General features: G+C 64.9%; 56 protein-coding genes (1 of these 56 running past the window's edge). 10 read left to right on the top strand and 46 right to left on the bottom strand.

The annotated features are described in order from the left end of the window. Positions 1–354 precede the first annotated feature (354 nt). From HWY30_RS14330 to ndk, 16 genes are all read right to left on the bottom strand, one after another. Positions 355–927, bottom strand: a complete 573-nt coding sequence (locus tag HWY30_RS14330) for a phosphoribosyltransferase (RefSeq protein WP_167368598.1) — start codon at positions 925–927, stop codon at positions 355–357. 18 nt (positions 928–945) lie between these two features. Next, entirely contained in the window at positions 946–2,292 is a 1,347-nt protein-coding gene (locus HWY30_RS14335; protein WP_090800717.1) for an adenylosuccinate synthase, read from the bottom strand. Between the two features lie 221 nt (positions 2,293–2,513). Continuing rightward, complete coding sequence (locus HWY30_RS14340) at positions 2,514–3,665, bottom strand: ATP phosphoribosyltransferase regulatory subunit (protein WP_090800718.1); 1,152 nt, start codon at positions 3,663–3,665, stop codon at positions 2,514–2,516. A 217-nt stretch (positions 3,666–3,882) separates the two neighbouring features. Beyond that, a complete protein-coding gene (locus HWY30_RS14345) occupies positions 3,883–4,074 on the bottom strand; it encodes a DUF2065 domain-containing protein (RefSeq protein ID WP_090800720.1) in 192 nt (63 codons plus the stop codon). A gap of 43 nt (positions 4,075–4,117) precedes the next feature. Beyond that, on the bottom strand, positions 4,118–5,023 hold the full coding sequence (gene hflC / locus HWY30_RS14350; RefSeq protein ID WP_090800721.1) for a protease modulator HflC: 906 nt from the start codon (positions 5,021–5,023) through the stop codon (positions 4,118–4,120). Between the two features lie 15 nt (positions 5,024–5,038). Further along, positions 5,039–6,442, bottom strand: coding sequence for an FtsH protease activity modulator HflK (gene hflK, locus HWY30_RS14355; RefSeq protein ID WP_090800723.1), 1,404 nt, complete (start codon positions 6,440–6,442; stop codon positions 5,039–5,041). A gap of 49 nt (positions 6,443–6,491) precedes the next feature. Beyond that, the gene (gene hflX, locus HWY30_RS14360) at positions 6,492–7,679 is read right to left on the bottom strand and encodes a GTPase HflX (RefSeq protein WP_090805363.1); all 1,188 of its coding nucleotides are present in this window, start codon (positions 7,677–7,679) and stop codon (positions 6,492–6,494) included. Between the two features lie 57 nt (positions 7,680–7,736). Next, positions 7,737–7,973: an RNA chaperone Hfq gene (hfq, locus tag HWY30_RS14365; RefSeq protein ID WP_006051315.1), complete on the bottom strand. Its 237-nt coding sequence runs from the start codon at positions 7,971–7,973 to the stop codon at positions 7,737–7,739. Between the two features lie 175 nt (positions 7,974–8,148). Continuing rightward, positions 8,149–9,486 (bottom strand): ribosome biogenesis GTPase Der, encoded by a 1,338-nt coding sequence (der, locus tag HWY30_RS14370; protein ID WP_090800725.1) that lies wholly within the window; start codon positions 9,484–9,486, stop codon positions 8,149–8,151. A 470-nt stretch (positions 9,487–9,956) separates the two neighbouring features. Next, positions 9,957–11,102: an outer membrane protein assembly factor BamB gene (gene bamB / locus HWY30_RS14375; RefSeq protein WP_090800727.1), complete on the bottom strand. Its 1,146-nt coding sequence runs from the start codon at positions 11,100–11,102 to the stop codon at positions 9,957–9,959. Positions 11,103–11,181: 79 nt separating this feature from the next. Further along, entirely contained in the window at positions 11,182–11,811 is a 630-nt protein-coding gene (locus HWY30_RS14380; protein WP_090800729.1) for a YfgM family protein, read from the bottom strand. 66 nt (positions 11,812–11,877) lie between these two features. After that, a complete protein-coding gene (hisS, locus tag HWY30_RS14385; RefSeq protein WP_090800731.1) occupies positions 11,878–13,218 on the bottom strand; it encodes a histidine--tRNA ligase in 1,341 nt (446 codons plus the stop codon). A gap of 21 nt (positions 13,219–13,239) precedes the next feature. Beyond that, the gene (gene ispG / locus HWY30_RS14390; RefSeq protein WP_090800733.1) at positions 13,240–14,556 is read right to left on the bottom strand and encodes a flavodoxin-dependent (E)-4-hydroxy-3-methylbut-2-enyl-diphosphate synthase; all 1,317 of its coding nucleotides are present in this window, start codon (positions 14,554–14,556) and stop codon (positions 13,240–13,242) included. Between the two features lie 85 nt (positions 14,557–14,641). Then, entirely contained in the window at positions 14,642–15,781 is a 1,140-nt protein-coding gene (locus HWY30_RS14395) for a helix-turn-helix domain-containing protein (protein WP_090800735.1), read from the bottom strand. A gap of 222 nt (positions 15,782–16,003) precedes the next feature. Next, on the bottom strand, positions 16,004–17,155 hold the full coding sequence (gene rlmN / locus HWY30_RS14400) for a dual-specificity RNA methyltransferase RlmN (RefSeq protein WP_090800736.1): 1,152 nt from the start codon (positions 17,153–17,155) through the stop codon (positions 16,004–16,006). Between the two features lie 210 nt (positions 17,156–17,365). Beyond that, positions 17,366–17,791 (bottom strand): nucleoside-diphosphate kinase, encoded by a 426-nt coding sequence (ndk, locus tag HWY30_RS14405; RefSeq protein WP_090800738.1) that lies wholly within the window; start codon positions 17,789–17,791, stop codon positions 17,366–17,368. A gap of 268 nt (positions 17,792–18,059) precedes the next feature. Here ndk and HWY30_RS14410 point away from each other — a divergent pair, with 268 nt between their 5' ends. After that, a complete protein-coding gene (locus HWY30_RS14410; RefSeq protein ID WP_090800739.1) occupies positions 18,060–18,758 on the top strand; it encodes a Bax inhibitor-1/YccA family protein in 699 nt (232 codons plus the stop codon). A 145-nt stretch (positions 18,759–18,903) separates the two neighbouring features. Here HWY30_RS14410 and HWY30_RS14415 read toward each other — a convergent pair whose 3' ends face one another. The 10 genes from HWY30_RS14415 to HWY30_RS14460 form a co-directional block, all read right to left on the bottom strand. Next, entirely contained in the window at positions 18,904–19,677 is a 774-nt protein-coding gene (locus HWY30_RS14415) for an MBL fold metallo-hydrolase (protein ID WP_090800741.1), read from the bottom strand. Positions 19,678–19,685: 8 nt separating this feature from the next. Continuing rightward, the gene (gene bamC, locus HWY30_RS14420) at positions 19,686–20,825 is read right to left on the bottom strand and encodes an outer membrane protein assembly factor BamC (protein ID WP_090800743.1); all 1,140 of its coding nucleotides are present in this window, start codon (positions 20,823–20,825) and stop codon (positions 19,686–19,688) included. A 123-nt stretch (positions 20,826–20,948) separates the two neighbouring features. Continuing rightward, positions 20,949–21,866 carry a 4-hydroxy-tetrahydrodipicolinate synthase gene (gene dapA, locus HWY30_RS14425; protein WP_090800745.1) on the bottom strand — a complete coding sequence of 306 codons (918 nt, stop codon included), beginning with the start codon at positions 21,864–21,866 and terminating at the stop codon, positions 20,949–20,951. 43 nt (positions 21,867–21,909) lie between these two features. Then, positions 21,910–22,512, bottom strand: coding sequence for a class I SAM-dependent methyltransferase (locus tag HWY30_RS14430; RefSeq protein WP_090800746.1), 603 nt, complete (start codon positions 22,510–22,512; stop codon positions 21,910–21,912). A gap of 28 nt (positions 22,513–22,540) precedes the next feature. Then, positions 22,541–23,743, bottom strand: a complete 1,203-nt coding sequence (locus tag HWY30_RS14435) for a tryptophan--tRNA ligase (protein ID WP_090800748.1) — start codon at positions 23,741–23,743, stop codon at positions 22,541–22,543. 6 nt (positions 23,744–23,749) lie between these two features. Continuing rightward, the gene (locus HWY30_RS14440; protein ID WP_090800750.1) at positions 23,750–24,412 is read right to left on the bottom strand and encodes a site-2 protease family protein; all 663 of its coding nucleotides are present in this window, start codon (positions 24,410–24,412) and stop codon (positions 23,750–23,752) included. A 56-nt stretch (positions 24,413–24,468) separates the two neighbouring features. Continuing rightward, the gene (locus HWY30_RS14445; protein ID WP_090800752.1) at positions 24,469–25,104 is read right to left on the bottom strand and encodes an L-threonylcarbamoyladenylate synthase; all 636 of its coding nucleotides are present in this window, start codon (positions 25,102–25,104) and stop codon (positions 24,469–24,471) included. A 113-nt stretch (positions 25,105–25,217) separates the two neighbouring features. Next, a complete protein-coding gene (locus HWY30_RS14450) occupies positions 25,218–26,048 on the bottom strand; it encodes a 3',5'-nucleoside bisphosphate phosphatase (protein ID WP_090800753.1) in 831 nt (276 codons plus the stop codon). Positions 26,049–26,226: 178 nt separating this feature from the next. After that, entirely contained in the window at positions 26,227–27,111 is an 885-nt protein-coding gene (locus HWY30_RS14455; protein WP_090800756.1) for an alpha/beta fold hydrolase, read from the bottom strand. 70 nt (positions 27,112–27,181) lie between these two features. After that, positions 27,182–28,087, bottom strand: coding sequence for a ferritin-like domain-containing protein (locus HWY30_RS14460; protein WP_090805364.1), 906 nt, complete (start codon positions 28,085–28,087; stop codon positions 27,182–27,184). A gap of 279 nt (positions 28,088–28,366) precedes the next feature. Here HWY30_RS14460 and HWY30_RS14465 point away from each other — a divergent pair, with 279 nt between their 5' ends. The 3 genes from HWY30_RS14465 to HWY30_RS14475 all read left to right on the top strand — a co-directional run bounded on the left by HWY30_RS14465 (position 28,367) and on the right by HWY30_RS14475 (position 30,466). After that, positions 28,367–28,891, top strand: a complete 525-nt coding sequence (locus HWY30_RS14465; protein ID WP_090800758.1) for a gamma carbonic anhydrase family protein — start codon at positions 28,367–28,369, stop codon at positions 28,889–28,891. Between the two features lie 63 nt (positions 28,892–28,954). Continuing rightward, the gene (gene hslO, locus HWY30_RS14470; RefSeq protein ID WP_090800759.1) at positions 28,955–29,905 is read left to right on the top strand and encodes an Hsp33 family molecular chaperone HslO; all 951 of its coding nucleotides are present in this window, start codon (positions 28,955–28,957) and stop codon (positions 29,903–29,905) included. A 198-nt stretch (positions 29,906–30,103) separates the two neighbouring features. Further along, positions 30,104–30,466, top strand: a complete 363-nt coding sequence (locus HWY30_RS14475; RefSeq protein ID WP_090800761.1) for a hypothetical protein — start codon at positions 30,104–30,106, stop codon at positions 30,464–30,466. A gap of 95 nt (positions 30,467–30,561) precedes the next feature. Here the strand turns inward: HWY30_RS14475 and ftsB are convergent, their stop codons facing one another. The 9 genes from ftsB to HWY30_RS14520 all read right to left on the bottom strand — a co-directional run bounded on the left by ftsB (position 30,562) and on the right by HWY30_RS14520 (position 41,748). Further along, entirely contained in the window at positions 30,562–30,999 is a 438-nt protein-coding gene (ftsB, locus tag HWY30_RS14480; protein ID WP_090800763.1) for a cell division protein FtsB, read from the bottom strand. Between the two features lie 114 nt (positions 31,000–31,113). Continuing rightward, on the bottom strand, positions 31,114–32,397 hold the full coding sequence (gene eno / locus HWY30_RS14485) for a phosphopyruvate hydratase (protein WP_018417543.1): 1,284 nt from the start codon (positions 32,395–32,397) through the stop codon (positions 31,114–31,116). 165 nt (positions 32,398–32,562) lie between these two features. Next, on the bottom strand, positions 32,563–33,417 hold the full coding sequence (gene kdsA, locus HWY30_RS14490; RefSeq protein ID WP_090800765.1) for a 3-deoxy-8-phosphooctulonate synthase: 855 nt from the start codon (positions 33,415–33,417) through the stop codon (positions 32,563–32,565). After that, positions 33,414–35,075: a CTP synthase gene (locus HWY30_RS14495; RefSeq protein WP_090800767.1), complete on the bottom strand. Its 1,662-nt coding sequence runs from the start codon at positions 35,073–35,075 to the stop codon at positions 33,414–33,416. The genes kdsA and HWY30_RS14495 overlap by 4 nt, the downstream gene beginning before the upstream one ends. A 142-nt stretch (positions 35,076–35,217) precedes the next feature. Beyond that, complete coding sequence (locus HWY30_RS14500; protein WP_090800769.1) at positions 35,218–36,021, bottom strand: alpha/beta fold hydrolase; 804 nt, start codon at positions 36,019–36,021, stop codon at positions 35,218–35,220. 117 nt (positions 36,022–36,138) lie between these two features. Then, on the bottom strand, positions 36,139–38,799 hold the full coding sequence (locus tag HWY30_RS14505) for a DNA internalization-related competence protein ComEC/Rec2 (protein ID WP_090800771.1): 2,661 nt from the start codon (positions 38,797–38,799) through the stop codon (positions 36,139–36,141). A gap of 115 nt (positions 38,800–38,914) precedes the next feature. Continuing rightward, positions 38,915–39,703 (bottom strand): TatD family hydrolase, encoded by a 789-nt coding sequence (locus tag HWY30_RS14510; RefSeq protein WP_090800773.1) that lies wholly within the window; start codon positions 39,701–39,703, stop codon positions 38,915–38,917. Positions 39,704–39,746: 43 nt separating this feature from the next. Further along, entirely contained in the window at positions 39,747–40,502 is a 756-nt protein-coding gene (gene lolD / locus HWY30_RS14515) for a lipoprotein-releasing ABC transporter ATP-binding protein LolD (protein WP_090800775.1), read from the bottom strand. Beyond that, positions 40,495–41,748, bottom strand: a complete 1,254-nt coding sequence (locus HWY30_RS14520; protein ID WP_090800778.1) for a lipoprotein-releasing ABC transporter permease subunit — start codon at positions 41,746–41,748, stop codon at positions 40,495–40,497. Before HWY30_RS14520 ends, lolD begins: the two co-directional genes overlap by 8 nt. 305 nt (positions 41,749–42,053) lie before the next feature. Here HWY30_RS14520 and HWY30_RS14525 point away from each other — a divergent pair, with 305 nt between their 5' ends. The 5 genes from HWY30_RS14525 (at position 42,054) to HWY30_RS14545 (ending at position 48,845) form a co-directional block, all read left to right on the top strand. Beyond that, the gene (locus HWY30_RS14525; RefSeq protein ID WP_090800780.1) at positions 42,054–43,163 is read left to right on the top strand and encodes a regulator; all 1,110 of its coding nucleotides are present in this window, start codon (positions 42,054–42,056) and stop codon (positions 43,161–43,163) included. A gap of 16 nt (positions 43,164–43,179) precedes the next feature. Further along, positions 43,180–44,886: a single-stranded-DNA-specific exonuclease RecJ gene (gene recJ, locus HWY30_RS14530; protein WP_090800781.1), complete on the top strand. Its 1,707-nt coding sequence runs from the start codon at positions 43,180–43,182 to the stop codon at positions 44,884–44,886. A gap of 109 nt (positions 44,887–44,995) precedes the next feature. Further along, positions 44,996–46,100, top strand: a protein-coding gene (prfB, locus tag HWY30_RS14535; RefSeq protein ID WP_143037107.1) for a peptide chain release factor 2 whose coding sequence is annotated in 2 segments (ribosomal slippage) — positions 44,996–45,076 and positions 45,078–46,100 — 1,104 coding nt in all. Because the reading frame shifts where the segments join, the coding sequence is not laid out codon by codon here. Positions 46,101–46,274: 174 nt separating this feature from the next. Continuing rightward, complete coding sequence (lysS, locus tag HWY30_RS14540) at positions 46,275–47,801, top strand: lysine--tRNA ligase (RefSeq protein WP_090800785.1); 1,527 nt, start codon at positions 46,275–46,277, stop codon at positions 47,799–47,801. 345 nt (positions 47,802–48,146) lie between these two features. Then, on the top strand, positions 48,147–48,845 hold the full coding sequence (locus HWY30_RS14545; RefSeq protein WP_090800787.1) for a glycine zipper 2TM domain-containing protein: 699 nt from the start codon (positions 48,147–48,149) through the stop codon (positions 48,843–48,845). Between the two features lie 102 nt (positions 48,846–48,947). Here the strand turns inward: HWY30_RS14545 and iscX are convergent, their stop codons facing one another. The 10 genes from iscX to HWY30_RS14595 all read right to left on the bottom strand — a co-directional run bounded on the left by iscX (position 48,948) and on the right by HWY30_RS14595 (position 56,167). Beyond that, positions 48,948–49,145, bottom strand: coding sequence for a Fe-S cluster assembly protein IscX (gene iscX / locus HWY30_RS14550; protein ID WP_027198111.1), 198 nt, complete (start codon positions 49,143–49,145; stop codon positions 48,948–48,950). A gap of 15 nt (positions 49,146–49,160) precedes the next feature. Beyond that, entirely contained in the window at positions 49,161–49,502 is a 342-nt protein-coding gene (gene fdx / locus HWY30_RS14555; RefSeq protein ID WP_090800789.1) for an ISC system 2Fe-2S type ferredoxin, read from the bottom strand. 188 nt (positions 49,503–49,690) lie between these two features. Beyond that, positions 49,691–51,562, bottom strand: a complete 1,872-nt coding sequence (gene hscA, locus HWY30_RS14560; RefSeq protein ID WP_090800790.1) for a Fe-S protein assembly chaperone HscA — start codon at positions 51,560–51,562, stop codon at positions 49,691–49,693. Positions 51,563–51,723: 161 nt separating this feature from the next. Next, positions 51,724–52,251, bottom strand: coding sequence for a Fe-S protein assembly co-chaperone HscB (hscB, locus tag HWY30_RS14565; RefSeq protein ID WP_090800792.1), 528 nt, complete (start codon positions 52,249–52,251; stop codon positions 51,724–51,726). A gap of 137 nt (positions 52,252–52,388) precedes the next feature. Then, complete coding sequence (gene iscA / locus HWY30_RS14570; RefSeq protein WP_090800794.1) at positions 52,389–52,712, bottom strand: iron-sulfur cluster assembly protein IscA; 324 nt, start codon at positions 52,710–52,712, stop codon at positions 52,389–52,391. A 78-nt stretch (positions 52,713–52,790) separates the two neighbouring features. Further along, a complete protein-coding gene (iscU, locus tag HWY30_RS14575; protein ID WP_090800797.1) occupies positions 52,791–53,204 on the bottom strand; it encodes a Fe-S cluster assembly scaffold IscU in 414 nt (137 codons plus the stop codon). Between the two features lie 72 nt (positions 53,205–53,276). After that, positions 53,277–54,500, bottom strand: a complete 1,224-nt coding sequence (locus HWY30_RS14580; RefSeq protein WP_090805366.1) for an IscS subfamily cysteine desulfurase — start codon at positions 54,498–54,500, stop codon at positions 53,277–53,279. A gap of 83 nt (positions 54,501–54,583) precedes the next feature. Continuing rightward, complete coding sequence (gene iscR, locus HWY30_RS14585) at positions 54,584–55,114, bottom strand: Fe-S cluster assembly transcriptional regulator IscR (RefSeq protein ID WP_018417524.1); 531 nt, start codon at positions 55,112–55,114, stop codon at positions 54,584–54,586. A 163-nt stretch (positions 55,115–55,277) separates the two neighbouring features. After that, a complete protein-coding gene (locus HWY30_RS14590; RefSeq protein ID WP_090800798.1) occupies positions 55,278–55,775 on the bottom strand; it encodes a low molecular weight protein-tyrosine-phosphatase in 498 nt (165 codons plus the stop codon). Between the two features lie 152 nt (positions 55,776–55,927). Beyond that, positions 55,928–56,167: a hypothetical protein gene (locus tag HWY30_RS14595; RefSeq protein WP_090800800.1), complete on the bottom strand. Its 240-nt coding sequence runs from the start codon at positions 56,165–56,167 to the stop codon at positions 55,928–55,930. A 275-nt stretch (positions 56,168–56,442) separates the two neighbouring features. Here HWY30_RS14595 and HWY30_RS14600 point away from each other — a divergent pair, with 275 nt between their 5' ends. Further along, positions 56,443–56,970, top strand: coding sequence for a hypothetical protein (locus HWY30_RS14600; RefSeq protein ID WP_244144910.1), 528 nt, complete (start codon positions 56,443–56,445; stop codon positions 56,968–56,970). Between the two features lie 95 nt (positions 56,971–57,065). Here the strand turns inward: HWY30_RS14600 and HWY30_RS14605 are convergent, their stop codons facing one another. After that, positions 57,066–57,191 carry the end of a lactate utilization protein B gene (locus HWY30_RS14605; protein WP_090805369.1) on the bottom strand. The gene runs 1,290 nt beyond the window's last position, so the window shows 126 of its 1,416 coding nt (coding positions 1,291–1,416); its start codon lies beyond the right edge, outside the window; the stop codon is at positions 57,066–57,068.

Raw genomic sequence — 57,191 nt, forward strand, 5'->3', positions numbered from 1 at the left:
TTGGGCTTTACAGATCTTGGACTGCTCACCCCGCCACACCGCCTGATATCCGCTTCCTGTTCGTCAGGCCAGCATTTTGCCTGCGGCTTCCTTCAGATTCCGCCTTACGACGGACACCCTTGCCGCGGACACCCTTGCCGTTCAGCTAGCACTTCCCCTTGCCGGGTGTGCAGAGGACTTTCACCCCCAAGTCATCCGGCTCGCCACCACAGCGGGTCGGACAGCGCCAGTCACGGCGCTACGCGCCATGCCTGGCGCACCATAAAAAAACGGAGCCCGACTGGGCTCCGTTTTGTGACACCGCGATGACGCACGAGATCCGATGCGACAAAGCGTGAGGCGCGCGGCTTCGCGTCAATTGCCCGACGCCTCATCGGCCTGGGCGATGCCGCGCTTGATCCACGCGCCGAGGTTATGCGGACGCACCGTGTCCCACTCCTCGAACGGCTGATGAATCCACGGGTTGGTCGGCAGATACTGCACGTGGTAATCGGGCTTCACCTTCGAGCAGCCTTTGTACCACAGCACGGCCGAGCGCACCGCGGTGATGGCCGGATAGCGTTCCTTCAGATGCTGCTGCACGCGCGCGAGCGTGACGCCCGAATCGACGAGGTCGTCGACGAGCAGCACGTTACCGTGCAGTTCGCCGCGCGTCATCGTGATGTATTGCGCGATGTCGAGTTCGCCCTGCTGTGTGCCCGCTGCCTCGCGATAAGAGCTCGTTGCCAGAATCGCCAACGGCAGATCGTAGATGCGCGACAGCTGGTCGCCGACGCGCAGACCGCCGCGCGCGAGGCACAGGATCTTGTCGAACTTCCAGCCCGATTCGTGCACGGCAAGTGCGAGCATCTCGATCAGCCGGTGATATTCGTCCCAGCCGACCCACAGGTTCTTGTCGTCGTTGCGCGGATCTTTCATCGCGATCATGGGTACACCTTGCATCGCTTAGACCTTGAACGGATGACGCAGCAGAATCGTTTCGTCGCGGTCCGGACCGGTGGAGACCATGTCGATCGGAATGCCCGCGACTTCCTGCACGCGCGTCAGGTACGCACGCGCGTTGGCGGGCAGCTTGTCCCACTCCTTGATGCCGACCGTGCTTTCCTTCCATCCCGCGAAGGTTTCGTAGACCGGTACGCAGCGCGCGACTTCCGTCGCGCCGCGCGGCAGCAGATCGACGTTGTGGCCGTCGATCGTGTAGCCGACGCACAGCTTCACTTCGTCGAGACCGTCGAGCACGTCGAGCTTGGTCATGCACAGCCCCGTCACGCCGTTGATCTGGATCGAGCGACGCAGCGCGGAGACGTCGAGCCAGCCGGTGCGGCGCGGACGGCCGGTGACCGAGCCGAATTCCTTGCCGACGGTGGCGAGTTCGAGGCCGATCGGGTCCTGGCGCGAGGCATTGTCCGCATCGTACAGTTCGCTCGGGAACGGGCCCGAACCGACACGCGTGCAGTACGCCTTCGTGATGCCGACGATGTAGTTGAGCTTCTGCGGACCGACGCCCGCGCCCGCCGTCGCGGCACCCGCGACGCAGTTGCTCGAGGTGACGAACGGATAGGTGCCATGGTCGATGTCGAGCAGCGTGCCCTGCGCGCCTTCGAACAGCAGATTGCCGCCGTTCGCGTTGACGTCGTAGAGACGGCGCGACACGTCGGTGACCATCGGCTTCAGTCGGTCGGCGTAGCTCAGCATCGTGTCGAGCGTTTGCTGGAAGTCGACCGCGGCGGCGCCGAGGTACTGCGTGAGCACGAAGTTGTGATAGTCGAGGTTTTCGCGCAGACGCTCGGCGAAGGCTGGCGCGTCGAACAGGTCCTGCACGCGCAGGCCGCGGCGCGCGACCTTGTCTTCGTAGGCCGGGCCGATGCCGCGGCCGGTCGTGCCGATCTTGCTCGCGCCGCGGCGCGCTTCGCGGCCCTGGTCGATCGCGATGTGGTACGGCAGGATCAGCGTGGTGGCTTCGGAAATGAACAGGCGCTTCTGGACGTCGATGCCGGCGGCTTCGAGTTCGCCGATTTCCTTGAACAGCGCTTCCGGCGACAACACGACGCCATTGCCGATGTAGCACGCGACGCCGGGATGCATGATGCCCGACGGAATCAGACGCAAGATGGTTTTCTTGCCGCCGATGATAAGCGTGTGACCGGCATTGTGACCGCCCTGGAAGCGAACGACGCCCTGAGCGTGGTCCGTCAGCCAGTCGACGATCTTGCCCTTGCCCTCATCACCCCATTGGGTACCCACGACGACGACGTTGCGCCCGGGGTTCACATTCACTGCGCTGGCAGACATGTTGTTTCGTAAGCTGGTTAAAAACGTATTTTACCTAGGTTCGCGGAAGCTTCCGGAATTTTTCCGTTTCCGCTCAACGGTATGCACGTTATGTTGAGTATTGGAAGGGATGCGCGGCCGCGCAGAGTCGCTCGACCGCGCGCGATTCGGGCGGTGGTTGCGCCGCCCTCGGGCGAACGTCGGGTGACGGGTCCCCGGCAGCGTAGATCGGAACGCGCGGCTCAAGCGCGCGGTTCGACCACCCATGCGCCATTGCGCTCGACCAGCACCCGGTCGAACGCGAATTCATCGAGATCGTGCTTGTGGCCAGGCAGCGCCTGGATTACCACTTCACCGCCATCGCGCAATGCCGCGACCGCCACGCGCAACGCTTCGTCGTGCCGCCACGGCGCGAGGATCGCGCTGCTGCGCGCTTCGACCGGCGAGATCCGCGCGACTTCGCGCAGATCCAGCGAAAAGCCGGTTGCCGCGCGAGCGCGGCCATAGGCCTGACCGACGTGGTCGTAACGGCCGCCGCGCGCGACCGCGTTCGGCACGCCGTCCACGTAAGCGGAGAACATCACGCCGCTGTGGTACGCGTAGCCGCGCAGATCGGCGAGGTCGATCATCACTTCGGCGCCGTCGACCTGGCTCGCGAGGAACGCGAGGTCGTCGAGCGCGCGGGCGATCGCCGGTGAATTCGGCAGACGCGCGCGGGCCTCTTCGAGCACCGACGCGTCGCCGTACAGCGTCGGCAGCGCGCGCAGCGCATCGCGAATCACCGGCGAGAATTGCGCGGTCATCTCGACCAGACGCGGCACGTCCTTGCCGGCCAGCGCGTCGTAGAGCGCCGGGCCCAGTTCCTCGGCGGCCGGCTCGGCTTCGATCAGCGCGGCCAGCACGCCCGCGTGACACAGGTCCAGACGCACCTTCGCGAGGCCGGCGAGACGCAGCGCGTCGAGCATCAGCTGCTGGATTTCGAGGTCCGCTTCGAGCCCCGCGTGGCCGTAGATTTCCGCACCGATCTGGATCTGCTCACGCGTCGCATGCAGGCCGCGCGGGCGCGTATGCGCGACGTTGCCCGCATAGCAAAGACGCGTGACGCCTTGGCGGTTCAGCAGATGCGCGTCGATGCGCGCGACCTGCGGCGTGATGTCGGCGCGCAGACCGAGCGTGCGGCCCGACAGCTGATCGACGAGCTTGAAGGTGCGCAGATTCAGATCGTGCCCACCGCCCGTCAGCAGCGACTCGAGGTATTCGAGCAGCGGCGGCATCACCATCTCGTAGCCGTACGAGCGGAAACGGTCCAGCAAATGACGCCGCAATTCTTCGATCTTGCGGGCCTCCGACGGCAGCACGTCGGCGATATTCTCAGGAAGCAACCAGGTCGACATCGATACAGTCCTACGGCGTTGAACACGGCGTCTTGCAGCGCCGATGATGAGTGTGAATGACGTAGAGCGGCTTGATTCTGGCGGCTGACACAGACGCCCGGGCGGCGCTTTGCGGCACGCGCGCGACGCGCGGCGGCGTGGCCGGTCAGTACGCGTTTTGCTCGGGCCGGCAAAACACGCCGCAACACGCGGCGTTCGTCAGACAAGCAAGCCGGCTTCAGGTCGCGATGAACAGTAGAACCAGCCCGAGCAACATCACGATGAGCCCTCCGACACGAATCTGATGCGGCGGTCGTTCCGCTATTTTACGGAACGTGTCGCGCCAGGCGGTTGGAAAAACGAACGGAAACATCCCCTCGATAATCAGCATCAGCGCGATCGCGAGCAATAACGAACCAGCTATGTCCATGCGAGTGAAGCGGCCGCGATGCGGATGCCGCGGCCTTCGGTAATCAGCGTTTGCGCGCAGCAGGCGCGGAAGCGTCCGGGGCGACGCCGCCGGTCGGGCTACGCATGAAGCGGAAGAACTCGCTACTGGAGTCGACCACGATCAGGTCGCCCGGCTTGAAGGTCTTCCGGTACGCCTGCATGCTTTGATAAAACTGGTAGAACTGCGGATCCTTGCCGAACGCTTCGGCAGCGATCTCCGCGGCCTTTGCATCGCCTTCGCCGCGAATGCCCTGCGCCTGCGCGAGGCCGTCGGCGAGCACCGCCTGCTGCTTCGCGAGCGCGTCCGCGCGGATCTGGTTCGCTTCGGCGGCGCCCTTCGCTCGCTCGTCCACCGCGACCTGCTTGCGCGCGGCGATCATGCGCTTGAATACCGAGTCGGCCACCGCTGCCGGGAAATCGACGCGCGTGAGTTGCACATCCACGACCGATACGCCGAGCGATGCCGCGCCCTTGTCCATCGCACCGCGGGCCTGTTCGGCGATCGCCGGTTGTTTGGCGAGCGCGTCGGACAGCGTGAACTTGCCGAACGCGTCGCCGAGCGCGCCGCGCGACAGCAGCGCGAGCCGGTCGGGCAGACTCTGCGGATCACCCTTCGTTTCGGCGATCAGCTTCAGCGGATCGGTCACGCGGAACTTGATCACCGGGTTGACCAGCAGATCGGTTTTGTCGGACGTGACGTAATGATCTTCGTCGGGTGCGTCGAGCGACTGGATGCGATTGTCGACGAACGCGACCGTTTGCAGCGGCGGCGGCAGCTTCACGTGCAGCCCCGGGCCGAGCAGCGTGGGCGTCGCGTCGCCGCGCCCGGACAACACAGCCATATGCCGTTGATCGACGACGAACACCATCGACGATGCCGCGAACAGCACGATGACGAGCGCGACGACGAGCGCAATGATTCGGTTCATATTCTTGTGCGCTCCTTATTGAACGTCGTCTTCACGCATGCGATTGCGGAACGCTTCGCGCGAGCGCAGCGACGCGGCGCTCGGCCGGCTCGCTGGCGCAGGCGCGGAAGCGGCGGGTGCGGATGCGCCATCGGCGGCGGAGCCTGCCGCGGCACCGGTCTCAGCGGCCGACGCGGCCGACGGCGCGGCCGCACTCGCCGCTTGCGGCGCGCCCGCGACAGCAGGACCCGAAGCGGCGGCGCCCGCCGCCGCGGCCTGGCGTTCGCGGTTCTGCTCGACGAGCCTGTCGAGCGGAAGATACAGCACGTTGTTGCCGTTCTTCGCGTCGACGAACACCTTGGTCGCGTTCGCGTAAATCTGCTGCATGGTTTCCATGTACAGGCGGAAGCGCACGACGGCCGGCGCCTTCGCGTATTGGGCGTAGACCTGGTTGAAGCGCTCGGCCTCGGCCTGCGCCTGCGCGACCGTGGTCTGGCTATAGGTTTTGGCTTCCTGGACCTGACGATCGACGTCGGCCTGCGCGCGCGGCAGAAGATCGGCCGCATAAGCCTGCGCATCGCGTTTCGCGCGTTCGTTTTCGTCGTGTACCTTCGCAGCGTCGGCGAACGCAGGTTGCACCTGCTCGGGCACCTGCACGCTCTGGATCGTCACGCCCGTGACTGCCAGACCGGACTGGTCCTGATCGAGCGATTGCTGGATCGCCGCGATCAGCTGCTGGCGCAAAGTTTCGTGATCCTGATCGAGGATATCGCTAGTGCTCTGCGCGCCGACGATGCCGCGCACCGCCGCCTGCGCGGCATGCATCACGCTCTGGTCGGGATCGACGCTGCGAAACAGAAAGTCGTTGGGCTTGCGCACCTGGTACTGCACGGCGAAGCGCACGTCGACGATGTCGCCGTCGTGCGTGAGCATTGACGCGTCCTTCACGTTCGCGAGACGCACCACATTGCTACGGCCGATCTCGACCTGGCGGATCTGCCCGACATTGACGAACTCGTGGGACTCGAACGGAAACGGCAGACGCCAGTGCACGCCCGGCTCCGCGGTATAGCGATACTTGCCGAACTGCAGCACGACGGCCGCCTGGCCATCCTGCACGACGAACACACCGCTGCCGAGATAGATCGCGATCAGCACGCCGATCACGATGCCGACGCCGATGCGCGCGCCACGGCCGTTGTCAGGACGGCCACCGCCGACACCGCCGCCCCTGCGCCCGAAAATCCGGGACAGACGGCGATTGAATTCGCGCCACATTTCGTCGAGGTCGGGCGGACCTTCACCGTCGCGTGCCGGTCGCTTCGGATCGTTCGGCCGTTGCCGGTCGCCGTTGCCGTCGCCCCGGCCCCAACGCGGATCGTTCAGTGAAAGCAAGGCGCGCATACGCAGCCAGATACTCCGCTCGTTGTAATCGTTCACCTGTGTTCGTTCACCAGAGTAGACAGCGGGTCAGTGCAATTGGAACGGGTCAGTGCCCGAGTTCTGGAACCTTGTGGTCGTCGCGCAGTTGCGCCGCGCGGTCATCTTGCGACGCATCGAGCGGCATGTCGGCAAGCGGTTCGGCTGTAGCGATTTCGGCGATGGCAGCGCGCAATGCATCCAGCCCCTGCCCGGTGCGCGCGCTCAAAAAGACGCGCGAAATATTACCATACTCGTCCCGCTCGACCGCGTCGCCACGGGCTGCCAGCTCTGGCACCGCGTCGATCTTGTTGAACACGAGCACCTGACGGATCGTGTCCGCGCCGATCGCGTGCAACACCTCGTTGACCTGATCGATCTGGTCGAGCCGCACCGCGCTCGATGCATCGACGACATGCAGCAGCAGGTCCGCGTGAATGGTTTCCTCGAGCGTCGCGCGGAACGCGGCGACGAGCTGGTGCGGCAGCTCGCGGATGAAACCGACGGTATCGGACACCACCACCTGCCCCGCTTCGTCGCCCAGATACACGCGCCGCGAGGTGGTATCGAGCGTGGCGAACAACTGGTCGGCGGCATACGCCTGCGCCTTGGTCAGCGCGTTGAAGAGCGTCGATTTGCCGGCGTTCGTGTAGCCGACGAGCGACACCGACATCGTCTGGTTGCGATGCCGCGCCCGGCGTTGCGTGCCATGCTGGCGGCGCAGCTTGTCGAGGCGGATCTTGAGCGCCTTGATGCGCTCGCCGATCAGCCGGCGGTCGGTTTCGAGCTGCGTCTCGCCTGGACCGCGCAATCCGATACCGCCCTTCTGACGTTCGAGGTGGGTCCACGCGCGAATCAGCCGGGTCGACAGATATTGCAGCTGCGCGAGTTCGACCTGCAGCTTGCCTTCGTGGCTGCGCGCGCGCTGCGCGAAAATGTCGAGGATCAGACTGGTGCGATCGACCACGCGCCGATTAAGCGCCCGCTCCAGATTGCGCTGCTGCGCAGGCGCCAGAGCATGGTTGAAGATCACGAGTTCGATGTCGTTTGCTTCGCACGCAAGGCGCAATTCTTCGGCCTTGCCGCTGCCGACGAACATCTTCGCGTCGGGACTGGAACGGCGTCCGGTGAGGGTGACCAGGGGGTTCGCGCCCGCGCTGTGCGCGAGCAGGCTGAGTTCTTCGAGACTGGCTTCGAAATCGATCTTGCCGAAGTCGATGCCAACGAGCGCTGCATTGATCAAATTGGAGGGTATCAAAATGACGCGGCCGGGAGTGATCGCCAACGGGCGACAGTGTGCCGGCCGCGGCGAGGGTTAGGACTGTTCGGAATCCGGGTGGAAATTCACCGGACGGGCAGGCACGACCGTCGAAATGGCGTGCTTGTAGACCATCTGGGTGACCGTATTCCGGAGCAACACGACGTACTGGTCGAACGATTCGATGTTCCCTTGAAGCTTGATGCCGTTGACCAGGTAGATCGACACCGGCACATGCTCTTTACGCAGTGCGTTCAAAAACGGGTCTTGTAACAATTGCCCTTTGTTGCTCATAGCAAACTCCGTATTTTTTTGCAGGTTGACTGAATTGACGGCGAAGAAAAAGAGATCCGCCGCCAACCGCTACACTATAGCTGATTTTCATTTCGACGCGCGGGCCCGGGACCCCCGGCCAAACCCAGCATACACGCGGGTTTCAGCCCAGCTTTAAGACCAGCTTCAGCTTGCTTCAGCCTTTGTCCGCGTAAGGGTTCGTCGACGATCTGAACTCTATTCGCAATGGAGTCCCCGTCAGCTTGAAAGTTTCCCGGAAGCGATTTTCGAGGTACCGCTTATACGTGTCGGTGATCGCGTCGAGCGCATTGCCGTGAATCACGATAATCGGCGGATTCTGTCCGCCCTGGTGTGCGTAACGCAGCTTCGGACGCACTGGACCGCGACGGCGCGGCTGCTGGAATTCGACCGCCTCGATCAGCGCGCGCGTCAGCTTCGGCGTCGGCAGCTTCGACATCGCGGCCGTGTACGCGTCGTCGACCGAACGCATCAGCGGCCCGATTCCGGTTTTTTCCGCGGCGGAAATGAAATGGAATTTGGCGAAGTCCAGAAATTTTAGTTTGCGTTCGAGGTCGGCTTTGGTGCGCTCGCGCACATGCGGATCGAGACCGTCCCATTTGTTCACGCCAACCACCAGCGCGCGGCCCTGCTCGACGACGAAGCCAGCGATGTGCGCATCCTGATCCGAGATGTCCTGACGCGCGTCGAGCAGCAGGATCACGACGTTCGCATCGGAGATCGACTGCAGCGTCTTCACGACCGAGAACTTTTCGATCGCCTCGAACACCTTGCCGCGGCGGCGCAGGCCGGCCGTGTCGATCAGCGTATACGGCTTGCCGTTGCGCTCGAAATCGACGTAGATCGAGTCGCGCGTAGTGCCGGGCATGTCGAACGCGATCACGCGCTCTTCGCCGACCAGCGCATTGATCAGCGTCGACTTACCAACGTTCGGCCGGCCGACGATGGCGATCTTCACGCCGCGCGCTTCCTTGTCTTCCTCGCTCTCTTCCGGCTGACCGGCATACGCGACTTCGAGCGCCTCGTTGATCATGTCGGTGACGCCGTCGCCGTGCGCGGCCGAAATCGCGCGCGGATCGCCGAGACCGAGTTCGTAGAAGTCGGCCGCGACGTTGGCGTACTTCATGCCCTCGGCCTTGTTCACGACGAGGAAGATCGGCCGGCCGACCTTGCGCAGATAGTCGGCGATCGACTTGTCCAGCGGCGCGAGACCGTTGCGCCCATCGACGATGAACACGACGACGTCCGACTCCTCGACCGCCTGGCGGGTCTGGCGCGCCATCTCGTGCAGGATGCCGTCTTTCGCGACCGGCTCGAAGCCGCCGGTGTCGACGACCAGATACGGCCGCTCGCCGGCGCGTCCTTCGCCGTAATGGCGATCGCGCGTGAGACCGGGCAGGTCGGCAACCAGCGCATCACGCGAACGCGTAAGGCGGTTGAACAGCGTGGATTTCCCCACATTGGGGCGCCCAACGAGGGCAATAACGGGTTTCATCTGATGTTGTTCACGGTGAAACGCGGGATCGCAACCGATCGCGCGCGTAGCGACGCCAGGCGGGCGCCACGGGGTGGCGTTCTGACGAAATTATCACGAATTCAGCCTGCTCCGGATGCGCGATCGATATGCGCATCCAGGCGGACGGGCGTGGGCTGCACAGACGCCGCCGGGGGCGCCTGCTTCAGACCGGGCTGCTCGACGGCTGACGCGCTCGTGTTCGAGGGCGTCTTTAATTTGCAAGGCCGTCGACGAAGCGCACGCGCCGCCTTGCATGCCGGCGGCCACAGCCTCGATCCGACTTGCCGGACCAGCCCGTCCGGCGATTTTTTCTATTGAGCCTGCCCGATCACGCGACGGGCAGCGTGGCAACCCGACGCACGAGCCGCACGCCAAAGCCGGCGCAGACTTCAATTAAAAAGCGCGCGGCCGGCAAAGCCGGCCTGCGCGCCTGACATCATCTATCGCGATCAGCGCGGACGATAGCCGAACAGGCCGCCGTCGCGCGTCTGTACGACCAGCGTGTCGCCAGCCAGCACCGGCGCCGCGGTAATCGCGCTGCCGTCGGTCTTCACTCGTGCGACGAGCGTGCCGTCGACGGTCGACAGGAAATGCACGAAGCCCTTGTAGTCGCCGAACACGGCCGCGCGGCCGAGCAGCGTCGGCACGCTCAGGTCGCGGTTCTTCAGCGTGTCGTTCTTCCACAGCACCGAGCCGTTGTTCACGTCGAATGCGGACACGACCGACCAGTCGTCGGCGGCGACCACGCTGCGCTCATCCTGCGCGAGGCCGGTCGTGCTCGAGAACGGCTTGCCCCACAGCGCGCGGCCCGAGTTGGCGTCGAAACAGCCAATCTGGCCCTGGAACGTCACCGCGCAGGTCTCCGAACCCACCAGCGTGGGCGGGCCGGTCACGTCGTTGATACGCTCGACCTCGGTCACGCCCTTCGGATATGACACCGGCGTTTGCCAGTAGGCGTCGCCCGTCTGCAAGTTGATCGCGGCGAACGAGCCGCCCGGGAAGCCGGCCAGCACGGCCGCGTCACCTGCGAACGTCATGCCCGACGACACGCGCAGGTTCAGCGGCACCGCGCGGTTGCGGAAGTTCCACTTCTGCTCGCCGGTTTGCGCGTTGAACGCGACGATCTGGCCGTCGATCGTGCGCACGATCACGAGGCCGTTGCCGACGAGCGGCGGCGTAATGATCTCGCCCGGCGCCTTCGCGGTCCACAGCTGCTTGCCGTCCGCGCCTAGCACGTACACGTCGCCCTTCAAGCCACCGACCGCGGTGAGCGTGCCATCGCTGCCGACGCCCGCCGACAGATCATCGTGCAACTTGACGCGCCACACGTCCTTGCCCGTTTGCGCGTCGATCTTGGCGACCGTGCCATTCGTGCCGGCAGCATACACGGCATTGCCGACCGCAACCGGCGAGAACAGGTAGCGGCCCGCCTTGCCGACACTCGCCGACCAGGTCTGCTGCACGTCGAGCACGGGTTTGAACTCGGTGAGCGGCGTCGGCACACGGCGCTCGTCTTTCGTGGATGAGCAAGCCGCCAGCGTGAGAACGGTCATCGCACAGATAACGGGCACGGCGTAACGTTTCAGCAGATTCATCGGTGGACGAAGCATTCAGGAAATTGGATTAAAGGAGACCGCCTTGCGGTCGTGGCTCGCGGCGCGCTGCGCGGGACGCTCAGCCGCCAAGTGCATCCAGCTTGAACTGGATCAGCTGGCGCGCCGAACTGTCGCTGTTCGACAGCGAGTCGAGCGCGAGCTTGTAGGCCGCGCGCGCGTCGTCGCGCTTGCCTTGGGCGGCGAGCAGGTCGCCGCGGCGGTCCGCCACGACGCCCTTGAAGGCATCGGATTGTGGCTCGGCCAGGAGCGCGAGGCCCTGGTCGTATGCCTTGTCGTCGAGCAGCAGCGATGCCATGCGCAGCTTCGCGATCTGCTTGAACTCGTCGTCCTTCGCGTGATCGATCGTCCATTGCAGCTGCGCTTTCGCGCCGGCTTCGTCGCCAGCGGCGTACAGCGCCTTGGCGGCGCCGAGCGCGGTCATCTGCGCGTAGGCAGTACGGCCGAACTTGTCTTCCATGTCGGCGGCGACGCGCGCAATCTGCGCCTTATCGCCCGATGCCGCGGCTTGCTGAACCTGGTCATACAGCACCGCGGCTTCCGCGGCCTGACGACGCTGCCAGAAATTCCAGCCGTTCCAGCTCGCGCCTGCCAGCAACACCACCAGCACGATCCACGTGGTCGCATTGCCCCACTGCGTCCACCATGCCTTCAGACTTTCGATCGATTCTTGTTCGTCGTGGTAACTCATTGCCCGGCGATTTCCTCATTCTTGCTACGTGTGCGTGTCGAGCCAGCCGGCCCAACGACATCGCGATCAGTCGTCGCCGTCTTCGGCGGATGCAACCATCGCATTGATTAGATATTCGGTCAAGTCTTCGGCGGGCACGTTCTGTTGCTCGTTCTTACCGCCGTGGGCTTGCGTATCGCGCAGCGGTTTCACGCCGACCGTGCCGTTGGCGATCTCATCTTCGCCGAGCACGACCGCGAACGCGGCGCCGCTCGCGTCGGCGCGCTTCATCTGCGACTTGAAACTTGCCGACTGACCGTCCGCGCTGCAGTGCAGGATCACGTCGAGACCGGTATCGCGCAGACGCTCGGCGATGATGAACGCCTGCTCGCGCGCGGTGTCGCCCTGATGGACCACGTACACGTCGCAACCTTCGTCTTCCGGCACGAGCTGTTCTTCCTTAAGCAGCTCGAGAATCCGCTCGACGCCCATCGCCCAGCCGCACGCAGCCGTCGGCTTGCCGCCGAGCTGTTCGATCAGCGGATCGTAGCGGCCGCCCGCCGCGACCGTGCCTTGCGCGCCGAGTTTGTCGGTCACCCACTCGAACACGGTCAGATTGTAGTAATCGAGACCGCGCACGAGACGCGGATTGATCGTGAACGGAAGGTTGTTCGCCTTCAGCAGACGCTGCAGAGCTTCGAAGTGCGCGCGCGATTCTTCCCCAAGAAAATCGATCAGCTTCGGCGCGTTCCGCGCAACTTCCTGCAGCGCAGGATTCTTCGTATCGAGCACGCGCAGCGGGTTCGTATAGAGACGGCGCTTCGCGTCTTCGTCGAGCACGTCCATGTGCTTTTCGAGATACGCGATCAGTTCGACACGATGCGCGGCGCGCTCTTCAGCGAGGCCCAGCGAGTTGATTTCGAGCTTGATGCCAGTCAGGCCGAGGTCGTCCCACAGACGCTGGCACATCATGATGATTTCCGCGTCCGCATCCGGACCCGCGAAACCGAGCGCCTCGACACCGACCTGGTGGAACTGGCGATAACGGCCGCGCTGCGGACGCTCGTGACGGAACATCGGACCGATATACCACAGACGCTTCGGGCCATCGTACAGCATGTTGTGTTCGATCGACGCGCGCACCACGGCCGCCGTGTTTTCCGGGCGCATCGTCAGGTTTTCGCCGTTCAATGCGTCGGTGAAGCTGTACATCTCTTTTTCGACGATGTCGGTCACTTCGCCGATACCGCGTGTGAACAGCTGCGTATGCTCGACGATCGGCGTGCGGATATTCTGGTATCCGTACGAACGCAGCATCGACTTGACGGTGGTTTCGAAAAATTCCCAGAGCCCGGCTTCCTGCGGAAGGATGTCGTTCATGCCCTTCACGCCAGACAGCTTCTCGAGCTTTTTCTTCTGTTCAGTCATCTGTGTTTCGATAGCCGGTTTTTAGTTGAGCGCGTCGGCGCGGCCATAGCGGCGCTCGACGTAGTCGCTCACGATTTGCTGGAATTCTTGCGCGATGTTCTCGCCGCGCAGCGTCTTCACCTTTTCGCCGTCGATGAACACCGGCGCGGCCGGATTCTCGCCCGAGCCCGGCAGGCTGATGCCGATATTCGCCTGCTTCGATTCGCCCGGACCATTGACGATGCAGCCCATCACCGCGACGTGCATCTGCTCGACGCCGGGATACTGGTCGCGCCACACCGGCATCTGCTGACGCAGGTAGGTCTGGATCTGCGACGCGAGTTCCTGGAACAGCGTGCTCGTGGTGCGCCCGCAGCCGGGGCACGCGATCACCATCGGCGTGAACGACCGGAGGCCCATGGTCTGCAGAATCTCCTGACCGACGATCACTTCGCCTGTGCGCGACGCGCCCGGTTCCGGCGTCAGCGAAATACGGATCGTATCGCCGATGCCCTGCTGCAGCAGAACCGACAGCGCCGCGGTTGACGCGACGATGCCCTTCGAACCCATGCCCGCTTCGGTCAGGCCAAGATGCAGCGCGAAATCGCAACGGCGCGCGAGTTCGCGGTACACGGCAATCAGATCCTGCACGCCGCTGACCTTGCACGACAGGATGATCTGGTCGCGCCCGAGGCCGAGTTCGACCGCACGTTCCGCCGAGCCGATCGCCGACTGGATCAGCGCTTCGTACATCACGCTTTGCGCTTCCCACGGAGTGGCGCGCGAGCCGTTTTCGTCCATCATCTTCGCGAGCAGGTCCTGGTCGAGGCTGCCCCAGTTCACGCCGATGCGCACCGGCTTGTCGTATTTGACCGCCGTCTCGATCATCTGCGCGAACTGCGTGTCGCGCTTCGCGCCGTGCCCGACGTTGCCCGGATTGATCCGGTACTTCGACAGCGATTCCGCGCAGCCCGGATAGTCGCGCAGCAGCAGGTGGCCGTTGTAATGGAAGTCGCCGACGAGCGGCACCATCACGCCCATGCGGTCGAGTTGCTCGCGGATCGCCGGCACGGCCGCCGCCGCTTCCGGCGTATTCACGGTGATACGCACCAGTTCGGACCCGGCTTGCGCCAGTTCCTTGATCTGGATAGCGGTACCGATCACGTCGGCGGTGTCGGTGTTGGTCATCGACTGCACGCGCACCGGCGCATCGCCGCCGATGGTCACGAGCTCGCCGCCCCAGCGGACGTTGACCGCATGCGACTTGCGCCGCATCGCGGGGCCGCCGAACACCGGCTCGTCTGAAACGATCTTGCTACAGGATTGGGATTGAGCGTCGGTTTGCATCGAAAAACCCATTTACGCCGCACGCGCTATGCAAAAACGCAGCGCCTGAATTGAAAAAGCGCCGCGGACCGGTTGACCGCGGCGCGTACCGTATCTGTCAAGGCAGCGCAAAGCGCGCCACGTTGCCCTTGGCTGTCGCATATTTCGAGGGATCGACCGGCTGGCCGTCGAGCGTCACCGACTCGAGACCCGCCTTGTTGCCGACCGTGACCTTGAACGGACCGACACCCGTCACTTGCTTCGGATCGCCGGCATGCACGAGGCCGGAGAACAATTCCTTGCCGTTCTTGTCACGCACGCTGAACCAGCTGTCCTGCGTCACGCGCAGCGCGACGACCGCCTCGCCGAGCGCTGGCGTGACCGCCGGTGCCGACGCGTTCGCCACGACCGCCGGTGCATTTGCGCTCTCCATGGCGACCTGTGCCTGAGCCTGCGAGCCGGCCTTCGGTGCCGCGGCCGTCGGTGCCGCCGTTGCCGCTGTATTCGCTGCCGGGGCCGAGCCCGGCGCGGTGCCAGTGGCAAGCGGAGCCGGCATCGGCGTTGCCGACGCAGACACCGCATTATCCGCGCTCGCCGCGTTGTCAGCCGTGGCCGCCGCGTCCGGCGCCGATGCCCCTTGCGCCGCCGTCGCCGGACCCTGAGCGACCGCGCCCGAAGCCGCCGTGTCGCTGATAGTCGAACTATTCGCGCTTGCCTTCAGGCGCGCGAGCCACGCGGACGAATCACCGCCGTTAGTGCGCCACATCCCGAGTGCGATGACCGCGACGACGATCGCCGCAATGCCCCACAGCCACGAACGGCTCTTATGCCCGCTGTCGCCAAGCGACAGCGAAACCTTGCCGCGCGGCAGATCCTTGCCCGATGACGCCGGCATCGACAGATTCGGCGCCGGCACGCCCTTCTCGCGACGCAGCGCCGCCGTAAAAGGCGCCGGATCGGCGCCCAGCATTTTCGCGTAGCTGCGCACGACGCCGAGTGCGAACGTCGTGTCCGGCAGATGGCTGACGTCGCCCGCCTCGAGCGCGCTCAGCTTGACGACCGACACCTTCAGCCGCGCCGACACGTCCTCGATAGTCCAGCCTTTCGACTCGCGCAACTGGGTCAAGCGCGCGCCAACCGCTGCCAACGAATCAAGGGCCGGCTGCACGACAGGCTGGACCACCGCCCTTGCAACGGGTGCCGGATGGCCATCGCTCGTGTCTGTCTCGTGCGGCTGCGGGTGCTGCGGCTCACTCATCCCAAATCCTTTCGCGTCGATTCTTTTAATCGTGCGACCGGACGGGCTCGAGCGTCACGTCCAAATCGCAGACCGTTTATAACAAAATGTGCGGCTTTGTGTACCGCTCCCGATCGATTCTGCAAACTTTCTTTTAATCGCCGGTGGCATGGGAGCATTTTTGCGCTCGCGGTACTTTCCGCCGAACGCCGACGCCCTGCCGCCCCTCGCGATTACACGGCGTTACACGGCGCGAACCTCGATCACCTTCGCCGCCTTCCCGGTGCGCTCAGCAAGACGCGTGCGGTCTTTCACCGCGCCGGCCAGCTGACCGCAGGCAGCATCGATATCGTCGCCGCGGGTCTTGCGCACAGTGGTGACCACGCCAGCGTCCATCAACACCTGCGCAAACCGCTTGATCTGTTCCGGCTTCGAACGGATAAGGCCCGATTCGGGGAACGGATTGAACGGAATCAGATTGAACTTGCACGGCACGTTACGCGTGACGGCGAGCAACTCGCCCGCGTGCGCCTCGCTGTCGTTCACGCCATCGAGCATGCAGTATTCGAACGTAATGAAATCTCGCGGCGCGACTTTCAGATAGCGCTCGCACGCCGCCATCAGCTCGCGCAGCGGGTACTTTTTGTTGAGCGGCACCAGCACGTCGCGCAGCGCGTCGTTCGAGGCATGCAGCGACACCGCGAGCGCCACGGGCAGATCCGCGCCGAGCCGGTCCATCATCGGTACGACGCCCGAAGTGGACAACGTGACGCGCCGGCGCGACAGGCCGTACGCATTGTCGTCGAGCATCAGGCGCATGGCCGGCACGACTGCGTCGTAATTGAGCAGCGGCTCGCCCATCCCCATCATCACGACGTTCGTGACGACGCGCTCGCCCTTGCCGTCGCCGCCCATCGCGCGGCCGCCGGCATCACCACGCGATGCGCGCAGCGCAAACTCAGCCATGCGCAACTGGCCGATGATTTCGCCGGTGGTGAGATTGCGGGAGAACCCCTGCTTGCCGGTCGAGCAGAACCGGCAGTTGACCGCACACCCAGCCTGTGACGACACACACAGCGTGCCGCGCGTTTCTTCGGGGATGTAGACGGTTTCAACGGCGTTGCCGTTTCCGACGTCGATCAGCCACTTGCGTGTGCCGTCCGACGAAACGTGGTCGCTGACGACGCCCGGCATCGTGATCGCGGCGCGCCCTTTGAGCTTTTCGCGCAAGGACTTCGCGAGATCGGTCATGCCGTCGAAGTCGGCAGCGTTGTATTGATGAATCCAGCGCTGCAATTGCTTGGCGCGAAACGGTTTCTCGCCCAGGCTGTCGCAATAGGCGACGAGCCCTTGGGCGTCGAGGTCGAGAAGGTTGACGGAGGGACTGCTCGTCATATCGAATCCTGCCATTTCATTGCGAGACTACGTTCATGCAACAAGCTGCATGAACGCCGTGCCCGTTCGCGCCCATTCCTGCTGCTTTTACCTTACTACTTTGCCGTGCAACGCGCGCGATTCATGCGATAAAACACTTCGGCTGCACGAAACGCGCCAGGCGGACACGGCTTACGACCGAGGCCAGTGCCTGACCTCAGCGCGAGGCGCTCAACGCGAGTAGACGTTGACTTGGGGGAAGAAGAATGCGATTTCAATCGCGGCCGTTTCCGGTGCGTCCGAGCCGTGCACCGCGTTGGCGTCGATGCTGTCCGCGAAGTCGGCACGGATCGTGCCCTTTTCTGCCTTCTTCGGGTCAGTCGCACCCATCAGATCACGGTGTTTCAGGATCGCGTTTTCGCCTTCCAGCGCCTGCACGACCACCGGACCCGAGATCATGAATTCGACGAGGTCCTTGAAGAACGGACGTGCTGCGTGCACGGCGTAGAACTTCTCGGCGTCAGCACGCGACAGATGAACCATGCGCGATGCCACGATCTTCAGACCAGCGTTTTCAAAACGGGTATAGATCTGGCCGATCACGTTCTTGGCCACTGCGTCCGGTTTGATAATCGACAGGGTGCGCTCGATCGCCATAAAAGCTCCAAAAAATTAAGAAGTTACAGATTCAAATGAATCCGCTATTGTAGCATGTTCCCGTGCATCATTGCGATTGAACCCTTACAGCACTGAAAGGATCAAAGCAAAGGGCGCGAAATACTGGTAGCGTAGGCGATGTGGGCGACTGGAGGTATTGAAACTCCGTGCTGCCGCGCTAATCTTACGGATGAACGGTGCGCCCGCCGGCGCTTCGCAAATTGCCGTATCACCATCACGAAACACGCTTCCGAGGTAAGGAGAGATCATGAACGAACATCCGTATATGTTTGGCCGCAACGGCGCGGTCAGCACGGTCGAAACACGCAACCGCGTGCTGCGGAATACCTACTGGCTGCTCGCGCTGTCCATGATTCCGACCGTGCTCGGCGCGTGGGTGGGTCTTGCCACCGGCTTCTCACTGTTTGCCGCCACCAGCCCCGCCATGAGCATGCTGGCATTCTTCGCGATCGCCTTCGGCTTCATGTTCGCGATCCAGCGCACCAAGGACAGCGCCGTCGGCGTCTTCGTACTGCTCGGCTTCACGTTCTTCATGGGGCTGATGCTGTCGCGCATTCTCGCGTTCGTGCTCGGCTTCTCGAACGGCCCGTCGCTGATCATGCTCGCTTTTGGTGGCACCGGTGTGATCTTCGCGGCCATGGCGACCATCGCCACGGTCAGCAAACGTGACTTCTCGGGCCTCGGCAAGTGGCTCTTCATGGGCGTGATCGTGATCCTGCTGGCTTCGGTCGCGAACGTGTTCCTGCAACTGCCGGCGCTGATGCTGACGGTTTCAGTCATGGCAATCGTGATCTTTTCCGTCTACATCATGTTCGACGTGCAGCGCGTCGTGAACGGCGGCGAGACGAATTACATCACGGCGACGCTGGCGATCTACCTGGATCTGTACAACGTGTTCGTCAATCTGCTTGCGCTGCTCGGCATTTTTGGCGGCAACCGCAATTAAGTTTGCCCGGTCGTGCGGCGTGCCCCACGCCGCACTCGACGCTCAAATTAGAAGCCCATAACGATTGCTCGTTATGGGCTTTTTCATTACCTGACCACCCGGCGCATGGCGTGCAGCGCGACCGGACGCCAACCGGGCGCCACAGTCACACCGTCAACCACGCGAAACCTTCGCTCTGCGACGCAACCACCACCTCCGTGGGAGCCGCGTCAAGCACGCCCGCCAGCGCCGCCTGCGCAAGTTCCGGCAGATTGTTCTGCTGGCTCAGATGCGCCGCGACCAGATGCCGCAAGCGCGAGCGGTCGAGCGACGCCAGGATTTCAGCCGCCGCGTGATTGTTCAGATGCCCGTGATTGCCGCCGATACGCGCCTTCAGCGACGGCGGGTAACGACTGCCCGCGAGCATCTGCACGTCATGATTGCATTCGAGCACGAGCGCGTCGCAGCCACTCAGCACCGCGCTGATATGCGGCGTGGACGTGCCCACGTCGGTGAGCACGCCAAGCCGGCTCGCGCCGTTCGAGAATACGTATTGGAGCGGTTCGCGGGCGTCGTGCGGAACGGTATAAGGGAGAACGCTGAGCTCTCCGATCGATACCGCCTCGTCGCCCCACAGCACCTGCAGGTCAACATCGGCTTCGTCGGCGCCCACCGCGCGCGCGGTGCCCCAGCTCATGTACAGCGGAATCGACCACTTGCGCGCCAGCGTCAATGCGCTGCCGATGTGATCGCTATGTTCATGCGTAATCAGGATCGCGTCGAGGTGCTCGGCACTCGCGCCGAGCCGCGTCAGACGCCGCTCGACTTCGCGCGCGGAAAAACCGCAATCGAGCAGCACACGCGTGGTGACCGCACCGCTGCGCGCCTCCACCAGCAGCGCATTGCCTTCACTGCCGCTGCCGAGACTTGCGAAGCGCACGACCCGCCTTAGTTCAGTTGCGCGTGCAGCAGCGACACGATGCGCTGCGCGTCCGACGACGTGTCGATCTGCCCATTCGCGTCGACGACCGCGACCTGCGTCACCGCGTCGCCCTTCGCGCGCACGTTGACGAGGAATTCCTGGCCCGGCTTGCGCGTCGAATTGCCGCTGTAGAACAGTTTGCCGAACAGGCCTTCCTTCTTCAGTTCCTGCATCGAATCCGCGTAGCGCACGTAGTAGATGCCCTTCTCGCGATCGCGGTTGTCGACCGTAAAGTTGGTGCGATCGAGCGCGAGGCCCACACGCAGCCAGGCACGGTCGAACGACTCCTGCAGATCGAGCGTCGACGCACCCGCGCTCTGCTCGATCGTGGTCGGCGCGGCGGCGGTGCGCGCGTCGGTCAGCAGCTGCTTCGATTGTGCTTCAGTCAGGCCGAACTTCTGCATCAGCTTGGCGAGAAACAGCGCCTCGAGCGCCGGATCACGCGGACGCTCTTCCCAGCGCGAAGACGTCTTGTCCTGCCCGGTCATCACCTCTTCCATCGCGCTGTGCGTGATCGAGATATCGGTCGCGCTGTCCGGACCGCGCGATACCAGCGTGCGGAAACTGTCGCGGGTGCCCGACGAATAGGCGAAGTCGATGACCTTGCCGACCGTGCGCCGGAACCAGTCGTCCGGAATGTTCGCGCGGTTTTCCGCCCAGTCGGTCGTCATGATGCCGGTGGCCGGCGCATCGGTCTTCAGCACGAAGCCGTTTTCCTGCCAGAACTCCTGCAGCTGCGGCCAGAGCTGTTCTGGGGAACGGCCGTCTACCACCAGCCAGCGACGGTCGCCGTCGCGCTCGATATGCATGCCGAGCGGATCCTGCGCGTTCGGCTGACCTTCGGTTGCGTTGCCGGCCGCCGTGACAGCGCGCGTCGGCGTGCCACCAAGCGCCAGATTGGCCGGCGGTGCCACATAGCGCTGGTCGTTCGGCGACGTGCTCAGATCGCTCGGCACGGCGAGCGGCGGCGCGCTCGAGGTCGCCTTGTAGTTGACGCGGTCGGAAGCGAACCAGTCGTTCAGCGTGTCACAGCCGGCGAGCGTCGACAGGGCAAGCGCCAGCGCCGCCATGCGGGTTGCGTGGAGGGAAAGTGCGGAACGTTTCATGAGGTCCTTCGTGATGCTGGAACGCGATGCCTCGTTCGATCTGCCGGGAACGTGGGCTGAAGCGACGTCGGTTAATGAAATGCCGGTGGCGGTCTTGCGTGGGCGGCGGGACGGTCGGCCCGTTCAGCCGAGCAGGCCCGCTTCGCGCAGCGCGCCGCGCACCACTTCGTGGTATTGCGCGTCGAGCGGCGTGAGCGGCAGGCGGATGCCGCCCTGCACACGCCCCAGTTGCTGCAGCGCCCACTTCGCCGGAATCGGATTCGCTTCGGCAAACAGGTACTTGTGCAGTGACAGGAGTTTCAGATGAATCTCGCGCGCGGTCTTCACGTCCGCGGCGAGCGCGGCCTTGCACAGTTCGCTCATTGCGCGCGGCGCGACGTTCGCGGTGACCGAAATATTGCCGTGACCGCCGAGCAGCATCAGCGCGATCGCGGTGGGGTCGTCGCCGCTATAGATGCCGAAATGCGCCGGCGCCGACTTGATCAGATGCGCGGCGCGGTCGATGTTGCCCGTGGCCTCCTTCACGCCGACGATGCCCGGCACCTGCGCGCAGCGCAGGATGGTCTCGTTGCTCATGTCGGCGACGGTGCGGCCCGGCACGTTGTACAGAATCACCGGCAGATCGACGGTTTCGGCGATCTTCGCGAAATGGCGGTAAATGCCTTCCTGGGTCGGCTTGTTGTAGTACGGCACGACCTGCAGCGTGGCATCCGCGCCGACGTCCTTCGCGTGTTGCGTGAGTTCGATCGCCTCAGCGGTGGAATTGGCACCCGCGCCCGCGATGACAGGAATGCGTCCAGCGGTGTGCTCGACTGCGGTCTTGACCATCAGCACGTGTTCTTCGACCGACAGCGTGGCCGACTCGCCGCTCGTGCCGACCACGACGAGCGCATTCGTGCCTTCCTCGACGTGCCAGTCGATCAGTTTGCGAAACGCCGGCAGATCGAGGCTGCCGTCTTCGAGCATCGGAGTGATGATGGCAGGAATGCTGCCGCGGATCTGAACGCCGTCCTGGTGACCGCTGTGGTTGCCGTTAGTCATGAAACGCCATGAATATGATCAGGTAAACCGCGATTGTAGCGGATTAGCCAGCCAACTCGTAACAAGGTGGCGCTGTTGCCCGTGCGGGATCATGCGCCCGGGCCGTTTCCCGAACCGCGCAGATGCGCTGAACGTAGGCCGGACGCGGCTCGGCGAGAAATCCGTCCTGAAATGCGATCACCCGCAGGTGGCCCCGCACGGTGTCGAGCAGCTCGCCAGGCGCGAGCAAAAACGCCGGATTGGAGGGTTTGCCGACGCTTTCGTTTCCTTGCGCGAAGGTCTCGTAAACCAGTACGCCGCCGGGCGCGAGCGCGCGCAGCAACTGCGGAAAAAGCGGCCGGTGCAGGTAGTTGGTGACCACGACGGCGGCGAACGCCGCATCGGCCGGTAGTGGCCACGTCGCGCCTTCGAGATCGGCCACGAGAGGTGTGACGAGCGGCGCGTCGCGCAGCAGGTCGAGAGCAGCCGCGTCGCGATCGATCGCGGTGACCGGATGGCCGAGCGACGCAAAAAAGCGCGCATGCCGCCCGGCCCCCGACGCGACGTCGAGCACCGCGCCGCCCGGCGCGATCAGGTGCGCCCAGTGACGCACCCAGCGCGACGGTTCACCGAGGCCATGCAAGCCACTGGTAACGGGCGTGCTCATCGCAGCACCGCGGTGCGTCGGGTGCGCATCAGTTGTACGACAGCCCCATCGCCTCACGGACGTCGCGCATCGTTTCGGTCGCGAACCGGCGTGCCTTGTCGCAGCCATCGGCGACGATCGCGCGCAACAGCGACGGGTCGTCCATGTACTTCTGCGCGCGCTCGAGCATCGGCTGCTGCTCGCGCAGAATCCCTTCGACGACCGGCTGCTTGCAATCGAGGCAACCGATGCCTGCCGAGCGGCAGCCCTTCTGCACCCACTCGTGGGTCGCTTCGTCGGTATAGACCTGATGCAACTGCCACACCGGACACTTGTCGGGGTCGCCCGGATCGGTGCGGCGCACGCGCGCGGGGTCGGTCGGCATCGTGCGGACCTTCTTCGTGATGGTTTCCGCGTCTTCGCGCAGGCCGATCGTGTTGCCGTACGACTTCGACATCTTCTGGCCGTCGAGACCCGGCATGCGCGACGCCTCGGTCAGCATCGCCTGCGGCTCGACGAGGATGATCTTGCGCGAACCTTCGAGATAGCCGAACAGGCGCTCGCGATCGCTCATCGACAGGCTTTGCGATTCCTGCAGCATCGCCCGCGCGCGTTCGAGCGCTTCGTCGTCGCCTTCCTGCTGATACGCGTTGCGCAACTCGTGATACAGCTTCGAGCGCTTGCCGCCGAGCTTCTTCGCGGCTTCGTTCGCCTTCTCCTCGAAGCCCGGCTCACGGCCGTACAGGTAGTTGAAACGACGGGCGATTTCGCGCGTCATCTCGACGTGCGGCACCTGGTCTTCACCGACCGGCACGAGCGAGCCGCGATACAGCAGAATGTCCGCCGCCATCAGCACCGGATAGCCGAGGAAGCCGTAGGTGGACAGGTCCTTGTCCTTCAGCTTTTCCATCTGCTCCTTGTAGGTCGGCACGCGTTCGAGCCAGCCGAGCGGCGTGCTCATGCCGAGCAGCAGCGCCAGCTCGGCATGCTCGGGCACCTTGCTCTGGATGAACAGCGTCGCCTGCGCCGGATCGATGCCGGAAGCGAGCCAGTCGATCAGCACGTCCCACACGTTCTTTTCGATCACTTCGGGCGTTTCGTAGTGCGTCGTCAGTGCGTGCCAGTCGACCACGCAGAAGAAGCACGGGTATTCGGACTGCAGCCGCACCCAGTTTTTCAGCACGCCGTGATAGTGGCCGAGGTGCAACGACCCGGTGGGCCGCATGCCGGAGAAGATACGGTCTGGGAACATGGTTATTTAGAAAAGCGAAACAAGTGGAGTCAGAATTGCGGTGATCGCGCTATACCCGAGCGTCACGAGTGGCCTCAACCAGAAACGCGTGAGCGTACCCGTCATTACCAGCGCCATCACGATGAAAAAGCCGTACGGCTCGAGCCGCGACAACGCGATCGATTGCTTCGGCGGCAACAGGGCCATCACCACGCGGCCGCCATCGAGCGGCGGCAGCGGAAACAGGTTCAGCACGCCGAGCACGAGATTGACGCCGACGCCCGCGCCCGCCATGCGCGTGAAAAACGGTTCGTTGACATTGAGCCCCGCGAGCGCAACGCCGAACACGCCCCAGAACAGCGCCTGGATGAAATTGCACATGGGCCCGGCCGCCGCGACCCATAGGCTGCCCCAGCGCGGGTTGCGCAGATTGCCGAACGCGACCGGCACCGGCTTCGCATAGCCGAACACGAACGCGCCGCTCGTCGCGAAGTACAGCAGCAGCGGAATGGCAATCGTGCCGAGCGGATCGATGTGCCGCATCGGGTTCAGCGACACGCGGCCGAGCACGTACGCGGTGTTGTCGCCGAGCCAGCGCGCGACGTAGCCGTGCGCAGCCTCGTGCAGCGTAATCGCGAAGATCACCGGCAGCGCGTACACCGCAATCGTCTGTATCAGGGAAGAATCCATAGCTCGCTATTGTAACAATGCGCTCGTGCGTGTCTGTCCGCTTTCGCTCACGACGCTCACGCCGTTTCCTCGAGACCGAACGGCGCGAGCGAGCCGCGCCCTGCCCGCACCAGCACCGGCTCCGAGCCGGTCAGATCGATTACGGTGGACGGCTCGCACACGCACGCGCCGCCGTCGATCACCAGATCGAGCTGCTTTTCGAGCCGCGCGCGGATTTCTTCGGGGTCGTTCAGCGGCTCGGTTTCGCCGGGCATGATCAGTGTCGAGCCGAGCAGCGGCTGGCCGAGTTCCTCGAGAATCGCGAGCGTGATCGCGTGATCCGGCACGCGCAGGCCGATCGTCTTGCGCGACGGATGCGACACGCGCCGCGGCACTTCCTTGGTGGCCTGCAGCACGAACACGTACGGACCCGGGGTCACCGACTTAAGCAGCCTGTACTGCCAGTTGTCCACCATAGCAAAATTGGCGAGCTCCGACAGATCACGCACGAGCAGCGACAGTAGTTGCTTTTCGTCGAGTCCGCGGATGCGCCGCAGGCGTTCGACCGCATCCTTGTCGTCGAGACGGCAGGCGAGCGCGTAGGTCGAATCGGTCGGCAAGGCGACCACGCCGCCGCCGTTGATGATCTGCACGGCCTGCTTGACGAGACGCGGTTGCGGATTGTCGGGGTGAAGCCGAAAGTATTGGGACATGGAGACTCACGATGGCGGCAGACGAACTGCGGCGGATGGGCTGCGGCGAGCAGAGCGCGTGCCGCATCCAGCCGGCCCGCGCGCGCGCCGTGCCTCTCCGGCACGGCGCGCGGTCACAGCCAGCGTTCCCAAACGGGCTTCAGATCGGCGGGTAGCGGCGGCAGTGCACCGAGTTCGATGCGGCCTTCGCCAGGCGCATGGAAGTCGGAACCGCGCGAGGCCTCGAAGCCATAGCGACGCGCGACGTCCGCATATTCGCGGTACTGGTCGGGCGTGTGGCTGCCGGTCACGACCTCGATCGCCTCGCCGCCGAGGTCGATGAATTCGCCAAAGAACGCGTCGAATTCGAGTTGCGAATATGCGTAACGACCGGGATGCGCGACGATCGCGACGCCGCCCGCGGCCTGGATCCAGCCGAGTGCGTCGGCGAGCCTAGCCCAGCGGTGCGCGACGTAAGCCGGCTTGCCGTCGCCGAGATAGCGGTCGAACACTTCCTGGGTGTTTGCGCAGTGGCCGTGCTCGACCAGGAAGCGCGCGAAATGCGTGCGCGACATCATGTCGGGATTCGACACGTAACGCAGCGCGCCCTCGTACGCGTCTGGAATGCCGAGCGTGGCCAGTTGCTCGCCGATTGCTTCGGCGCGCGCGGCGCGGCCGTCGCGCGTGCGGGCGAGACCGTCGATCAGGATCTGGCTGCCCGGATCGATGCCGAGTCCGACGATGTGCACGGTGCGCCCCGCCCACGTGACCGAAATCTCGACGCCGCTCAGGTAATCCATGCCGAGAGCCTCGGCCGCGGTGCGCGCCTCGTGCTGGCCGCCCACTTCGTCGTGATCGGTGAGCGCCCACAGCGTCACGCCGTTAGCGTGCGCGCGGCGCGCGACGTCGGCCGGCGCGAACTGGCCGTCGGAAACGGTGGAGTGGCAGTGAAGATCGGCGTTCATCGTGGTCCTGGAAGGGTTCTGCGGTCATTTTACTGCAATGCAGTAAGGGGCCGCAGGGGTATCTCGCGACGCCAGTGCCGGTTGCCGGCGTGCCGCGAGGTCAAGACCAGTCAGCGCCGATCCCGCGACCTCCGGGCGACCCACGAGCGCCGTTTCAAACGAAGCTTCAGGCGCGGTGTCAGGCGCAGAACCCCTCGATCAACGCGGCGATCTGCTCCGGCTGGTCGTGATGCACCATGTGCCCCGCGCCGTCGATGATCTTCTCGCGCCAATCGGGAAACGCCTGGAAACGCGCCTTGAATTCGTCGAGCGGAATGTCGCCGGCGATCTGCGCGAGCGTCGGCGAGCCGGCGGCCTCGATGTGCAGCACCTTCGCGCTGACCTTACGCCACACCGCCATCACCTCGTCGAGGCGATACAGCGTCGGGCCGCGGACCTTGTGCGCCGGATCGGCGAGCAGCATGAAGCGCCCTTCGCCATCCGGCTTCGACCAGTGCTGCGCGAGAAACTGCGCACGCCGCGGATCGAGGCGCGGATTGGTTTTGATCAGGCGCGCGGCGACCTCGTCGAGCGACGCGTAGCGCTTGAGCTGCGGTGGATCGCGCAATTCGTCGAGCCAGTTGAGCAGGCGCTTCGGCGCCTGCGCCGAATGCGATGGCGCGAGCCCGAAGCCTTCCAGATCGACCACGCGCCGTACCCGCTGCGGCCGCACGCCCGCATACAGGCACACGACGTTCGCGCCCATGCTGTGACCGACGAGGTTCACCTGGCCGTCGGGCGCGTAGTGGTCGATCAGCGCGTCGAGATCGCCGAGATAGTCCTGCACCCAGTAGCTGCCGCCGCCGCGCTCGGCGACCGGCCAGTCGGACAGACCGAAGCCGCGCATGTCGGGCGCGATCACCTGCCAGTCGCCATCGAGCGCATCGACGACGAACTGGAACGACGCGCCGACGTCCATCCAGCCGTGCAGCATGAACAGTATCCGCGCATCGGAATGGCCCCAGCGCCGCACGTGCAGCCGGACGCCGCGCGCGGCAACGAACTCAGAGCGGGATGTATTCATGAACGGCGCACCCGTAAAAAAAGAATGGTCGTTCGATTATAGGAACAGCGGCGCAAGAAGTGGTAACGGTTTATTGACGCGATGCTCGGTCGTCCGTTGCCTGCATGGCTTGCTGCGCATCCTGACTCGCGAGCGCGGCGAGTTCGGCATCGTCGAAACCAGCGTCGCGGCGCGCTTCGAAATTGAACGGGCCACGCAGTTTCGGCGCGTGATACTGGTCGGCAAGACGCAGATAGGTGTGGTGCGGATCGAGGCCGTCCGCGTCGCACAGGTGACGAAACCAGCGGTTGCCGATCAGCACGTGGCCGATTTCATCGCGCAGGATCACGTCGAGAATCGCCGCCGACGCGTGATCGCCGGCCTGCTGCAGACGCGCGCGGATCGGCGGGGACGCGTCGAGGCCGCGCGCTTCGAGCGTACGCGGCACGAGCGCCATGCGCGCGAGCACGTCGCCACGGGTGCGCTCGCACATGTCCCATAGGCCGCCGTGCGCCGGGAAGTCGCCGTACGCGTGGCCATATTCGGCGAGACGCGCGGCGAGCAGCGAGTAGTGATACGCCTCTTCGGCGGCGACCTTGAGCCAGTCGGTATAGAACCCGGCGGGCATGCCGGGGAAACGCCAGATGGCGTCGAGCGCCAGATTGATCGCATTGAACTCGATGTGGGCGAGCGCGTGGAGCAGCACCGCGCGGCCCTGCGGCGACTGCATGCTGCGTCGACCGAGTTGGCGCGGTTCGACCAGTTCGGGCCGTTCGGGGCGGCCCGGCAGGCCAGCGGGCTCGGCGAGATCGAGGCCGGAGTCACAGAGCGCGCGACCGTCGAGTACCGCAGCGTACAGTTCGCGGGCCGCCGCGGCCTTCGCGGCCGGATCCCGCTCGCGCAACGCGGCGAGCGCGGCGCGGCGCGCGCACGGCGGCTCGTCGTGAGAATTCGATGCGGAAGAAGCGACAGAAACGGGAGAAGCGGCGGACGTCATGACAAACGGATCGGCGTTGGAGGCGGTAAAGACGGCGGACAGACGGCGGCTGAGCCGCGCGCGAGCGGCCAAGCGGCTCAAGCACACAACCGTTTACAATACCCGATTCGACCAACCGGCGCGCTTTCGGGCACGCCCGTCAGTTGGCGACGCAAGACCGCCGACCTCGCACCGCGCCGGCTGCGCGCCGCCCCGCCCATGCGTGGCAACCGATCAGACCATCATCGTGCACCGGATCGGAGTCACCGAAGGCCCGGCTCCGACCAACAAGGAGACATTGTGACGATTTACAAGCTGGGCGAAGCCGCCCCGATCATTCATGAAAGCGTGTTCGTCGCGGATTCGGCGAACATCATCGGCAACGTAACGCTCGAGGAGAACGCGAGCGTGTGGTTCGGCGCGACACTGCGCGGCGACAACGAGCCGATCACGATCGGCGCCGGCAGCAACGTGCAGGAAAGCGCGGTGCTGCACACCGACCCCGGCTATCCGCTGACGGTCGAGTCGAACGTGACGATCGGCCATCAGGCGATGCTGCACGGCTGCACGATCAAGGAAGGCGCGTTGATCGGAATTCAGGCGGTGGTCTTGAATGGCGCGGTGATCGGCCGCAACTGTCTGGTCGGAGCGGGCGCCATCGTCACCGAGGGCAAGGTGTTTCCCGACAATACGCTGATCCTCGGCGCGCCCGCGAAGGCGGTGCGCGAACTGACGCAAGCGGATATCGCCAACATACAGCGCGGCGCGGCAAGCTATGCCGGGCGCCGCGAGTATTTCAAGGCGCAGCTCGTACGCATCGGCTAGACGGCCGGCGCGCGGTGCGCAAAGGCGCGGCGTCATGCCGCGTCATTCCAGTGAGGAAAAGTTGTGAGCGACCAGTTGCAAAAATTCATGTTCAGCGCGGCGCCGGTGCGCGGCGAGATCGTTTCCCTGCGCAATACCTGGCAGGACGTGCTGACGCGCCGCGATTATCCGGCGCCCGTGCGAACGATTCTGGGCGAAATGATGGCCGCGTGCGCGCTGCTGTCGGCGAACCTGAAGTTCGACGGCACGCTCGTCATGCAGATTTTCGGCGATGGCCCGGTCAAGATGCTGGTCGTGCAGTGCAGCTCGAACCTGACGATGCGCGCCACCGCGAAGCTGTCCGGCGAAGCCGCCCATACGATCGACGACACGACCTCGCTCATCGATCTGGTGAACGCGAGCGGCTACGGCCGCTGCGTGATCACGCTCGACCCGACCGCCAAGCAGCCCGGCCAGCAGCCGTACCAGAGTATCGTGCCGCTGTCGGGCGTGGACGGAGCGCTGAAGTCGATCGCCGAGGTGCTCGAGCACTATATGCATCACTCCGAGCAGCTCGACACGCGCATGTGGCTCGCGGCGAACACCGAGCGCGCGGTCGGCATGCTGCTGCAGAAACTGCCGGGCGACGGCGGCATCGTCCCGCATCCGGGCGAGCTCGACGCGGATACGTGGGAACGCGTGTGCACGCTCGGCGGCACGCTGTCGCACGACGAGCTGCTGAAGGAAGAACCTGAGACGGTGTTCCGACGCCTGTTCTGGCAGGAAAACGTCCAGCATTTCGAGCCGGTTACTGCGCGCTTCGAATGCACGTGCTCGCGCGAAAAAGTCGGCGCGATGCTGAAGATGCTTGGCCGCGATGAAGTCGACAGCGTGATCGAGGAACGCGGCCACGTCGAGATTCACTGCGAGTTTTGTAATCAGCGCTACGAGTTCGACCCGGTCGACGTCGCGCAACTTTTCGTGGCCGGCGGACTCTCACAAGGTGTGACGCCGGCGGCCGCGCAGCGGCACTAGACCGCGCTTTCGCCGAAGCGGAGTATGTGCCCGTGAACTGATCGGGCTCTTCAACGCAAGTCCTGACCGCGCCGCCCCATGCCTCGTCACGGCTTGGGCGGCGCGTTGCTTTTGAGCGCGGCGTTGATACTTTGGAAGGATGCGGCGCTGCGCGTTGGAAGACGCTTGCTCGAGCCTCGGACCGATGGAGATTCGACCATGAAGCACACGCTTTCGTTGATCCTTGCCGTCCTCACGGGCAGCGCGGTGCTGGCCGGCTGCTCGATCGATCCGCGTGGCCCAGCGCCGATTCTGAGCCGTCTGCCGCCCGATCAGGCCGAAGCCATCAGTCATACGCAGACGCTGACACCGGAGGAACGCGCGCGCTATGACGCGATCGAGCAACAGGTCATGTTCGAACAGAATCAGACGATGGCCGCGGACGCCGCCGCGCAAGCCTGGTCGCGCTATTACTCGCGTTCGCCGCCCGTAAGGTTTTCCGCGGGCTTCTCGAGCGGCGGTTGGGGACGTGGCTGGGGAACCGGGATCGGCGTCGGGTTCGGGCCGTATTGGGGCTGGTAGGGCGAACACGGCAGCATAAAAACAAAAAAGCGCGGTTCAAGATGAACCGCGCTTTTTTTGCGCCTTCCTGCGAGGCCGATGCGAAATATCGAACCTCAGTGCACCGGCTTCTTCTCCTTCGCAGCCGCTGCCTTCCCGCCATGCTTGCGATCCGGCTTCGCGCGCGACTCCGGATTCGGCACCACATGCAGCGGCGCAGCCGACACCTCACCGCGCGTCGAAGTGTTCGCCGACGGCGTATTCGCCAACGGCAACGGCTGGTTCGGCGACACGAACTGCACGAACACTTCGCCGTCCTTGACCATGCCCATTTCGTAGCGCGCCCGCTCTTCGACTGCGGCCGTGCCATTCTGCAGGTCCTGCACTTCGCCCTGGATGCGCTCGTTGCGCAGCTTCGCGTCGGCATTCTTCTGCAGTTGCTGCGCGAGTTGTCCCTGCAACTCATGCACGCGCAGCCAGCCGCCGTGCCCCCACCAGAGCGGGTACTGGATCAACGCCAGCAGAACGATCAGGACAGCAGTGACAAGCCGCATGAAGTAAGCACAATAAATACGCGCCGCCCTGCGCTATACGCAGGGCGGCGAGGTCAATCAGAAACGAAGGATAACCGGCTCATCGATCGGCGTGAACAATCTGGCGAAGACCGCTTAGCGCAGATTGTAGAAGGCCGACTTGCCCGGGTAGCTCGCGATATCGCCGAGATCTTCCTCGATACGCAGCAGCTGGTTGTACTTCGAGATTCGGTCGGAACGCGACAGCGAACCTGTCTTGATCTGGCCGGCGTTCAGACCGACGGCGATGTCCGCGATCGTCGAGTCTTCAGTTTCGCCCGAACGGTGCGAAATCACCGCCGTGTAGCCCGCGCGCTTGGCCATTTCGATCGCCGCGAAGGTTTCCGTCAGCGTGCCGATCTGGTTGATCTTGATCAGGATCGAGTTCGCGATGCCCTTCTCGATGCCTTCCTTCAGGATGCGCGTGTTCGTCACGAACAGGTCGTCGCCGACCAGTTGGACCTTGTTGCCGAGCTTGTCGGTCAGCGTCTTCCAGCCTTCCCAGTCGCCCTCGTGCATGCCGTCTTCGATCGACACGATCGGGAACTTGTCGGCGAGGTTCGCGAGGTAGTCCGCGAATTCCGTCGACGACAGCTGCAGGCCTTCGCCCGCGAGCTGGTACTTGCCGTCGTGGTAGAACTCGCTCGCCGCGCAGTCGAGCGCGAGCAGCACGTCTTCACCGGCGCGGTAGCCTGCTTTCTCGATGGCTTGCAAAATAGTGGACAGGCATTCCTCGTTGCTGCCGAAGTTCGGTGCGAAGCCGCCTTCGTCGCCGACTGCCGTGCTCATGCCGCGGTCCGACAGGATCTTCTTCAGCGCGTGGAACACTTCGGCGCCGCAGCGCAGTGCTTCGCGGAAGCTCGGCTGGCTGACCGGCACGATCATGAATTCCTGGATGTCCAGGCTGTTGTTCGCATGCGCGCCGCCGTTGACGATGTTCATCATCGGCACCGGCAGTTGCATCGCGCCCGAGCCGCCGAAGTAGCGGTACAGCGGCAGACCGGCCTCCTCAGCCGCGGCCTTCGCGACGGCCATCGACACGGCCAGCATCGCGTTCGCGCCGAGGCGCGACTTGTTGTCGGTGCCGTCGAGCTCGAGCAGCGTCTTGTCGAGGAACGCCTGCTCGGAAGCGTCGAGACCCATGATCGCTTCGGAGATTTCCGTGTTGATGTGCTCGACGGCCTTCAGTACACCCTTGCCGCCGTAGCGGCCGGCTTCGCCGTCGCGCAGTTCGATCGCTTCGCGCGAGCCGGTCGACGCGCCCGACGGCACGGCCGCGCGCCCCATCGTGCCCGACTCGAGCAGCACGTCGCATTCGACGGTGGGGTTGCCTCGCGAATCGAGAATCTCTCGACCGATGATGTCTACGATAGCACTCATGGTTTCCTCAAAGGATGACGTTGAATTCTTTACTATGACCTTGCATCGCGTGCCTGCCGGTCTCCCCGACAGACAGCTCGCGCGCCGATACGTTCGACGACCATTATGCGAAAACGCCGCGGGTCGATTATCGAGGACAATCGTGACACGCGGCGCACACCTGAATCAGTTGAAATCGCTTTCGAGGAACGGCCCGCGCTTGACGGCCCGGTCGAGCGTGACGAGCGTCTCGAGCAGGTCGGCCATGCGATTGAGCGGCACCGCGTTCGGCCCGTCGGACTTCGCTTGCGCCGGATTCGGGTGCGTTTCCATGAACAGACCGGCGACGCCGACCGCGACCGCGGCGCGCGCGAGCACCGGCACGAATTCGCGCTGGCCGCCCGAGCTCGTGCCCTGACCGCCCGGCAACTGCACCGAATGCGTCGCGTCGAACACGACCGGCGCGTTGGTCTCGCGCATGATCGCGAGCGAACGCATGTCCGACACAAGGTTGTTATAGCCGAACGACACGCCGCGCTCGCACGCCATGAAGCGGTCTTCGGACAGACCCGCTTCACGCGCGGCGTCGCGCGCCTTGTCGATCACGTTCTTCATGTCGTGCGGCGCGAGAAATTGGCCCTTCTTGATGTTGACCGGCTTGCCCGAGCGCGCGCACGCGTGGATGAAGTCGGTCTGACGGCACAGGAACGCGGGCGTTTGCAGCACGTCGACGACCGACGCCACCTGCTCGATCTCGTGTTCGGCGTGCACGTCGGTCAGCACCGGCAGACCGAGCTGGCGCTTCACTTCCGACAGGATGCGCAGACCTTCGTCCATGCCCAGACCGCGAAACGACTTGCCGCTGCTGCGATTGGCCTTGTCGTACGACGATTTGTAGATGAACGGAATGTTCAGCTTCGCGCAGATTTCCTTCAGGCGGCCGGCCGTGTCGATCGTCATCTGTTCGGATTCGACGACACAGGTACCGGCGATCAGGAAAAACGGCTTGTCGAGCCCGACGTCGAAATCGCCCAGTTTCATGCTTTCTCCTCGACCCTCGACTGCTGATGCGCGAGCGCCGCTTCGACGAACGACTTGAACAGCGGATGACCGTCACGCGGCGTAGACGTGAATTCAGGGTGGAACTGGACGCCGACGAACCACGGGTGCATGCTGCGCGGCAGCTCCATCATTTCCGGCAAATCCTCGCTCGGGGTACGGGCGCTAATGATGAGGCCACCGCCTTCGAGCTGGGGCACGAAACGGTTATTCACCTCATAACGGTGACGATGGCGTTCGTTCACGTCGGTGCCGTAGATCTCTTCGGCGAGCGTGCCGGGCTTGATCGGGCAGCGTTGCGAGCCGAGGCGCATCGTGCCGCCGAGATCCGACTCTTCGGTACGCTTCTCGACGCGGCCTTCGCGGTCGTACCACTCGGTGATCAGCGCGACCACGCGGTTCTTCGTTTCCTGATCGAATTCGGTGCTGTTCGCGTCCTTCAGGCCGACGACGTCGCGGGCGAATTCGATCACGGCGAGCTGCATGCCGAGGCAGATGCCGAGATACGGCACGTTCGCTTCGCGCGCATAACGGATCGCGGCGATCTTGCCTTCGGTGCCGCGACGGCCGAAGCCGCCCGGCACGAGCACCGCGTCGAGATGCTTGAGGCTCCCGACGCCTTGCGTTTCGATTTCTTCGGAGTCGATGTACTCGATATTCACGCGCGTCGACGTATGCATCGACGCATGACGCAGCGCTTCGATCAGCGACTTGTACGACTCGGTCAGATCGACGTACTTGCCGACCATGCCGATCGTCACTTCGTGCTTCGGGTTCTGCAGCTTCTCGACGAGGTCCGACCACATGGACAGGTCCGCCGCCTTCGGCGTGAGCTTCAGCTCTTCGCAGATGATCGCGTCGAGACCCTGGTCGTGCAGCATCTGCGGAATCTTGTAGATGCTGTCTGCGTCCCACACGGAAATCACCGCGTCTTCGGGCACGTTCGAGAACAGCGAGATCTTCGCGCGCTCGTCGTCCGGAATGCGGCGGTCGGCACGGCACAGCAGCACGTGCGGCGAAATGCCGATTTCGCGCAGCTTCTGCACGCTGTGCTGGGTGGGCTTGGTTTTGAGTTCGCCGGCCGTGGCGACCCAGGGCACCAGCGTCAGGTGCACGAAGCACGCGCTGTTGCGGCCGAGGCGCAGGCTCATCTGGCGCGCGGCTTCGAGGAACGGCAGCGATTCGATGTCACCCACCGTGCCACCCACTTCGACGATCGCGACATCCGGCTCGCCGCACGTCGCAGACGCTGCGCCGCGCTCGACGAATGCCTGGATTTCGTTCGTGATGTGCGGGATGACCTGCACGGTCTTGCCGAGATAATCGCCGCGGCGTTCCTTGCGGATTACCGACTCGTAAATCTGGCCCGTGGTGAAGTTGTTGGCCTTGCGCATCTTCGTGCTGATGAAGCGCTCGTAGTGGCCGAGGTCGAGGTCGGTTTCCGCTCCATCTTCCGTCACGAACACTTCGCCGTGCTGAAACGGGCTCATCGTGCCGGGGTCGACGTTGATGTAGGGATCGAGTTTGAGGAGGGTGACTTTAAGACCGCGCGATTCGAGGATCGCGGCGAGGGAAGCGGCGGCAATACCCTTGCCGAGGGAAGATACTACGCCGCCGGTGACGAAAACATATTTGGTCATCGCTGGATGCTCGCGGGAAAAACGGATTATACCGTAAAGGATGGTCCCGACCCAGCAAAAAACGGCCGACCCACGCGTGCCGAGGCCGCCTCGCATGGCAGCCGGCGCAGCGGTTTGGGGCCCGCTTCGTGCGCGCAGCACGTTAGGCGGTTCGCTCCAGCTCACGCAGCATGCGTTGCACCGCGCGCGCGGTTTCGATCGGCTTTTCCATCGGATACAGATGGCTGCCCTCGATCCACTCGACATGCCCGCCGGTCGCGCGTCGCGTCGCGTCGAGCCCGGCCTGGCGGATTTCCTTCGAGCGTGTTCCGGCGATGAACCCGACCGGCACCGGCGCGCCGCGCGCGAGCCGCGCGCCGAGCGTATGCGGCAGCGTCCGGTAGATCTGGTATTCGGTGCGACGATCGAACGCGAGCACCCGGGTGCCGTCGGGCGAACTCTGCGGAATGCCGAAGTCGATGTAGTCGGACAGCATGCGCTCGTCCCAGCGCGCGAACGCGGGCTTCGAATGGAAGTGCCGCCATGCTTCGTCACGGCTCGTCCATTGCGTGCGCCGCTTGCGCGTCGCGGCGGCGGGCGACAGCCGCTCGTCGAGCCCGGTCCATTGCGACACGCGCAGCATGCTGCTGCGCCAGCCGGCGATCACCGGCGAGTCGAGCATCACGACGCCCCTCACCCACTGCGGCTTTTTCAGCCCCGCCATCAGCGACAGATAACCACCGAGCGAATGCCCGACGAGCCACACCGGCTGCTCGTACTTGCGGGCGATATCGTCAAGCAGTTGCTCGACCAGATGGGGCCAGTCCTGCGTGACCGGAAAGCGCGGATCATGGCCGATCCGCTCGATCGAGCGCACGTCGTAGTCGTCGGAGAGCTCGGCGAAGATCGTCCGGTAAGTCGAGGCCGGAAAGCCGTTCGCATGCGAGAAATGGATGATGTTTTTCAACTGCGGCGATCTCCGTTGTGTTTTTTACGCGTGGGCGGGTGCTTTGCCCGTGCCGCTGCTTATACCGCTGCTTGCGCCTGTTGTCTGCGCTGTTGCGCTCATCGGGCCGCGACGCGCTCAGGGCTCCATCCAGTAGCGGCGCTGCGTGTCCCGATAGCGCTCGAGCGTGAGCGCGGCGCCCTCCTCACCGCGCGCGCCCGGATCGACGTCGACCCTCACGGCGCCATCGCGATCGCTGCGCCCGAGTTCGATATGACGCGCCGCGTAGCGCGCGAACACGCCCGCATTCGGATGATGGAAGCGATTCTCGTAGCCTACCTGAAATAACGCGATGGACGGATCGATAGAGTCGAGGAACGGCTCGGTCGACGACGTTTTGCTGCCATGATGCGGCACCATCAACACTTGCGCGCGCAGCATAGCGGGATCGCGCGCGAGCAGCGCGCGTTCGGTCGGCGCTTCGATGTCGGCGGTCAGCAGGGCCGTGAAACGCGGCGCGTTCGCACCGACGAACGCCGCCGCCTGGCTTGCGTTGGTGGGCGGCAACGTGCTGACCCTCAACACGCAGCAATGCTCGTTCGCCTTGCCCGTGAGTGCCCCGACGTCAGGCCACAGGACGGCGAACTCAACACCATCCCACTGCCAGCGCTGCCCCGCCACGCACGGCAGCGTCTGCGTGCCATGCTGGTTTGCCTTCGGCCACAGCGGATTGTCCGGCGCCAGAGCAGCCACCAGCTGACGCACCTCGATCGCCTCGAAAACGGCAGAGGCGCCGCCCGCATGATCCGAATCGGCGTGACTGATCATCAGCGTATCGAGCGTCGTCACGCCTTGCGCCCGCAGGAACGGCACCACCACGCGCTCGCCAGCGTGGCTCGATTCCGGACCGGGACCCGCATCGAACAGCAAGGCGTGATGCGCGGTCTGCACGAGCACCGACGAGCCCTGCCCGACATCGAGCGCAGTCAGACGGAACGCGCCTGATGGCTCGGCGAGTGCGCCGCTTGCGCTGGGCATCAGCAGCGGCAGCCACGACAGCGGCGCCGCCCAGCGCAGGGGCCAGCCGCGCGGCGCGAGACACCACAGCACACCGAGCGCCGCCGCGGCCAGCGCCCACGCATTCGGCTGCGGCAGCCACCACAGCGTCCAGCGCGGTCCCGACGCCAGTTGCAGGCCGGCCGCGAGACCATCGAGCAGCGTGTGCGCGGCGCGCCACGCGAACGCGTCGAGCGGCGCGGGCAATGCGACGCCCGCGAGCACCGTCGGCGTGACGAGCAGGCTCACCCAGGGAATCGCGAACGCGTTCGCGAGCGGACCGACGAGCGGAATTTGCGCGAACCAGTAGGCGGTCAGCGGCGCCAGCGCGACCGTCACCGCGAACTGCGCGTGAGCGGCGCTGCGCAACCGTTCGGCGAGCACGCGCAGACGCCGGATCGATACGGGACGCGCCGCGCTGCCCTCCTCGTCTTCATGATGACGGGACGCCAGTGGAACCCGCACGCGCGGCCGCCCCGACATCGCGAACAGGATCGCGCCGACTGCGCAAAACGACAGCCAGAATCCGGCCGACACGACCGCCCACGGATCGACCAGCAGCACGAGCCCGAGTGCCCACGCGAGCACCGTGGAGCGCGCTAGCTGCCGGCCGCCGACGAACGCCAGCGCGACGAGCGCGGCCATCCACAGCGCGCGTTGCGCTGGCACGTTGAAGCCCGCGAGCGCGGCATGCAGTGCGGCGAACATCGCACCCGCCGTCACGCCGACGAGCTGCGCGGGCAAGCGCAGCGGCCAGTTGCGGCCGAGCCACCCCGAACGTCGCCAGATTGCCGCCGCGAGCCAGCCGGTCAGCCCCGCGACCAAGCCGAGATGCAAGCCCGAAATCGCCACCAGATGACTCGTGCCGGTGCCGCGCATCAATTGCCAGTCGGCGGGGCTCACTTCGTCCTGCGCGCCGATCGCGAGCGCGACGACGATGCCGCGATGCGGCGCATCGGCAAGCACCGTGTCGATACGCGCACGCAATCCGGCGCGCCAGCGGTCGACCAGCACGGCGAGCCCGCGCGCGTGACCGGTCAGGCGCCGCGCATGGTCCGGCACGCTCACGTAGCCGGTCGCGCGGACGTTGCGCGCGAGCAGGCTCGCCTCTGCATCGCGCACGCCGAAATTCGCGTTGCCGTGCGGGCGCTTCAGGCGCACGGTCAGACGCCAGCGTTCGCCCGGTTCGAGCCGCGGCGCCGCGGCGTTGCGCGCGATCCAGGCTAGCTGGATCACGCGCGGGAAAGCGGCGAGCCGCGCACCGTTCGTATCGACGTCGAACAGGAAGCGCGCGCCTTTGTCGTCACGCGTCGGCAATCCCTTGATCGTGCCGACCACCTCGATATCGCGCCCTTCCCACTCGTGCGGCAGGCTCACCGCGAGCCGCGTTTGCGCGCGCACGGCCGCGTAGCCGAAGCCGACGCAGATCGCCGCGCACCACACCGCGCTCCAACCGGCCACCCGCCGCATGCGAGCGTCGCGCCATACGCGGCTAGCGAGCTGGTGCGAGAAGCCCCGCTCGTATTCGCGCTGGAGCGCCGCACCGGCCGCATCTGCCGCACCTGCCGCACCTGTCACACCCGCCGCCGCAGCCGCTCCGCCGCCACGCAAACCCCACACCGCAACGCCGGCCGCCGTGCAGCCGAGCAGTATCAACGCGCACCATGCGCCTGTATCCGGCAACACCGCCTGTCGCTGCAGCCAGACCACCCCCAACGCAAATCCACACCAGACCGCCCTCATCCGCCCTCCGTACCCGCTGGCGCCGGGCCTCGTCACTGCGCCAGCGAACGGGCAGCAGCGAGCCCGCCGGGCGTGGGGATCGCCCGACGCGAACCCTTTCGATCAACGGAATCGATTATGCAGAGGAAAGCGCGAGTCGCGGCAGCGCGGCGAGCGCGTTAGCCGTTGTGCCAAGGGCGGCTGCGTCGGAAGTGACACCGCGCAGTCGCGCGAGGCTCGCGCCGATCGCCGGAATCTGCTCGGGTGAATTGCGCTGCCTGTACATCCACGACGGCGCGATATCCGGCGCGTCGGTCTCGACGACCAGCGCATCGAACGGCAGTTGTTCCGCGAGTCGCCGGATCTGCCGGGCGCGCTCGAACGTCAGGTTGCCGCCGAACCCAAGATGCATGCCCTGATCGATGTACGCCCGCGCCTGCTGGAAACTGCCATTGAACGCGTGCGCGATGCCGCGATGGATCTGATGCCGGCGCAGCCCTTTGATCACCTGATCCTGCGATTTGCGCACATGGCAGATGACCGGCAAATCGAATTCGCGCGCGAGCTGCAACTGGCCGTTGTAGAAAAACTGCTGGCGCGCATCGTCGAGGCCGTCGACGAAATAGTCGAGCCCGATCTCGCCGATGCCGACGAAGCGCGGATCGTCGAGACTCGCCTCGATCTCCATGCGCAACAGGTCGAGGTCGGCATCGACGGCGTGCGGCGTGAGGAGCGGATGAATGCCGAGCGCGTACGCGCCGCCGTCGACGCGATGCGCGAGCTCGCGCACCGCCGCGAAGTTCTGTCGCCCGATCGCCGGAATCACGATGCGCGACACCCCCGCATGGCGCGCGGACGCCGCAACCGCATCACGGTCGGCGTCGAATTCCGAAGCGTCGAGATGGCAGTGCGTGTCGATCCACATGGGTTATCTCGCTGGCAAGAGGACGGACCGTGCCGGCCCGCACTCAGACCGGCACCGGCGGCTCTTCGTGCAGCACGCCGTCGCGCAACCGCATGATGCGATCACAGCGGCCCGCCAGCTCCGGGTCGTGCGTGACGATCACGAAGCTCGTCTCGAGCGTGCGCGACAGTTCGAGCATCAGGTTGAAGACCGTGTCGGCGGTGCCGCCGTCAAGGTTACCGGTCGGCTCGTCGGCGAGCACGCAGGCGGGCTTCGTGACGAGCGCACGCGCGATCGCGACACGCTGACGCTCGCCGCCCGACAGCTCGCCCGGCCGATGCTTCGCGCGATGCCCCATGCCGACGCGCTCCAGCACCGCCATGGCCTCGCGGCGCGCGACTTCAGTCGTCTCGCGACGAATCCGCAGCGGCATCGCGACGTTATCGAGGGCGGAAAACTCCGGCAGCAGATGGTGAAACTGATACACGAAACCGAGCGCGCGATTGCGCAGGACGTTGCGCTCGCGCTCGGAGAGTTTCGTGAACGGCTTGCCGAGCACCGACACGTGGCCCGTGCTCGGATCGTCGAGGCCGCCGAGCACGTGCAGCAGCGTGCTCTTGCCGGAGCCCGACGCGCCGACGATCGCGAGTTTCTCGCCGCGCCGCACGGCGAGTTGCGCATTGTTGAGCACCTGCACGTTCAGCCCGCCCTGCACGAACGCTTTGGAAATGCCGGTGGCTTCGAGCACGAACGGATGCGACGCGGAGTCCTGAGCGGTCATGGATGAATCGGTTGAGGGATGGACGAGGCGGTCATTCATAGCGCAGCGCCTCCGCCGGACGGACCTTCGCGCCGCGCCAGCTCGGATAGAGCGTCGCGAGCGCCGACAGCACGAACGCGATGATGCCGATGCGCGCGACGTCCGCCGGAACCAGCTCCGACGGCAGCTCGCTGATGAAGTACACCGACGGCGGCAGGAATTGCACGCCGAGCAGATGCTCGATCATCGGCACGAGCCACGGAATGCTCCACGCGATCAGGCAGCCGAGCGCGACGCCGGTCGCCGTGCCGATGAAGCCGATCGTCACGCCTTGCACGACGAAGATCTTCATGATCGAGCCGGGTTGCGCGCCGAGCGTGCGCAGGATCGCGATGTCGGCCTGCTTGTTGGTCACCGTCATCACCAGCGACGACACCAGATTGAACGCGGCCACCGCAATGATCAGCGTCAGGATGATGAACATCATGCGCTTCTCGATCTGCACCGCCGAGAACCAGGTCTTGTTCTGCTGGGTCCAGTCGCGGATGTACAAATCGCCCGACAGCGTGCGCGCGAGCTGATGCGCGACTTCCGGCGCGCGCTGCATGTCGGTGAGGCGCAACCGCACGCCGGTCGGCGCGGGCAGCCGGAACAGCGCCTGTGCGTCCTTGATGTTGATCAGCGCGAGCGTGCTGTCGTATTCGTAATGGCCCGACTCGAAGATGCCGACCACCGTGAACTGCTTCAGGCGCGGCAGCATGCCGGCCGGCGTGATCGTGCCTTCGGGCGCGACGAGCGTGATCTTGTCGTTCAGTTGCACGCCGAGATTGGCCGCCAGATCGGCGCCGAGCACGATGCCGAAGCCGCCGGGCACGAGGTCGGCCAGCTTGCCGCCTTTCATTTCCTTGCCGATGTCGGACACTTCAGGCTCGAGCGTCGGCTCGATGCCACGCAACGCGACGCCGCTCACCGCGTCCTGGCGCGTCAGCAGCGCCTGGGCCTCGACGTAGGGCGCCGCGCCGATCACCTCCTTGTTCTGGCGCGCCTCCTTCGCGGTCAGTTGCCAGTCGGGCATCGAACCGGTCGGCGAAAAGATCTCGACGTGCGCGAGCACCGACAGCATGCGGTCGCGCACCTCTTTCTGAAAGCCGTTCATCACCGACAACACGACGATCAGCGCCGCGACGCCAAGCGCGATGCCCGACATCGACACCAGCGCGATGAACGAAATGAAGCCGTTACCGGTCGTGCGTTTGCCGGCGCGTGTATAGCGCCAGCCAATCTGCCATTCGTAGGGAAATTTCAAGCGAATCCTTTTGTGCGTTCTTCGACTGTATGTCGGGATCGGCGGACCTCGACGTCCGCCGTGCGGCCCGAACGTCGTGATCGTTGGGCTCGCGGCGGCGCGGATCGTTCCTCGCGCGCCCGGCCGCTGTGCGGCTCTGCCGGCGCATAGAGGCGCGGCGCCGCGGTGCGCCACCCTGCCGGGTCCAGCGATCAAGCGCGAAGTTTGCCACACAATGCCGCCGGCTCGCGCAAAGGACGTGCCTCGGCCGCGCCATCGACAAACCGGCCGCGCTTCGTCGAAATACTCGCACCGTTTGCCCTACAATGCGCAGCATCATGCCTGCCGACCGCCTCCATCTTCTGCTGCCCTTCGCGCTGCCTGCCGCGGCCGACGCCTCCACCGCGCTTCACGACATCCAGTGTCCCGCTCTCGACAGGCTGATCGCGCGCGCGACGCTGATCGAACGCGTGATCGGCGAGGATTTTCAGCGCACGCTGCCGCACGAGCGCTGGGTCGCGCGACAATTCGGCGCGCTGCCCGACGGCGCCTCGGCCGCCGCCGACGAAGCCCCGCTCGCGCCCTACATGCTGCGCGCCGACGGCGGCGAACCCGGCAACGCGACGTGGGCCTGCGTGCAGCCGGTACACGTGCACATCGCGCACGACCACCTGGTGCTGATCGACCCGGCGTCGCTCAATCTGTCGGACGACGAAGCGAGCACGCTGCTCGCGCTTGCGCGTCCGCTGATCGAGGAACTCGGCGTGCGCATCGAGGCGCCCAAGCCAATCCGCTGGTATCTGTCGAGCGACGCTTTCGGCTCGCTCGCGGGCGCGTCGCCGTTGCGCGCGAGCGGCCGCAACATCGAGATCTGGTTGCCGCACGAAGCGCATTCCGGCGAACGCTCTCGCGCGTGGATGAAGCTGCAGAACGAAGTGCAGATGGCGTGGTTCGAGCATCCGGTCAACGAAGCGCGGGAGGCGCGCGGGCTGCCGGCCGTCAACTCGATCTGGTTTCACGCGCAAGGCGCCGCGCGGAGCGTGCGCAGTCCGTTCGCGCAGGTGCTGTCCGATGCCGCCGCAACGCGCGGTCTCGCGCTCAGCGCCGGGGTCGCGACAGGCGCGCCGCCGGCGTCGTATCGCGAACTGGCCGCGGCGCTGCGCGGTACCACCAACGGCAGCGGCGCAACGCTCGTCGAACTCGACCCCTTCTCCGCGCCCTACATCGAACAGGACTGGGCGCGCTGGAACCAGGCATTCGCCGCGCTGCAGACCGACTGGTTCGCGCCCGCGCTCGCGGCTCTCCAGTCGGGCGAACTCGCCGAGCTCGGCCTCACGCTGTGCGGCGACACCGGCTCGGTGACGCTGACGGTCACGCGCGGCGATCTGCGCAAATTCTGGCGGCGGCGCGTGCTGGTCTCGCTTTTCATCGAATGATCCACGGCCCTTCCGCATGACCCGAATCGTTACGCGCCCCTGCTCCCCCGTCGACGCCGAAGTGCTGACCCGCTGCGGCCTGCATCCGGTGCTCGCGCGCCTGTACGCATCGCGCGGCGTGTGCCTGCCCGAGGACGTCGAAACCGGCCTCGCGCGGCTCGTGCCGCCAGCCGAACTGAAGGGCTGCGACGCGGCCGCCGCGCTGCTCGCCGACGCGCTGCAGCAGCAGCGCCGCATGCTGGTCGTCGCCGACTACGACTGCGACGGCGCGACCGCCTGCGCGGTCGCGGTGCGCGGGCTGCGCATGTTCGGCGCGCGCATCGACTACCTGGTGCCGAACCGCATGGAGCACGGCTACGGGCTCACGCCGGACATCGTCGAGCTGGCGGCGCGTGGCGCGGCCGGCAAACCCGATCTGCTGATCACCGTCGACAACGGCATCGCGAGCGTCGACGGCGTCGCGGCAGCCAACGCCCTTGGCATCGACGTGCTCGTCACCGACCACCACCTGCCCGGCGACGAACTGCCCGCCGCGCGCGCAATCGTCAATCCGAACCAGCCGGGCTGCACGTTCCCGAGCAAGTGCCTCGCCGGCGTCGGCGTGATGTTCTACGTGCTGCTCGCGCTGCGCGCCGAGCTGCGCCGCCGTGGGGCGTTCGGCGACGCGCTGCCCGAGCCGCGCCTCGACGGCCTGCTCGATCTGGTCGCACTCGGCACCGTCGCCGATGTCGTCAAACTCGACGGCAACAACCGCGTGCTGGTCGCGCAAGGTCTGCAGCGCATCCGCCGCGGCCGCATGCAGCCGGGCATCGCCGCGCTGTTTCGGGCCGCCGCGCGCGATGCGCGCAACGCGTCCGGCTTCGACCTCGGCTTCGCGCTGGGACCGCGCCTGAACGCGGCGGGACGGCTGTCGGACATGTCGCTCGGCATCGAATGCCTGAGCACCGACGACGTCGGCCGCGCATGGGAACTCGCGCAGCAGCTCGACACGATGAACCGCGAGCGCCGTGAAATCGAGGCGGGCATGCAGCAGCAGGCGCTGGACGACCTGTCGACGGTCGATCCCGACGGCGCGACCACGATCACGTTGTTCAATCCGGGCTGGCATCAGGGCGTGATCGGCATCGTCGCGGGACGGCTGAAAGAGAAGTTCCACCGCCCGTCGTTCACGTTCGCGCCGGCCGACGATACCGGCATGCTCGTCAAGGGCTCGGGCCGCTCGATCGCGGGCTTCCACCTGCGCGACGCGCTCGATCTGATCTCGAAGCGCGAGCCGGACCTGATCGTCAAATTCGGCGGCCACGCGATGGCCGCGGGCCTGACGATCGCCGCCGCCGACGTGCCGCGCTTCACCGCCGCGTTCGAGGCGGTCGGCCGCGAATGGCTGTCCGCGCAGGCGCTCGCGCGCACGATCGAAACCGACGGCGAGCTCGAAGACGCGTACTTCACGCCGCAATTCGTCGAAATGCTCGACGCGGCCGTCTGGGGCCAGGGTTTTCCGGCGCCGGTGTTCTCCGGCGAATTCGCGGTCGCCTCGCAGGCGTTGGTGAAGGACAAGCACCTGAAGCTGCAACTGCTGCGCGGCCGCCAGCGCTTCAACGCGATCTGGTTCAATCACACCGACACGCTGCCTGCGCGCACCACCGTCGCCTATCGGCTCGCGAGCGATACATGGAACGGCGTGTCGCGCGTGCAACTGATCGTCGAGCACGCGGTGAGCTGAAATCTTCCGCAAAATCAATCGCGAACACGCGCCAGATCGCCCGCGAGGCTCCGGCGCGGCGTGCCGATCGGCTATAATTTCTGCTTTTTACGCAGAATAGAAGATCGACATGGAAGCGGAACGTCTCAACGCGATCGAAGCCTCTCTGGCCGACCTGCGCAAGCGCGCGGACGACCTACGGGGGTATCTTTGACTACGACGACAAAGCACTGCGTCTAATCGAAGTCAACCGGGAACTCGAAGACCCGGACGTCTGGAACGACTCGAAGCACGCCCAAGCGCTCGGTAAGGAAAAGAAGCTGCTCGACGACACGGTCGGCAAGCTCACGTCGATCACGAACGACGTGCGCGACGCGCAAGACCTGTTCGAGATGGCACGCGAAGAAGCCGACGACGACACGCTGCTCGCCTGCGAGGGTGACGCCCAGGCCATCGAGGCACGCGTCGCCGACATGGAATTCCGCCGGATGTTCGCGAACCCGGCCGATCCCAACAACGCCTTTCTCGACATCCAGGCCGGCGCCGGCGGCACCGAGGCGTGCGACTGGGCGTCGATGCTGCTGCGCCAGTATCTGCGTTATTGCGAGCGCAAGGGCTTCAAGACCGAAGTGCTCGAGCAGACCGAAGGCGACGTCGCCGGCATCAAGAACGCGACGATCAAGATCGAAGGCGAATACGCGTACGGCTTCCTGCGTACCGAAACCGGCGTGCACCGGCTCGTGCGCAAGTCGCCGTTCGACTCGTCGGGCGGTCGTCACACGTCGTTCTCGTCGGTGTTCGTGTACCCGGAAATCGACGACTCGATCGAAGTCGACATCAACCCGGCCGACCTGCGCATCGACACGTACCGTGCTTCGGGCGCGGGCGGTCAGCACATCAACAAGACCGACTCCGCGGTGCGTATCACGCACATGCCGTCGGGCATCGTCGTGCAGTGCCAGAACGACCGCTCGCAGCACCGCAACCGCGCCGAAGCCATGGCGATGCTGAAATCGCGCCTGTACGAAGCGGAAATCCGCAAGCGTCAGGTCGAGCAGGACAAGCTGGAAGCCGGCAAGACCGATGTGGGTTGGGGCCATCAGATCCGTTCGTACGTGCTCGACAACAGCCGCATCAAGGATCTGCGCACCAACGTCGAAATCAGCAATACGAAGAGCGTGCTCGACGGTGACCTCGATCCGTTCATCAGCGCGAGCCTGAAACAGGGCGTCTAGGCGCGCACGGCGCGGCCCCGTTCACCGATCGGGACCGCGCCTTCTTCGTTGCTGCTTTTGCGTTGCTTCCACGCTATTTGTTCGCCGTTTTTCCAGTACCGCCTGAGGTTTTTACACTGACTGGCTTCCCGCCAGCGGAGCACTCCGCGGCGGGCCACCGAATACCAAATCATCATGACTGAACCGATCCAGCCGACTGTCGTGCCCGAAGCGGACGACAACAAGATCATCGCCGAGCGCCGCGAAAAGCTGCGCGAACTGCGTGAGCGAGGCGTCGCCTATCCGAACGATTTCCGTCCCACGCACCACGCTGAAGATCTGCAGGCGCAGTACGAGCACACCGACAAGGAAGCACTCGAAGCGAATCCGCTCGAAGTCGCGATCGCTGGCCGCATGATGCTGAAACGCGTGATGGGCAAGGCAAGTTTCGCGACCGTGCGCGACGGCTCGGGTCAGATCCAGTTCTTCATCACACCGGCCGACGTCGGTCAGGAGACCTACGACGCGTTCAAGAAGTGGGACATGGGCGACATCGTCGCCGCGCGCGGCGTGCTGTTCCGCACCAACAAGGGCGAGCTATCGGTGCGCTGCACGGAGCTGCGTCTGCTGTCGAAGTCGCTGCGTCCGCTGCCGGACAAGTTCCACGGTCTCGCCGACCAGGAAATGAAGTACCGCCAGCGCTATGTCGATCTGATCGTCACGCCGGAAACGCGCCGCACGTTCGTCGCGCGCACGAAGGCGATTTCGTCGATCCGCAAGTACATGGCCGACGCGAACTTCATGGAAGTCGAAACACCGATGCTGCACCCGATTCCGGGCGGCGCGGCGGCCAAGCCGTTCTCGACGCACCACAATGCGCTCGACATGCAGATGTTCCTGCGCATCGCGCCGGAGCTGTACCTGAAGCGGCTGGTGGTGGGCGGCTTCGAGCGCGTGTTCGAGATCAATCGTAATTTCCGCAACGAGGGCGTATCCGTGCGCCACAACCCGGAATTCACGATGATCGAGTTCTACGCGGCCTACACCGATTACAAGTGGCTGATGGACTTCACCGAGCAGCTGATTCGCCAGGCGGCGATCGATGCGCTCGGCACGGCCACCATCACTTATCAGGGCCGCGAGCTCGATCTGTCGAAGCCGTTCCATCGGCTCACGATCACGCAGGCGATCCAGAAATACGCGCCGCAATACACGAACGAGCAGCTCGCCGACGGCACGTTCCTGCGCGCCGAGCTGAAGAAGTTCGGCGTCGATGCGTCGCAGCCGCAGTTCCTCAATGCGGGCGTCGGCTCGCTGCAACTGGCGCTGTTCGAAGAGACCGCCGAGTCGCAACTGTGGGAGCCGACCTACATCATCGACTACCCGATCGAGGTGTCGCCGCTCGCGCGTGCGTCGGACAAGGTGGCAGGCATCACCGAGCGTTTCGAGCTGTTCATCACCGGCCGCGAAATCGCCAACGGCTTCTCGGAGCTGAACGATCCGGAAGATCAGGCCGCGCGCTTCAGGAAGCAGGTCGACCAGAAAGACGCCGGCGACGAGGAAGCGATGTTCTACGACGCCGACTACATCCGCGCGCTCGAGTACGGCATGCCGCCGGCGGGCGGCTGCGGTATCGGCATCGATCGTCTGGTCATGATGCTGACCGATAGCCCGAGCATCCGCGACGTGATTCTGTTCCCGCATCTGCGTCGCGAAGACTGAGCGACGCTCGGCGCGAGCGCTCGTTGTGCTTCGCGCGCAATGCGATGGTTTGAAGAGCGCCCGGTTGATGCCGGGCGTTTTCTTATGCGCGCGTTTTCGCTTTGCGGGACCGTTTTCTGCTTCTCAACGTTTGTAACCAGCGGTAAAAGCTGCTCGTTCGCGCGCAAGTCGCCGCGGCCTCGATGGTCTTAGAAGTTTGTTGACACCAAAGCGCACCGCGTGAAGGGCGCCTACCCACGCCCGAGGGCGCCACCTGAGCGGTTACAAATAGAAACGCTGCCCGGATCGAATTGCCCGACACTCAGTCTCACAAGAAGTCGGCTCTGTCAGAAACGGAGGCCCTACATGGACAACCCTACTCATCAACCCACGCAGCCACGTCGTCTTCATCCCTTGATCGCGGTGGCCGCCGGCGCGGTGCTCGTCGCGAGTCTCGTCGCTACCGCGGCGATCACCGGCGTGTTCCCGAAGGCGTCGGGTAACGGCGCACAGAACGATCAGACGCAGGCCGCGCAGGTCAGCACGCAAGCGCCAGGCGTCGTCGATTCGGCCGCGCCGGTCAAGCCATCTGCGCAACAGCGGCAAGATCAGGCTCAGCAAGCGGTGCCGGCCGCCCCTGCCGCCGCTCCGACCCAACAGCAATACGCGCAGCAACAGCAGGCACAGGCCGCGCCGCAGTATGCGCAGCAGCCGGCGCCGCATGCCGCTTATTGCTCGACTTGCGGCACCGTCGTCGCGATCTCGGCGGTTCGGCATGAAGGACATGGCACCGGCATTGGCGCGGTCGGCGGTGCGGTGGCCGGGGGCGTCGTCGGTAATCAATTCGGCGCCGGCGGCGGGCGTACCGCGATGACGCTGCTCGGCGCGCTGGGCGGCGGGTTCGCCGGCAACTCGGTCGAAAAACATCTGCGCAGCACGACGTCGTATTCGGTGCGCGTGCACATGGAAGACGGCAAGACGCGCTACTTCACCTATAGCGAGGCGCCGCCGTTGCGCGACGGCGAGCGCGTGCACGTTCAGAACGGCGGCCTCGTCGCCGACTGAGCTGAGTTCGGCGCCCAACTTTCGTCGACGCGCCATGAAAAAAGGCGATTCCATCGGAATCGCCTTTTCTTTGGAGTTCAGTGCAGCCGTTCGAACACGCGTTCAATAATCCGCGTCTTCGATCCATGCCGCCTGAATCGCTTCGAGAATCTTTTCGCTCGAACGGTTCGGATCGTCGTCGAAGCCTTCGAGCTCGGTCACCCAGCGGTGCAGGTCGGTGAAACGCACCTGCTGTGGATCGACGTCCTGATGCTTGTCCGTCAGAGCCATCGCGATGTCTTGCGTATCGGTCCACTTCATGGCGGCACCCTCCTGTTAGTGATTTTCCTTCGCGTGATTGATCGAGTAACGCGGAATTTCGACGACCAGATCCTGCTCGTCCGGCATGACCGCCTGACACGACAAGCGCGAAGCCGGTTCCAGCCCCCATGCCTTGTCCAACAGATCGTCCTCGTCTTCCTCGGATGGCGTCAAGGCGGCGAAACCCTCACGCACGATTACGTGGCAGGTCGTGCACGCGCACGACTTCTCGCACGCATGCTCGATTTCGATACCGTTATCGAGCAGGTTGTCGCAGATGCTCTTGCCGGGAACGGCGTCGATCACCGCGCCTTCCGGGCACAGTTCGACGTGAGGCAGCACAACGATTTGAGGCATACAGTTTCCGTTTGGGTCTGAGGCACGGCGGCTGCCAGCAATGCCGGGTGCAGGCTCCGTGCCATTTTACTGGCGCCGCGCGGACTTTTTAAGTCCGCGCGGGCGCGATCGGTGGTTCGTGGGGGGCGCAGTTCGTGCGTGGCCTGAGCGCGCGTCGCGTGCACGTTGCTGCCGCTACGCTCGCCCGTTCAGATCTCGTCGAGCTTGCGGCCCGACAGCGCGCGGCGAATTCCCTTGTTCATGCGGCGCGCGGCGAATTCGTCGGTGCCTTCGGCGAGCGCCTTCGTCGCGGCTTCGATCGCGCCGACGTCTTCGCCTGGCGCGACGTTGCGCAGCGCGGCGAGCAGCGCGTCGAGTTCGGCGCGTTCGCTGTCGTCGAGCAGCTCGGCGTCGGCGGCGAGCGCCGCGTCGGTCGCTTCGACGAGACGCTGCGCTTCGACCTGTGCCTCGCGCAATGCGCGCGCGCGCATGTCGATTTCAGCGGTCGAAAAGCTGTCTTCGAGCATGCGCGCGATGTCGTCGTCGGCGAGGCCATACGAAGGCTTCACGACGACCGATGCCTCCACGCCCGACGCCAGCTCGCGCGCAAACACCGACAGCAGGCCGTCGGCGTCGACCTGATAGGTCACGCGAATGCGCGCGGCGCCGGCGGCCATCGGCGGAATGCCGCGCAGCTCGAAGCGCGCGAGCGAACGGCAATCGCTGACGAGCTCGCGCTCGCCTTGGACGACGTGAATCGCCATCGCGGTCTGGCCGTCCTTGAAGGTCGTGAAATCCTGCGCACGCGCGACTGGAATCGTCGAGTTGCGCGGAATGATCTTTTCGGTGAGGCCACCCATCGTCTCGACGCCGAGCGACAGCGGAATCACGTCGAGCAGTAGCCATTCGTCGCCTTCCGCCCCGCGGTTGCCGGCCAGCAGATCGGCCTGGATCGCGGCGCCGAGTGCGACGACCTGATCCGGATCGAGATTGACGAGCGGCGGCTGGCCGAAGAACGCCTCGACCGCGCGGCGGATCACCGGCATGCGCGTCGCGCCGCCGACCAGCACGACGCCCTTGATTTCCTTCGTGGTGACCTTCGCGTCGCGCAGCGCCTTTTTCGTCGGGCCCAGCGTGCGTTGCACCAGCGCGGCCGTGATGGTCTCGAAAGTGGCTTCGTCGATCGTCAGATCGAGCGCGGTGCCGTTGGCAAGCGTGAGCTCGAGGGTGGTTTGCGACGCGCTCGACAGCGCCTCCTTGGCCTCGCGCACGCTATCGAGCAGCAGGCGCACGTCGTGCGGCGCGAGCGTCTTTGACGCGATGCCGGCCTGTTCGAGCACATGGCGATATAGCGCATGGTCGAAGTCGTCGCCACCGAGCGCGGAATCGCCGCCCGCCGCGAGCACTTCGAAAACGCCCTTGGTGAGCTTCAGGATCGACAGGTCGAAGGTGCCGCCGCCGAGGTCGTAGACCGCGTACAAACCTTCCGCGCCGTTGTCGAGACCGTAGGCGATCGCCGCAGCGGTCGGTTCGTTGAGCAGACGCAGCACATTCAGCCCCGCGAGGCGCGCGGCGTCCTTGGTCGCCTGGCGCTGCGCTTCGTCGAAGTAAGCGGGCACCGTGATTACCGCGCCGACGAGCTCGTCGCCGAGCGTGTCTTCGGCGCGCTGGCGCAGCGTCGCGAGAATTTCAGCCGACACTTCGACCGGGCTCTTCACGCCGTCGACAGTGCGGATCTGCACCATGCCGGGAGCATCGACGAAGTCGTACGGCGCGTTTTCGGCGCCCTCCACCTCGGCCTTGCCGCGGCCCATGAAGCGCTTGACCGACACGATCGTGTTGCGCGGGTCGGTCGCGGCTTCGGCCTTCGCCCGGCGGCCGATGCGACGGCCGCCCTGCTCCAGGTAACGCACCACCGACGGCAGCAGCACGTGCCCGTCTTCGTCGGGCAGCACATCGGGCACGCCGCTGCGCACGGCGGCGACGAGGGAGTTGGTGGTGCCGAGATCGATACCGACCGCCAGACGCCGCTGGTGAGGCGCCGGCGCCATGCCGGGTTCGGAGATTTGCAGTAAGGCCATCTGGATCTTCTCGGGGACGTTGTGCCCCGTCCTGAATGTTCGCGTTGCTGGGGTGATGCCGCGGCTCGCGGCCGCTCTGGTTTTTTGTTTGTCGCTTAGTACGTCGCTGCCTACTGTTGCTTGCCCGCGCCGCGCTTTTGCGCGCGTCGCGCGAAAGCGCGCTAGCCTTCGAGCCGCTCGATCTGGGCATCGATTTCCGACGCGACGCGCTCGATGAACATCAGCTGCCGCACCGCCTCGCCCGCCGCCTGATTCGCGCCGTGATCGAGCGATGCGCCGAGCTTGTCGAAGCGCCGACGCTCCTCGTCGCGCAACTCGATGAGCAGCGCGTCGAGCGCGTCGACGTTCTTCGCCGCGGCCGCGTCCTCGATGTTCTCGCGCCACTCCATCTGCTGCATCAGGAACGCGGGCTCCATCGCCGTGTTGTTCTCCGCGCCGACGTTGATGCCGCGCAACGACAGCAGATAGGTCGCGCGCTTGAGCGGATCGCGCAGCGTCTGATAGGCCTCGTTCGCGCGCGTCGCCCACTGCATCGCGATACGCTTTTGCGCATCGCCGGCCGCCGCGAAGCGATCCGGATGCACCTGCGCCTGCACGGTGCGGTACGCGTGATCGAGCGTGCTCGCGTCGAGCGCGAATTGCGCCGGCAGACCAAACAGATCGAAGTGGCTGTCGTTCAGCGAGGCCATCGGATTAAAGTCCGTTGATGAAAACTGGTATGGAGAAGTCGGGCCTTGTCAGGCGTGACCGGTTCAGTGGAGCGCGGATCAAACTAAAAAGGCGGCCCGCGCCGCCTTTTATCCGCCGCACGCGGAAGGTAACGAATCTAGACGCGGAACGACTCGCCGCAGCCGCATTCGTCTTTCACGTTCGGGTTGTTGAACCTGAAGCCTTCGTTCAGCCCTTCGCGTGCGAAGTCGAGCTCCGTGCCGTCGATATACGCGAGACTCTTCGGGTCGACGACGACCTTCACGCCGCCCGTCTCGAACACCTGATCTTCAGGCGCGACTTCGTCCACGTACTCGAGCTTGTAGGCGAGGCCCGAGCAACCGGTGGTGCGCACGCCGACGCGCAACCCGATGCCCTTACCGCGGCGGGTCAGATACTTCTGGACGTGCTGTGCTGCCTTTTCGGTCAACGTAATTGCCATAACGTTTCTCAGTTGCCAGAGCGCGCGGCGCGCGTGTCCGCGCTGCGCTCACCGGTTACTCCGTTCTTACCCAGTTGCTCAGGCGGCCTTGCCGTCTTCGGCAAGCGCTGCTTCGCCGTGGCGCTGCTTGTAGTCGGCGACCGCTGCCTTGATCGCGTCTTCCGCGAGGATCGAGCAATGGATCTTCACCGGCGGCAGTGCCAGTTCTTCGGCGATCTGCGTGTTCTTGATCGACATCGCCTGGTCGAGCGTCTTGCCCTTCACCCATTCGGTGACGAGCGAGCTCGATGCGATGGCCGAGCCGCAGCCGTAGGTCTTGAACTTCGCGTCTTCGATGATGCCGTCCGCGCCGACGCGGATCTGCAGCTTCATCACGTCGCCGCAGGCCGGCGCGCCGACCATGCCGGTACCGACCGTGTCGTCGTCCTTCGCGAAGGAACCGACGTTGCGCGGGTTTTCGTAGTGGTCGAGGACCTTGTCGCTATAAGCCATGATTACACTCCTTGATTCGTTTCAACCTGCAATGCGATGAACGTTCGACGTCCGCTTCGTCCAGCCGGCGCGTCAGTGCGCGGCCCACTGGATGGTCGACAGATCGATCCCGTCCTTGTGCATTTCCCACAGCGGCGACAGATCGCGCAGCTTGGAAATCTTCGACTTCAGCAGGTTGATCACGTAGTCGACTTCCTGCTCGGTCGTGAAGCGTCCCACCGTGAAGCGGATCGAGCTGTGCGCGAGTTCGTCGTTGCGGCCAAGCGCGCGCAGCACGTACGACGGCTCCAGCGACGCCGACGTGCACGCCGAACCCGACGACACCGCGACGTCCTTCACCGCCATGATCAGCGATTCGCCTTCGACGAAATTGAAGCTGATGTTCAGGTTGTGCGGCACACGCTTTTCCATGTCGCCGTTCACATACACTTCCTCGATTTGCGACAGGCCTTTCAGTAGCCGGTCACGCAGCATGCGGATGCGCTCGTTTTCGGTCGCCATCTCTTCACGCGCGATACGGAACGCTTCACCCATGCCGACGATCTGGTGCGTGGCGAGCGTGCCCGAACGCATGCCGCGCTCGTGACCGCCGCCGTGCATCTGCGCCTCGATACGGATACGCGGCTTGCGACGCACGTAAAGCGCGCCGATGCCCTTCGGGCCGTAGGTCTTGTGCGCCGAGAACGACATCAGGTCGACCTTCAGCTTCTGCAGATCGATCTGGATCTTGCCGGTGGCCTGCGCCGCGTCGACGTGGAAAATGATGCCCTTCTCGCGCGTGATCTCGCCAATCGCCTCGATGTCCTGGATGACGCCGATCTCGTTGTTGACCGACATCACCGACACCAGAATCGTGTCCGGGCGCAGCGCCGCCTTGAACGCGTCGAGGTCGATCAGACCGTCGTCCTTGACATCCAGATAGGTGACTTCGAAGCCTTCGCGCTCGAGCTCGCGGGTGGTGTCCAGCACCGCCTTGTGCTCGGTCTTCACCGTGATGATGTGCTTTCCCTTGCTCTTGTAGAAGTGCGCGGCACCTTTCAGAGCGAGGTTGTCCGACTCCGTCGCACCCGAGGTCCAGATGATTTCGCGTGGATCGGCGTTCACTAGCGCGGCCACCTGCTCGCGCGCTTCCTCGACTGCGCGCTCGGCGGTCCAGCCATAAGCGTGACTACGCGACGCGGGATTGCCGAACTGCTCGCGCAGATACGGGATCATCTTGTCCACCACACGCGGATCGATCGGCGTCGTGGCGCTGTAGTCCATGTAGATGGGCAGATGGAGAGAGTCGTTATTCATCAATTGCTCCGGGGACGTCATGTGCTCTGGCTTCTGGGTTCGATATGGGGCTGCGGCGAGGGTTTTCTTTTGCGTGCCGCGCTTCACGAACCGGCCATGTTGAAAACGGAATTGGGACCCTTGGGCGCCACGCGCACGGGTTCGACCGCCGGCGCGTCGTTGCGCCTGTCGCGCAGCACGGCCGGCGTGCCTTCGCGCGAACGCTGCTGATCCACTAGATCCTTCAGCGAAACCGAATCGAGGTATTCGACCATTTTCTGGTTCAGCGTCGACCACAGCTCATGCGTCATGCAGTGGCCGTCGTGCTGCTTGGTGCCTTCGCATGTGCCCTTACCGCCGCACTGGGTGGCGTCGAGCGGTTCGTCGACCGCGATGATGATGTCGGCCACCGTCACCTCTTCGGCACGGCGCGCGAGATTGTAGCCACCGCCCGGTCCGCGCACGGATTCGACGATTTCATGACGGCGCAGCTTGCCAAACAGCTGCTCGAGATACGACAGGGAGATGTGTTGGCGCTGGCTGATACCCGCAAGCGTCACCGGGCCCTGCTCCTGGCGCAGCGCCAGGTCGATCATCGCCGTGACGGCGAAACGGCCTTTCGTGGTGAGTCTCATATGATGTGGGAACCGCAATTCTCGACAAGTTTGGTCAAGTATAAATACATGAGCAATTTAGTCAAGTATGGGCGGTAAATTTTGTGTCATTCGCTTAATTGATCGCCATACGTCGACGCCGCGCCCCCACCCGTGTGGTGCGTCTGCGTTCTTCGCCCGATGCCTACGCGAGCAACTGCGGGCGCAGCGCGGCGATCAGCCCGCGGCAGGCTGCTTCGCATTGATCGAGCACCAACTCGAAGCCTTCCGCGCCGCCGAAATACGGATCGACAACCTCTCGCGCGCCGCTCCAGCGGCCATCCGACTCAGGCACGAACTCCATCAGCAGACGGATCTTGTCGCGCTGTGCGCGCGGGCACAGTTGACGCAACGCGGCGACGTTTCGGTCGTCCATGGCAATCAGCAGATCGAACCGCTCGAAGTCCGCGACCGTGATCTGGCGGCCGCGCAGCGCGTCGAGCGCATAGCCGCGCTGGCGGGCCGCGTGTTGCGCGCGTTCGTCGGGCGCCGCGCCGATGTTCCAATTGCCGGTGCCGGCCGAATCGATCAGGATGCAGTCCGCAAGCTTCGCCTCGTCGACCAGATGACGCATCACGCCCTCCGCCGTCGGTGAACGGCAGATATTCCCGAGGCAAACGAAACAGATGGACACAGTTTTCATCAGGGATTTTCGACGCCCGAGGCGCCGCGCGTGAGGTCGTCAGACAGTCAGCGGACTGCGCCGCGATTATACAAATCTCGACAGATTCGCGCCGAGCGGGGCGCAGCCAGCAAGATCAGCGGCTTCGGAGCGTCGCGGTCCGCCGCGCCGGCTTACGATGCCTCGGCGGCCGGCGTCGCCGTGGCGGCACGCATCGGCTTGGCCGGCAATGCCGACGCCGTGTCGATCATGCCGTACGACACCGCGCGTGCGAGTTCGGCGGTCAGATGATTGGCGTCGAGCGGCATCTGCGAAGCGCGCGAAGCGGTTTGGCCGTTGACGTGCAGAAAGGCGAGCACCGCGAGAGGTACAACGATGGCTAGGGGCCAGTACACCGATATTGTCTTTTTCATGATGTGTTTTTCAATTAGGGGCGCATGAGCTTATGACGCACTATGCCCTAACGAAATGCTATAGGAATTCACAATCGGGAAAAACCCGCCCGCGCGGGATAGATCGTTGCTTGATACGAAACAGTCAAGTGAGACCTCTTTGGGGAACGAGTGGCGCATCGCTGGCACACAAAAGTAAAGCTTACAAACGCATACAAAGCCGCCGCGACGGACGGCGACAATGACGGTCTTATTCTTACCCTTACATTTCTTTGCACTGGCATCGGTCCCACAAAATGAAACGCATTGCACCTTCCGTCGGCCTGATGGCCGCCGCGCTGCTCGGCGGCTGCGCGGTCTATCCGAACGGCACGCCGATGTACGGCAACGGCTACGGCGCCTATAGCGGCTACAACGGTTATGACGATTCCGCATACGCGCCGGGTGCCGCGGTCGTGCCGCAAACCAATGTGTACCTCGGCTATGGCGATTACGGTCCGGGACGCTACTACGGCCCGGCGTCGGGCTCCGGCTATCGCGGCTATCCGGATCGCGGTCATCCGAACGACAACGACTGGCACCACGGCGATCACGGCAACGGTCAGGGCAACAATGGCGGCGGTCCTGGACAACCGCACGGCGGCCCGCCGCCGCAGGGCGCAGCGGGCGGTCCGCACGGCCCTGGTGGCGCCAATGGCGGCCCGCACCCCGGCGCGGGCGGCCCGCCGCCGCGCCAGCCGCAAGCCGGCAACGGCGGCGGACGAGGCAACGATTTGGGGAGAAATGCGCCCGCGCGTCAGCCGGGGCAGATGACCGAACATTGAAGACGGAGCGGCGCTGAAGTATCCCGCCGGCTTCTTCGCCCGTTTCGACGGCTGCGCGAGCGCGCAGCCGTCAAACCAATCCCAATGCCGCCCGCTCAGCCAATATGGCTGCGCTGCGCGGCATACAACTCGCGGAACGTACGACCCACCGGCGCCGGCATGTCGCGCGTATCGGTCCAGCCCGCGCCGCCGAGCGGCAGTTTGGCGATCGACCGATTGCG

Source organism: Paraburkholderia tuberum STM678 (genome assembly GCF_902833905.1).
In the GTDB taxonomy this organism is placed as follows: Bacteria; Pseudomonadota; Gammaproteobacteria; order Burkholderiales; family Burkholderiaceae; genus Paraburkholderia; species Paraburkholderia tuberum.

Bases quoted from the DNA above. Each gene is read 5' to 3' on its own strand.
- bamB (WP_090800727.1), bottom strand. From the start codon at position 11,102: ATGAATCTGCTGAAACGTTACGCCGTGCCCGTTATCTGTGCGATGACC.
- kdsA (WP_090800765.1), bottom strand. From the start codon at position 33,417: ATGAAACTGGGCGATTTCGACGTCGGGCTCGACAAGCCGTTTTTCCTG.
- fdx (WP_090800789.1), bottom strand. From the start codon at position 49,502: ATGCCTCAAATCGTTGTGCTGCCTCACGTCGAACTGTGCCCGGAAGGC.
- hscA (WP_090800790.1), bottom strand. From the start codon at position 51,562: ATGGCCTTACTGCAAATCTCCGAACCCGGCATGGCGCCGGCGCCTCAC.
- HWY30_RS14330 (WP_167368598.1), bottom strand. From the start codon at position 927: ATGATCGCGATGAAAGATCCGCGCAACGACGACAAGAACCTGTGGGTC.
- iscX (WP_027198111.1), bottom strand. From the start codon at position 49,145: ATGAAGTGGACCGATACGCAAGACATCGCGATGGCTCTGACGGACAAG.
- HWY30_RS14600 (WP_244144910.1), top strand. From the start codon at position 56,443: ATGAAACGCATTGCACCTTCCGTCGGCCTGATGGCCGCCGCGCTGCTC.
- HWY30_RS14505 (WP_090800771.1), bottom strand. From the start codon at position 38,799: ATGAGGGCGGTCTGGTGTGGATTTGCGTTGGGGGTGGTCTGGCTGCAG.
- HWY30_RS14460 (WP_090805364.1), bottom strand. From the start codon at position 28,087: ATGACGTCCGCCGCTTCTCCCGTTTCTGTCGCTTCTTCCGCATCGAAT.
- HWY30_RS14380 (WP_090800729.1), bottom strand. From the start codon at position 11,811: ATGAGTTACCACGACGAACAAGAATCGATCGAAAGTCTGAAGGCATGG.
- dapA (WP_090800745.1), bottom strand. From the start codon at position 21,866: ATGACTAACGGCAACCACAGCGGTCACCAGGACGGCGTTCAGATCCGC.
- ndk (WP_090800738.1), bottom strand. From the start codon at position 17,791: ATGGCGATCGAGCGCACCCTGTCGATTATCAAACCGGACGCAGTGGCC.
- bamC (WP_090800743.1), bottom strand. From the start codon at position 20,825: ATGAAACGTTCCGCACTTTCCCTCCACGCAACCCGCATGGCGGCGCTG.
- HWY30_RS14435 (WP_090800748.1), bottom strand. From the start codon at position 23,743: ATGTTCCCAGACCGTATCTTCTCCGGCATGCGGCCCACCGGGTCGTTG.
- HWY30_RS14340 (WP_090800718.1), bottom strand. From the start codon at position 3,665: ATGTCGACCTGGTTGCTTCCTGAGAATATCGCCGACGTGCTGCCGTCG.
- ftsB (WP_090800763.1), bottom strand. From the start codon at position 30,999: ATGCGGCTTGTCACTGCTGTCCTGATCGTTCTGCTGGCGTTGATCCAG.
- iscR (WP_018417524.1), bottom strand. From the start codon at position 55,114: ATGAGACTCACCACGAAAGGCCGTTTCGCCGTCACGGCGATGATCGAC.
- HWY30_RS14450 (WP_090800753.1), bottom strand. From the start codon at position 26,048: ATGAACGCCGATCTTCACTGCCACTCCACCGTTTCCGACGGCCAGTTC.
- HWY30_RS14395 (WP_090800735.1), bottom strand. From the start codon at position 15,781: ATGAGTGAGCCGCAGCACCCGCAGCCGCACGAGACAGACACGAGCGAT.
- ispG (WP_090800733.1), bottom strand. From the start codon at position 14,556: ATGGGTTTTTCGATGCAAACCGACGCTCAATCCCAATCCTGTAGCAAG.
- HWY30_RS14595 (WP_090800800.1), bottom strand. From the start codon at position 56,167: ATGAAAAAGACAATATCGGTGTACTGGCCCCTAGCCATCGTTGTACCT.
- HWY30_RS14545 (WP_090800787.1), top strand. From the start codon at position 48,147: ATGGACAACCCTACTCATCAACCCACGCAGCCACGTCGTCTTCATCCC.
- HWY30_RS14590 (WP_090800798.1), bottom strand. From the start codon at position 55,775: ATGAAAACTGTGTCCATCTGTTTCGTTTGCCTCGGGAATATCTGCCGT.
- iscU (WP_090800797.1), bottom strand. From the start codon at position 53,204: ATGGCTTATAGCGACAAGGTCCTCGACCACTACGAAAACCCGCGCAAC.
- lolD (WP_090800775.1), bottom strand. From the start codon at position 40,502: ATGAATGACCGCCTCGTCCATCCCTCAACCGATTCATCCATGACCGCT.
- hscB (WP_090800792.1), bottom strand. From the start codon at position 52,251: ATGGCCTCGCTGAACGACAGCCACTTCGATCTGTTTGGTCTGCCGGCG.
- hfq (WP_006051315.1), bottom strand. From the start codon at position 7,973: ATGAGCAACAAAGGGCAATTGTTACAAGACCCGTTTTTGAACGCACTG.
- hflC (WP_090800721.1), bottom strand. From the start codon at position 5,023: ATGAACCGAATCATTGCGCTCGTCGTCGCGCTCGTCATCGTGCTGTTC.
- eno (WP_018417543.1), bottom strand. From the start codon at position 32,397: ATGAGTGCTATCGTAGACATCATCGGTCGAGAGATTCTCGATTCGCGA.
- der (WP_090800725.1), bottom strand. From the start codon at position 9,486: ATGAAACCCGTTATTGCCCTCGTTGGGCGCCCCAATGTGGGGAAATCC.
- HWY30_RS14510 (WP_090800773.1), bottom strand. From the start codon at position 39,703: ATGTGGATCGACACGCACTGCCATCTCGACGCTTCGGAATTCGACGCC.
- HWY30_RS14455 (WP_090800756.1), bottom strand. From the start codon at position 27,111: ATGAATACATCCCGCTCTGAGTTCGTTGCCGCGCGCGGCGTCCGGCTG.
- HWY30_RS14580 (WP_090805366.1), bottom strand. From the start codon at position 54,500: ATGAATAACGACTCTCTCCATCTGCCCATCTACATGGACTACAGCGCC.
- HWY30_RS14335 (WP_090800717.1), bottom strand. From the start codon at position 2,292: ATGTCTGCCAGCGCAGTGAATGTGAACCCCGGGCGCAACGTCGTCGTC.
- HWY30_RS14440 (WP_090800750.1), bottom strand. From the start codon at position 24,412: ATGGATTCTTCCCTGATACAGACGATTGCGGTGTACGCGCTGCCGGTG.
- HWY30_RS14445 (WP_090800752.1), bottom strand. From the start codon at position 25,104: ATGTCCCAATACTTTCGGCTTCACCCCGACAATCCGCAACCGCGTCTC.
- HWY30_RS14410 (WP_090800739.1), top strand. From the start codon at position 18,060: ATGAACGAACATCCGTATATGTTTGGCCGCAACGGCGCGGTCAGCACG.
- recJ (WP_090800781.1), top strand. From the start codon at position 43,180: ATGACCCGAATCGTTACGCGCCCCTGCTCCCCCGTCGACGCCGAAGTG.
- hisS (WP_090800731.1), bottom strand. From the start codon at position 13,218: ATGACTGAACAGAAGAAAAAGCTCGAGAAGCTGTCTGGCGTGAAGGGC.
- HWY30_RS14495 (WP_090800767.1), bottom strand. From the start codon at position 35,075: ATGACCAAATATGTTTTCGTCACCGGCGGCGTAGTATCTTCCCTCGGC.
- HWY30_RS14430 (WP_090800746.1), bottom strand. From the start codon at position 22,512: ATGAGCACGCCCGTTACCAGTGGCTTGCATGGCCTCGGTGAACCGTCG.
- rlmN (WP_090800736.1), bottom strand. From the start codon at position 17,155: ATGACGAGCAGTCCCTCCGTCAACCTTCTCGACCTCGACGCCCAAGGG.
- HWY30_RS14525 (WP_090800780.1), top strand. From the start codon at position 42,054: ATGCGCAGCATCATGCCTGCCGACCGCCTCCATCTTCTGCTGCCCTTC.
- HWY30_RS14345 (WP_090800720.1), bottom strand. From the start codon at position 4,074: ATGGACATAGCTGGTTCGTTATTGCTCGCGATCGCGCTGATGCTGATT.
- lysS (WP_090800785.1), top strand. From the start codon at position 46,275: ATGACTGAACCGATCCAGCCGACTGTCGTGCCCGAAGCGGACGACAAC.
- HWY30_RS14475 (WP_090800761.1), top strand. From the start codon at position 30,104: ATGAAGCACACGCTTTCGTTGATCCTTGCCGTCCTCACGGGCAGCGCG.
- iscA (WP_090800794.1), bottom strand. From the start codon at position 52,712: ATGGCAATTACGTTGACCGAAAAGGCAGCACAGCACGTCCAGAAGTAT.